Annotated in this window: 54 protein-coding genes and 2 tRNA genes (2 of these 56 only partly in view); 27 read left to right on the top strand and 29 right to left on the bottom strand. The window is 55.4% G+C overall.

All coding sequences use genetic code 11. The features are described 5' to 3' along the window. Nucleotides 1-868, bottom strand: the 5' portion of a protein-coding gene (gene metZ / locus GRI39_RS12150) for an O-succinylhomoserine sulfhydrylase (protein ID WP_160739981.1). Its footprint begins 338 nt before the window's first position; 868 of the gene's 1,206 nt are visible here — the first part of the coding sequence; the start codon lies at nt 866-868; the stop codon falls past the left edge of the window. A 110-nt stretch (nt 869-978) separates the two neighbouring features. Here metZ and GRI39_RS12145 point away from each other — a divergent pair, with 110 nt between their 5' ends. Continuing rightward, nucleotides 979-2,256: a phospholipid carrier-dependent glycosyltransferase gene (locus tag GRI39_RS12145; RefSeq protein WP_160739980.1), complete on the top strand. Its 1,278-nt coding sequence runs from the start codon at nt 979-981 to the stop codon at nt 2,254-2,256. Nucleotides 2,257-2,260: 4 nt separating this feature from the next. On the opposite strand, the gene GRI39_RS12140 is transcribed toward GRI39_RS12145, so the two are convergent. The 6 genes from GRI39_RS12140 to GRI39_RS12115 all read right to left on the bottom strand — a co-directional run bounded on the left by GRI39_RS12140 (nt 2,261) and on the right by GRI39_RS12115 (nt 7,200). Next, nucleotides 2,261-3,355 (bottom strand): glycosyltransferase, encoded by a 1,095-nt coding sequence (locus GRI39_RS12140; RefSeq protein ID WP_160740018.1) that lies wholly within the window; start codon nt 3,353-3,355, stop codon nt 2,261-2,263. A 208-nt stretch (nt 3,356-3,563) separates the two neighbouring features. Further along, the gene (leuB, locus tag GRI39_RS12135; protein ID WP_160739979.1) at nt 3,564-4,622 is read right to left on the bottom strand and encodes a 3-isopropylmalate dehydrogenase; all 1,059 of its coding nucleotides are present in this window, start codon (nt 4,620-4,622) and stop codon (nt 3,564-3,566) included. Between the two features lie 2 nt (nt 4,623-4,624). Further along, the gene (gene recO, locus GRI39_RS12130) at nt 4,625-5,224 is read right to left on the bottom strand and encodes a DNA repair protein RecO (RefSeq protein WP_160739978.1); all 600 of its coding nucleotides are present in this window, start codon (nt 5,222-5,224) and stop codon (nt 4,625-4,627) included. Between the two features lie 188 nt (nt 5,225-5,412). Next, nucleotides 5,413-5,667, bottom strand: coding sequence for an accessory factor UbiK family protein (locus tag GRI39_RS12125; RefSeq protein ID WP_160740017.1), 255 nt, complete (start codon nt 5,665-5,667; stop codon nt 5,413-5,415). Between the two features lie 89 nt (nt 5,668-5,756). Then, nucleotides 5,757-6,317, bottom strand: a complete 561-nt coding sequence (locus GRI39_RS12120; protein ID WP_160739977.1) for a TspO/MBR family protein — start codon at nt 6,315-6,317, stop codon at nt 5,757-5,759. Nucleotides 6,318-6,462: 145 nt separating this feature from the next. After that, nucleotides 6,463-7,200 carry a TlyA family RNA methyltransferase gene (locus tag GRI39_RS12115; protein ID WP_160739976.1) on the bottom strand — a complete coding sequence of 246 codons (738 nt, stop codon included), beginning with the start codon at nt 7,198-7,200 and terminating at the stop codon, nt 6,463-6,465. 64 nt (nt 7,201-7,264) lie between these two features. Here GRI39_RS12115 and GRI39_RS12110 point away from each other — a divergent pair, with 64 nt between their 5' ends. Together GRI39_RS12110 and GRI39_RS12105 are read left to right on the top strand one after the other, a co-directional pair. Then, nucleotides 7,265-7,804: a hypothetical protein gene (locus GRI39_RS12110; protein ID WP_160739975.1), complete on the top strand. Its 540-nt coding sequence runs from the start codon at nt 7,265-7,267 to the stop codon at nt 7,802-7,804. 586 nt (nt 7,805-8,390) lie between these two features. Next, a complete protein-coding gene (locus tag GRI39_RS12105) occupies nt 8,391-9,494 on the top strand; it encodes a branched-chain amino acid aminotransferase (RefSeq protein WP_160739974.1) in 1,104 nt (367 codons plus the stop codon). 142 nt (nt 9,495-9,636) lie between these two features. On the opposite strand, the gene GRI39_RS12100 is transcribed toward GRI39_RS12105, so the two are convergent. From GRI39_RS12100 to GRI39_RS12085, 4 genes are all read right to left on the bottom strand, one after another. After that, nucleotides 9,637-11,262 (bottom strand): GMC family oxidoreductase, encoded by a 1,626-nt coding sequence (locus GRI39_RS12100; RefSeq protein WP_160739973.1) that lies wholly within the window; start codon nt 11,260-11,262, stop codon nt 9,637-9,639. 187 nt (nt 11,263-11,449) lie between these two features. After that, the gene (locus GRI39_RS12095) at nt 11,450-12,421 is read right to left on the bottom strand and encodes a glutathione S-transferase family protein (protein WP_160739972.1); all 972 of its coding nucleotides are present in this window, start codon (nt 12,419-12,421) and stop codon (nt 11,450-11,452) included. A 605-nt stretch (nt 12,422-13,026) separates the two neighbouring features. After that, nucleotides 13,027-13,332, bottom strand: a complete 306-nt coding sequence (locus GRI39_RS12090) for a hypothetical protein (RefSeq protein ID WP_160739971.1) — start codon at nt 13,330-13,332, stop codon at nt 13,027-13,029. 163 nt (nt 13,333-13,495) lie between these two features. Beyond that, entirely contained in the window at nt 13,496-14,509 is a 1,014-nt protein-coding gene (locus GRI39_RS12085; RefSeq protein WP_160739970.1) for a DNA topoisomerase IB, read from the bottom strand. 115 nt (nt 14,510-14,624) lie between these two features. On the opposite strand from GRI39_RS12085, the gene yghU reads away from it, so the two are divergent. The 3 genes from yghU to GRI39_RS12070 all read left to right on the top strand — a co-directional run bounded on the left by yghU (nt 14,625) and on the right by GRI39_RS12070 (nt 16,164). Further along, nucleotides 14,625-15,494, top strand: a complete 870-nt coding sequence (gene yghU, locus GRI39_RS12080) for a glutathione-dependent disulfide-bond oxidoreductase (RefSeq protein ID WP_160739969.1) — start codon at nt 14,625-14,627, stop codon at nt 15,492-15,494. A gap of 108 nt (nt 15,495-15,602) precedes the next feature. Next, nucleotides 15,603-15,677, top strand: a tRNA-Gln gene (locus GRI39_RS12075). 100 nt (nt 15,678-15,777) lie between these two features. Next, complete coding sequence (locus GRI39_RS12070; protein ID WP_160739968.1) at nt 15,778-16,164, top strand: VOC family protein; 387 nt, start codon at nt 15,778-15,780, stop codon at nt 16,162-16,164. A 24-nt stretch (nt 16,165-16,188) separates the two neighbouring features. On the opposite strand, the gene GRI39_RS12065 is transcribed toward GRI39_RS12070, so the two are convergent. The 8 genes from GRI39_RS12065 to GRI39_RS12030 all read right to left on the bottom strand — a co-directional run bounded on the left by GRI39_RS12065 (nt 16,189) and on the right by GRI39_RS12030 (nt 28,642). Then, nucleotides 16,189-16,536, bottom strand: a complete 348-nt coding sequence (locus GRI39_RS12065) for a hypothetical protein (protein ID WP_160739967.1) — start codon at nt 16,534-16,536, stop codon at nt 16,189-16,191. A gap of 163 nt (nt 16,537-16,699) precedes the next feature. Then, nucleotides 16,700-19,123: a TonB-dependent receptor gene (locus GRI39_RS12060; RefSeq protein ID WP_160739966.1), complete on the bottom strand. Its 2,424-nt coding sequence runs from the start codon at nt 19,121-19,123 to the stop codon at nt 16,700-16,702. Nucleotides 19,124-19,260: 137 nt separating this feature from the next. Next, nucleotides 19,261-19,932, bottom strand: a complete 672-nt coding sequence (locus tag GRI39_RS12055) for a retropepsin-like aspartic protease family protein (RefSeq protein ID WP_160739965.1) — start codon at nt 19,930-19,932, stop codon at nt 19,261-19,263. A 45-nt stretch (nt 19,933-19,977) separates the two neighbouring features. After that, nucleotides 19,978-20,964 carry an L-histidine N(alpha)-methyltransferase gene (gene egtD, locus GRI39_RS12050; RefSeq protein WP_160739964.1) on the bottom strand — a complete coding sequence of 329 codons (987 nt, stop codon included), beginning with the start codon at nt 20,962-20,964 and terminating at the stop codon, nt 19,978-19,980. A 4-nt stretch (nt 20,965-20,968) separates the two neighbouring features. Next, nucleotides 20,969-22,222 (bottom strand): ergothioneine biosynthesis protein EgtB, encoded by a 1,254-nt coding sequence (gene egtB / locus GRI39_RS12045; protein ID WP_160739963.1) that lies wholly within the window; start codon nt 22,220-22,222, stop codon nt 20,969-20,971. A gap of 99 nt (nt 22,223-22,321) precedes the next feature. Next, nucleotides 22,322-24,112, bottom strand: a complete 1,791-nt coding sequence (locus tag GRI39_RS12040; protein ID WP_160739962.1) for a sensor domain-containing diguanylate cyclase — start codon at nt 24,110-24,112, stop codon at nt 22,322-22,324. A gap of 136 nt (nt 24,113-24,248) precedes the next feature. Further along, the gene (locus GRI39_RS12035; RefSeq protein ID WP_160739961.1) at nt 24,249-25,622 is read right to left on the bottom strand and encodes a class II 3-deoxy-7-phosphoheptulonate synthase; all 1,374 of its coding nucleotides are present in this window, start codon (nt 25,620-25,622) and stop codon (nt 24,249-24,251) included. 77 nt (nt 25,623-25,699) lie between these two features. Next, the gene (locus GRI39_RS12030) at nt 25,700-28,642 is read right to left on the bottom strand and encodes a M16 family metallopeptidase (RefSeq protein ID WP_160739960.1); all 2,943 of its coding nucleotides are present in this window, start codon (nt 28,640-28,642) and stop codon (nt 25,700-25,702) included. Nucleotides 28,643-28,757: 115 nt separating this feature from the next. On the opposite strand from GRI39_RS12030, the gene GRI39_RS12025 reads away from it, so the two are divergent. The 8 genes from GRI39_RS12025 to miaB all read left to right on the top strand — a co-directional run bounded on the left by GRI39_RS12025 (nt 28,758) and on the right by miaB (nt 34,284). Next, nucleotides 28,758-29,336 (top strand): NifU family protein, encoded by a 579-nt coding sequence (locus GRI39_RS12025; protein WP_160740016.1) that lies wholly within the window; start codon nt 28,758-28,760, stop codon nt 29,334-29,336. Nucleotides 29,337-29,348: 12 nt separating this feature from the next. Beyond that, on the top strand, nt 29,349-29,942 hold the full coding sequence (locus GRI39_RS12020) for a malonic semialdehyde reductase (RefSeq protein ID WP_160739959.1): 594 nt from the start codon (nt 29,349-29,351) through the stop codon (nt 29,940-29,942). Nucleotides 29,943-29,957: 15 nt separating this feature from the next. Continuing rightward, nucleotides 29,958-30,599, top strand: coding sequence for a tRNA (adenosine(37)-N6)-threonylcarbamoyltransferase complex dimerization subunit type 1 TsaB (gene tsaB, locus GRI39_RS12015; RefSeq protein ID WP_160739958.1), 642 nt, complete (start codon nt 29,958-29,960; stop codon nt 30,597-30,599). Next, nucleotides 30,596-31,057 carry a ribosomal protein S18-alanine N-acetyltransferase gene (rimI, locus tag GRI39_RS12010; RefSeq protein ID WP_343033339.1) on the top strand — a complete coding sequence of 154 codons (462 nt, stop codon included), beginning with the start codon at nt 30,596-30,598 and terminating at the stop codon, nt 31,055-31,057. Before tsaB ends, rimI begins: the two co-directional genes overlap by 4 nt. 152 nt (nt 31,058-31,209) lie before the next feature. After that, the gene (locus GRI39_RS12005; protein WP_160739957.1) at nt 31,210-31,647 is read left to right on the top strand and encodes a Ros/MucR family transcriptional regulator; all 438 of its coding nucleotides are present in this window, start codon (nt 31,210-31,212) and stop codon (nt 31,645-31,647) included. 91 nt (nt 31,648-31,738) lie between these two features. Continuing rightward, the gene (locus GRI39_RS12000) at nt 31,739-32,161 is read left to right on the top strand and encodes a Fur family transcriptional regulator (protein WP_160739956.1); all 423 of its coding nucleotides are present in this window, start codon (nt 31,739-31,741) and stop codon (nt 32,159-32,161) included. A gap of 30 nt (nt 32,162-32,191) precedes the next feature. Next, a complete protein-coding gene (locus tag GRI39_RS11995; protein WP_160739955.1) occupies nt 32,192-32,920 on the top strand; it encodes a lysophospholipid acyltransferase family protein in 729 nt (242 codons plus the stop codon). A 32-nt stretch (nt 32,921-32,952) separates the two neighbouring features. Beyond that, the gene (gene miaB / locus GRI39_RS11990; protein WP_160739954.1) at nt 32,953-34,284 is read left to right on the top strand and encodes a tRNA (N6-isopentenyl adenosine(37)-C2)-methylthiotransferase MiaB; all 1,332 of its coding nucleotides are present in this window, start codon (nt 32,953-32,955) and stop codon (nt 34,282-34,284) included. Nucleotides 34,285-34,361: 77 nt separating this feature from the next. On the opposite strand, the gene GRI39_RS11985 is transcribed toward miaB, so the two are convergent. Next, on the bottom strand, nt 34,362-35,120 hold the full coding sequence (locus tag GRI39_RS11985) for an SDR family NAD(P)-dependent oxidoreductase (RefSeq protein WP_160739953.1): 759 nt from the start codon (nt 35,118-35,120) through the stop codon (nt 34,362-34,364). Between the two features lie 247 nt (nt 35,121-35,367). On the opposite strand from GRI39_RS11985, the gene GRI39_RS11980 reads away from it, so the two are divergent. From GRI39_RS11980 to GRI39_RS11965, 4 genes are all read left to right on the top strand, one after another. After that, complete coding sequence (locus tag GRI39_RS11980) at nt 35,368-36,402, top strand: PhoH family protein (RefSeq protein ID WP_160739952.1); 1,035 nt, start codon at nt 35,368-35,370, stop codon at nt 36,400-36,402. A gap of 62 nt (nt 36,403-36,464) precedes the next feature. Further along, a complete protein-coding gene (gene ybeY / locus GRI39_RS11975) occupies nt 36,465-36,956 on the top strand; it encodes an rRNA maturation RNase YbeY (RefSeq protein WP_160739951.1) in 492 nt (163 codons plus the stop codon). 19 nt (nt 36,957-36,975) lie between these two features. After that, nucleotides 36,976-37,911, top strand: coding sequence for a hemolysin family protein (locus GRI39_RS11970; RefSeq protein ID WP_160739950.1), 936 nt, complete (start codon nt 36,976-36,978; stop codon nt 37,909-37,911). A 150-nt stretch (nt 37,912-38,061) separates the two neighbouring features. Further along, entirely contained in the window at nt 38,062-38,940 is an 879-nt protein-coding gene (locus GRI39_RS11965) for a LysR substrate-binding domain-containing protein (protein WP_160739949.1), read from the top strand. A gap of 9 nt (nt 38,941-38,949) precedes the next feature. Here GRI39_RS11965 and GRI39_RS11960 read toward each other — a convergent pair whose 3' ends face one another. Together GRI39_RS11960 and GRI39_RS11955 are read right to left on the bottom strand one after the other, a co-directional pair. Further along, on the bottom strand, nt 38,950-39,216 hold the full coding sequence (locus GRI39_RS11960; protein WP_160739948.1) for a hypothetical protein: 267 nt from the start codon (nt 39,214-39,216) through the stop codon (nt 38,950-38,952). Nucleotides 39,217-39,319: 103 nt separating this feature from the next. Next, nucleotides 39,320-39,784 (bottom strand): peptidylprolyl isomerase, encoded by a 465-nt coding sequence (locus GRI39_RS11955; protein WP_160739947.1) that lies wholly within the window; start codon nt 39,782-39,784, stop codon nt 39,320-39,322. A 116-nt stretch (nt 39,785-39,900) separates the two neighbouring features. Between GRI39_RS11955 and mgtE the strand changes: the two genes are divergently transcribed. Genes mgtE through GRI39_RS11940 form a run of 3 tightly spaced genes read left to right on the top strand, consistent with a single transcriptional unit; the run spans nt 39,901 to nt 42,636 of the window. Then, on the top strand, nt 39,901-41,322 hold the full coding sequence (mgtE, locus tag GRI39_RS11950; RefSeq protein ID WP_160739946.1) for a magnesium transporter: 1,422 nt from the start codon (nt 39,901-39,903) through the stop codon (nt 41,320-41,322). Then, a complete protein-coding gene (modB, locus tag GRI39_RS11945) occupies nt 41,322-42,020 on the top strand; it encodes a molybdate ABC transporter permease subunit (protein ID WP_160739945.1) in 699 nt (232 codons plus the stop codon). The genes mgtE and modB overlap by 1 nt, the downstream gene beginning before the upstream one ends. Then, a complete protein-coding gene (locus tag GRI39_RS11940) occupies nt 42,010-42,636 on the top strand; it encodes an ATP-binding cassette domain-containing protein (RefSeq protein ID WP_160739944.1) in 627 nt (208 codons plus the stop codon). The genes modB and GRI39_RS11940 overlap by 11 nt, the downstream gene beginning before the upstream one ends. A 23-nt stretch (nt 42,637-42,659) precedes the next feature. On the opposite strand, the gene GRI39_RS11935 is transcribed toward GRI39_RS11940, so the two are convergent. Then, nucleotides 42,660-43,964, bottom strand: a complete 1,305-nt coding sequence (locus tag GRI39_RS11935) for a sigma-54-dependent transcriptional regulator (RefSeq protein ID WP_160739943.1) — start codon at nt 43,962-43,964, stop codon at nt 42,660-42,662. Beyond that, complete coding sequence (locus tag GRI39_RS11930) at nt 43,961-45,706, bottom strand: ATP-binding protein (protein ID WP_160739942.1); 1,746 nt, start codon at nt 45,704-45,706, stop codon at nt 43,961-43,963. The genes GRI39_RS11935 and GRI39_RS11930 overlap by 4 nt, the downstream gene beginning before the upstream one ends. 249 nt (nt 45,707-45,955) lie before the next feature. On the opposite strand from GRI39_RS11930, the gene GRI39_RS11925 reads away from it, so the two are divergent. The 3 genes from GRI39_RS11925 (at nt 45,956) to pncB (ending at nt 50,290) form a co-directional block, all read left to right on the top strand. Further along, complete coding sequence (locus tag GRI39_RS11925) at nt 45,956-47,287, top strand: dicarboxylate/amino acid:cation symporter (protein WP_160739941.1); 1,332 nt, start codon at nt 45,956-45,958, stop codon at nt 47,285-47,287. A 145-nt stretch (nt 47,288-47,432) separates the two neighbouring features. Next, nucleotides 47,433-48,938 (top strand): alginate export family protein, encoded by a 1,506-nt coding sequence (locus GRI39_RS11920; RefSeq protein ID WP_246205065.1) that lies wholly within the window; start codon nt 47,433-47,435, stop codon nt 48,936-48,938. A gap of 47 nt (nt 48,939-48,985) precedes the next feature. Next, a complete protein-coding gene (pncB, locus tag GRI39_RS11915) occupies nt 48,986-50,290 on the top strand; it encodes a nicotinate phosphoribosyltransferase (protein WP_160739940.1) in 1,305 nt (434 codons plus the stop codon). Between the two features lie 12 nt (nt 50,291-50,302). Here the strand turns inward: pncB and GRI39_RS11910 are convergent, their stop codons facing one another. The 5 genes from GRI39_RS11910 to GRI39_RS11890 form a co-directional block, all read right to left on the bottom strand. Next, complete coding sequence (locus GRI39_RS11910; protein WP_160739939.1) at nt 50,303-51,388, bottom strand: glycosyltransferase; 1,086 nt, start codon at nt 51,386-51,388, stop codon at nt 50,303-50,305. Then, entirely contained in the window at nt 51,388-52,536 is a 1,149-nt protein-coding gene (locus GRI39_RS11905; RefSeq protein ID WP_160739938.1) for a hypothetical protein, read from the bottom strand. The genes GRI39_RS11910 and GRI39_RS11905 overlap by 1 nt, the downstream gene beginning before the upstream one ends. Next, a complete protein-coding gene (locus tag GRI39_RS11900; protein WP_160739937.1) occupies nt 52,533-53,219 on the bottom strand; it encodes an HAD family hydrolase in 687 nt (228 codons plus the stop codon). Before GRI39_RS11900 ends, GRI39_RS11905 begins: the two co-directional genes overlap by 4 nt. After that, a complete protein-coding gene (locus GRI39_RS11895; protein ID WP_160739936.1) occupies nt 53,216-54,025 on the bottom strand; it encodes a nucleotidyltransferase family protein in 810 nt (269 codons plus the stop codon). Before GRI39_RS11895 ends, GRI39_RS11900 begins: the two co-directional genes overlap by 4 nt. Before the next feature lie 138 nt (nt 54,026-54,163). Beyond that, nucleotides 54,164-54,237, bottom strand: a tRNA-Gly gene (locus tag GRI39_RS11890). A gap of 271 nt (nt 54,238-54,508) precedes the next feature. On the opposite strand from GRI39_RS11890, the gene rsgA reads away from it, so the two are divergent. From rsgA to GRI39_RS11875, 3 genes are all read left to right on the top strand, one after another. Beyond that, complete coding sequence (gene rsgA / locus GRI39_RS11885) at nt 54,509-55,507, top strand: ribosome small subunit-dependent GTPase A (protein ID WP_160739935.1); 999 nt, start codon at nt 54,509-54,511, stop codon at nt 55,505-55,507. Nucleotides 55,508-55,589: 82 nt separating this feature from the next. Then, a complete protein-coding gene (locus GRI39_RS11880) occupies nt 55,590-56,273 on the top strand; it encodes a hypothetical protein (protein ID WP_160739934.1) in 684 nt (227 codons plus the stop codon). 161 nt (nt 56,274-56,434) lie between these two features. Further along, nucleotides 56,435-57,539, top strand: partial view of a TonB-dependent siderophore receptor gene (locus tag GRI39_RS11875; protein WP_211371578.1) — the 5' portion only. 1,031 nt of this gene lie beyond the right edge of the window; only the first 1,105 of its 2,136 coding nucleotides appear in the window; its start codon is at nt 56,435-56,437; the stop codon falls past the right edge of the window.

The raw sequence follows: 57,539 nt of genomic DNA, 5'->3' as shown, positions 1-57,539 counted from the left end.
CTACCCTGCCTTCCAGCATTTGGGCGATTTCGAGGCAATTCTGGCTCTGCCGCTCCACCCGAAGGCTCAGCGTTTCAAGGCCCTTATGCACCACCCAGGCATTGAACGGTGAAAGGTTCGGGCCGGTATTGCGCTGGAAAGGCAGCAAGACTTCATTGATGAATTCTTCAGTGCCGCAAACAGCCCCGGCCAGCACCCGGCCCTGCCCGTCCATCAGCTTAGTAGCAGAATAGGCAACAACATCCGCACCAAACTCCATCGGGCGCTGCAAAGCGGCAGTACAGAATGCATTGTCCACCAGAGTACGGATGCCATTGGCACGCGCCAAACCGCAGATGAATTCCAGATCGGCAATATCCATTGTCGGGTTGGCCGGCGTCTCAAAGAAGAAAACCTTGGTGTTCGGCTTCATCGCCGCTTCCCAGGAGGCATTATCGCTCGCATCCACCACAGTGGTTTCAATGCCGAAGCGCGGCAGCAAACTATCAACCAGCCAGCGGCATGAACCAAAGGCAGCGCGTGCTGACACCACATGATCGCCAGCGGAGAGCTGCGACAGAAGTGCCACCGTCATCGCGGACATGCCCGAAGCCTGCGTGCGGCAAGCCTCCGCCCCTTCCATCATCGCAATGCGTTCTTCCAGCATCTGCACTGTCGGGTTCTGCAGGCGCGAATAAGTCATGCCTTCAGCCTCACCGGCAAAACGGGCCGCTGCTATGGCAGCCTCATCATAAGTGTAGCCAGAAGTGAGGAAAAGCGCTTCGCTGGTTTCCCCATGTTCAGAACGCCATGTGCCTGCGCGGACAGCTTGAGTCTGCGGGCGCCATGTGGACGTGATCGAGCGGTCGGTTCCGGTGGTCTTCTTCATGATGCGCTGCACTTACGACTGAGCCGCGTGCGGAGCAAGTATCCGTTACAATTGAGGATAGCACCACCAGCAATCTTGCGCCTCACACATGCCCAACCTATTCACATTCTATGAAACAACCCGCCCTGCGTGAGAGAGGCCCAGTCCTCGCAAGCTGCCTCATCACTCTCGCTTTTGGGATATTGTGCTTCATCCGGCTGACCATACCTTCGGCCATCTATTTCGATGAAACATATTATCCCGCCGCCGCCGTCGCGATTCTCAACCTGTCACATCAATTGAATCCTGAGCATCCCATGGTTGGCAAGGAATTGATTGCCGCTGGTATTGCGCTCTTCGGCAACAATCCATTTGGCTGGCGCTTTTTCCCGGCAGTCTTTGGCACATTGGCGCTTTTTGCTGCCATGCGCGCGCTGTGGTTTGCCACGCTTTCACGCTTTGCGACGCTGGCCGGCGGTTGGCTGCTGGCCACCGGTTTCATGCTCTTTGTACAATCGCGCATCGCCATGCTGGACATCTTTATGGTGAGCTTTGTGATGATCGCCCTGTGGATGTGCGCTGCTGCAATGCATGAAGCGGAACAGGCGCGTTGGCGGCTCATTGTGGCCGGTATTGCTCTTGGCTGCGCGATCGGTGCGAAGTGGAATGCTTTGCCCATTGCCATCCTGCCGGGGCTTGCCTTCCTGATCATTCGGATAAAGCGTTCCGGGTGGAAAGGGTTCTTCACCTCCAGAGGCCACCCCATCCCCGGCATCAGCCTTGCAGAAGCGGCGCTCTGGCTGGGTATTCTGCCACTGGTCACCTATTGGCTGACCTATACGCCTGCATTTCTGATGGCAGATAACCCGATTTCACCGTGGGGTTTTATCGGCGCGCATCGGCATATGATCGATTTGCAGGAAAATGTCGGCAAGCTCAATCACCCCTATCGCAGCGTGTGGTATCAATGGGTGCTGAATCTCAAACCGATCTGGTATCTCTACCGGGAATCTGATGGTGCCCAACGCGGCATCTTCATGATTGGCAATCCGTTCACTATTCTACTCGGTATTCCTGCTTTGCTCTGGTGCTTATGGGCTGGCCTGTTTAGGGAAAATCGCGCGGCATTCGCGGTCGCCGTCTTTTATGCCGCTAGCATCGGCCTGTGGATTATCGCGCCCAAGCCTGTTCAATTCTATTATCACTATTTGCTGCCAAGCTGCTTTCTGTTTGCAGCCCTCGCGATAGCGCTCGACCAGATGTGGCAGGCTGGACGCCGGGCAATCCCGATCACTGTTCTTGCTTTGGCCACAGTGTTTTTCGCCTTCTTCTACCCGATCCTCAGCGCAGCTCCGCTCTCAGGTGAAGGTGCCTTCCGCTTTTGGTCATGGCTGCCGAGTTGGGTCTGACAGGCTATTTATAACGGCCCCAGACAAAGCGGCTCGACAAAGCATAATTCCAGACAGAACCGAGGGTGATGCCAATCAAAGCAGCCCCCCACCAATAGACACCCCGCTCTTGCAACAAAGACGCGACACCGACATTGGCGACCGCCCCGATCATGCAGGTGATGCAAAAGCTCAGCCAGCCAGTCAGAATTTGTTTAATCCCCCTCAGCTTTTGATCGCGATAGGTAAGAAAATTATTGAGCCAGAAATTAAAGGTCATCGCGGTGAAGGTCGCGACACTTTGCGCCAGTATGAAAGCATCGCTCAGCGCCAGATAGAGCAATGTGAGAACCGCCATATGCACCCCGACACCAAGGGACCCTACCGTGCCGAATAGTGCAAATCGCGTGGGGATGTAGCGCCCGAGATAGCGCTCATACAAGCCAACCAAAAAATCCAGTCCCACACCATGGTCCAATTTGCTTTCTCCGGTGGCGCGTTCAGCAAACTCCAATGCAAATTCCTTAACCTTGAGAGGTTCATGCGCACTGCCGAGAATGTCGAGCAGGATCTTGAATCCGATCCCTGAAAGGCGGCCCGCTTGGGCACGCAATGTAACGGCAGGCAGCAGAAAATAACCGCTCATCGCATCGCTCAAATCCGTGCCGGTCAACTTGCGTGCCAGAGCATTGGCAAAGCGCGAGTTCTTTTCCCGTGCATCGCTGGAAAGACCAGTCACACTTGCACCGCTGATAAACCGCGATGCCACAGCGATATCCGCCTCTCCGCTACGCACAGATTCCAGCATGGGGAGAAGCAACTTTGGATCATGCTGATGGTCAGCATCCATCACCGCCACAAAGGGCGCCGCAGTGGCGCACATGCCTTCAATGGCAGCACTGGCCAGGCCGCGCCGCCCAATCCGGTGAATCACTCTAATGTGTTTATCGAACTGCGCGATACGGCGCACTTCCTCAGCCGTACCATCCTTACTGTCGTCATCCACAAAGATCGCTTCCCAGCCTGTTTCACCCAGTGCACCATGCAGGCGAGTGACAAGCGGAGCGATATTATCCCGTTCATTAAGCGTAGGCAGGATAATGGCCAGTTCCAATCGCATTGGAACAGTGCGTGCCTGCCTGTTGGAGACAACGCCCGGAGCGGGTGCGAATTTGTGTTCTATGGCATTCATCCTCTCAAACTATATCGCATATAGCTTACCAAAAGAGCCTGAATTATAAGGATTACGCCAAGGGTTAAGGCCTATCAACGGATACGCCCGGCATAGCTCCCCAGTGCAGCAAGAGCGCTATGCCGGAATTTCTTGTTCAGAGGTTAGCAATCACCGCATCACCAATGGCTGATGTACCAGAAGAACCACCAAGGTCAGCGCCTTTGACACCCTGTTCAAGCGCTTTAGCGACAGCCGCTTCAATCCGATCTGCATCCGCATCGCGGCCAAAAGAATGGCGTAGCATCATGGCAAGACTGAGAATGGTTGCCATAGGATTAGCCTTGCCCTGCCCGGCGATATCCGGCGCACTGCCATGGATCGGCTCATACAGGCCTTTAGTGCCAAATTCGGTCTGATCTTCCCCCAGTGAAGCCGAGGCCAGAAGACCGATAGATCCCACACACATGCTCGCCTGATCCGAAAGAATGTCACCGAACAGATTGCCTGTCACAATCACATCAAACTGGCCGGGATTGCGCACCAATTGCATGGCAGCATTGTCCACATACATATGGCTGAGTTCGACATCAGGATATTCGCTGGAAACCTCGATCACCACATCGCGCCAGAGTTGGCTGGTTTCGAGCACATTGGCTTTATCAACGCTGCACAATTTCTTGCGGCGCCCCTGTGCAGCTTTGAAACCAGCATGTGAAATGCGGCGCACTTCATCTTCGGCATAAGACATGAAGTCATAGCCCTGACGGCGGCCATCTTCCAAAGTGCGGATGGCCTTTTCACCGAAATACACATCACCATTGAGTTCACGCACGATCAGCAGATCTATTTCACGCGCGACTTCCGGGCGAAGGGCAGAAAGATCTTCCAGCCCTGGAAACATGGTGGCCGGGCGAAGGTTGGCAAACAGGCCGAGCGCAGAACGCAGGCCCAAAATGGCCTGTTCAGGGCGAAGGTGACGTTCCAAATTATCGCAGTCAGGATCGCCCACGGCACCAAACAAAATGGCGTCAGCAGCTTTGGCCATTTCCAGCGTTTCAGGTGGCAGCGGGTGGCCATGCTTTTTGTAACCCGCGCCGCCGACATCGCCTTCCATGATCGTGCAATCGGGCAGATTGAGCGCATCCATCACCTTGCGCGCTTCACCCATGATCTCAGGACCAATGCCGTCACCAGCCAAAATCGCAATCTTCATGCTCAAACCATTCTTTCCAGACGTTCTCTCAACCGAGTTCGCGCTGCCATAACATCGCCGTGCCTGTCGGCAAGGAGGTAGTGTTCCAAAACCGGCCCCAGCCGGTCCATGGCACTGAGAATTTCCGGCATCTCCTCACTCTGCGGACGATAAGCTTCGCCATAACCCAATTCACGCAACACAAGCGATTCATAGCCCACCAAGGCACCGGCCCAGCCACGTGCTGAGGGTGCATGGCAAATCGCAGACAAGAGCCCATCCAATGCAGAATAAAGCGGCGGATAGGGCTGGCGTTCCGGCAAGGCTGTGGCGCTCAATGCACATATCCAGCCAATCGCAGCAGCGGGCAAAGGCTCTACCAGCCAGGGGCCACGGCTTTCAGTCAGTTCTGGCTTGCCAAAAGGAAGCTGGCTTGCCGATTTCGCACTGAGTTGAAGATCCACGCTATTGCCGGGGATCATCACCGGGCGCAGGTTTCGCCCTCTTGCCCCCGCGACATAGGCAGCCACGACACCAAAATCCTCGGTGAGAAAGCGGCCAATCGCGGCTGTTTCACCGTGGGCGCGTGTAGCGATAATGATGGCTGGGACACGTATATGCATGAAGTCACACGATGTGGCCTCTGCACTTCGTCAGAGCAAGCATCATGGGAATTATTGCGATATGAGAGAGGCTATTTGCACATCCTATCGCATAGCCATGCAGCACAATTCTCAAGCATCGGCTACAAATCAAAACAGGAAGCAGATCGTTCTGCTTCCTGTCCGGTAAATCCATTGATGAAAGCGTATCAGCCTGCTGCGTTAAGATTCGCTTCGAGCGCTGCGAGCCGTTCAGAGAGCTTTTCATTCTCTTCGCGAGCCTTGGCTGCCATCTCCTTCACCGCGTCAAATTCTTCGCGGGAAACATAGTCGAAACCGCCGAAAGTCTCTTTCAGGCGTTCACGCGCCGTGTCGCGCGCTTCACGGGTCATACCGGCAAAGGTGCCCGCTGCACTGTTGGCGAGTTTCACGAAATCGGCGATACGAGGATTCTGGCTCTGCATATCTCTCATGTGGTCCTTTGTTAGGCTTCGGGCAAGACCCCTTGCGCATCTTACAAGCAGCCGGGGCATAATTACGCCCCCGCTCATTTCTATGGCTGCAATTCGATCCGTTGCACCGCCTTGAACGCTTCAGCCCCATCCGCATGGGGGTTGAGAGACAGAAATTGGTAATTCAACACTGTCGCAAAAAGCACCCACGCCAGATAGGGTAGCAGCAGCAGCCCAGCCCAGCGGCGAACCTTGAGTGCCAGCACAATCGTGAGCAGCAAGGCAATATCAAGCAGCACAATCACAATCAGTGCAGAGGTGATTTCATGCGCTGCAAAGAAGGTTGGGGACCATGCAAGATTGAGCGCGAGCTGGACCAGAAACACCGCAACAGTTATCCCGCGCCACCGCGCACCTTTAGACGAACAGATCAGTGCCAGAGAAAGGCCAATCATTATATAAAGGATCGTCCAGACAATCCCGAAGGTAACAGGCGGCGGGAAAGTCGCAGGCTTCGTCAATGCATCAAACCAGGGATTACCCGGTCCGCTCCCGGCAGATCGCCCGGACAGGAACCCGGCCAGAACCACCGCCGGAACAGTGAATAAGGCCCAGCGAATAAAGCTCGCTCGAAGTTGTGCTGGTGATGCAAGACGATTCATGGTGATGCTCTTCAACCCCTGCGGTAAACATGATTCGTCAGCATATTGTCTGGCCTCATAGGCACGCGCAACTCACACTACCGCCAATCCCGTTCCAATTCGGATCAACCCGCCCCATTCCGACCATACACGCCGGGCGCAATAATCAGGAACGCAAGGCCGAGATCAAAAATTCAACATTTCCTTCCGGGCCGGTGATCGGGCTTTTCGTGATCCCCTGGATGTTCCAACCTCCAAGGCTTTCCAGCCATTCGCGCACCTCTTCACACACTCTTTCATGAAGCACGGGATCGCGCACTACGCCACCCTTCCCGACCTCAGCGCGCCCGACTTCAAATTGCGGCTTAATGAGTGCAACCAACTGGCACGTCCTCGCCGCCAGCTTGAGCGGCACCTCCAGCACTTTAGCCAATGAAATGAAGCTCGCATCGCACACCACCCAATTGCAAGGGCGGTTGATCTGCTGCTCAGTCAAAATGCGCGCACTGGTCTGTTCGAGCACCGTCACCCGCTCGTCCTGACGCAATTTCCAAGCGAGTTGATTGGTCCCCGAATCCACCGCAAAGACATGATCCGCGCCATTTTGGAGCAGAACATCGGTAAAACCACCTGTTGAGCTGCCCACATCCATCGCAATCACCCCGCTCGGATCCAACCCAAACTCCTTTATCGCGTGAGCCAGTTTGATTCCGCCGCGTGAAACCCACGGGTGATCCCGGCCCCGGACATCAAGCACGACATCCTCAGCCAGCTGTTGACCGGGCTTTTGCGCCTTATTCTCCCCAATATAGACGAGCCCCGCCATCACCAGCGCCTGAGCGCGTGAGCGGCTTTCGACTAATCCCCGGGACACAAGCAGTTGATCGAGACGTTGTTTGGCCATCCATTGCGCATAGCGTTGAATCCCAGCTTGAGCCAGCGCTCGCGAACCGGCAAAGACAGGACTTATGACCAAACGCAACATCCGCTTCATGCTCCCGCTCGCCCTGCCACTCATGATGCTGGGCGCCTGCGTTCCGCAAGTGACGCCGCCAGCCCCCACCCCGGCTGCGCCCACACCAGCCCCTGCTCCGGCCCCTACGCCCAAACCGCAACCAACGTATGACAATTGGATGGATGCCCCGCAGACACCGGGCGATTGGTCCTATCAAAACTCCGGCACAACCAGCGAAGCGCGCTTTGGCGAAACGCCGGCACGCCCTGTTTTTGCGATGCGATGCGATAAAGGCGTAGGCATTGTCAGCCTGATCCGTATCGCCCGGACAAGCCGCAAGGCTGAGATGCAGGTATTGACTGAAACCGCCAACCGCACTTTCCCGACGAGCTATTCTGGCGACGGTGTCGCGGCAAAACTTCCTGCAAACGACCGGTTTCTCGATGCAATGGCCTTTAGCAAAGGGCGTTTTGCAATAAAGGTGAGCGGCGCGAACACGCTCTATGTTCCCGCATGGCCTGAAGTTACCCGCATTATTGAGGACTGCCGCTAAGGCATTTCACGCAATTCAGGATGTGTTCCGAAGCGCATCTAAGATGTTTTACCAAGTTTGACGCGCTAAGCCGGAAGCGAATGATTCTGACGGGAAAAAACAATAATACAAGCCTTGTCTTCATCACGCGAAAGGAAGACATTCCTAATCAGGGCTAGCGGTGAACGCGGCCTTGGCCTCCGGTGAAACGGCAGGTTTTGGCATATTAGCGCGAAAGGAGGTGATCCGATGTCTCATGGTTCAGCAGGGAGGTCGGTTAGTTTCCGCACAAGGCATTATCGTCCCCTTTAACTGAGACGATAAAGGCTTTGTGGGCGGCACTTCCGGCCGCTGACCATGCGAAAGGCCGTTTCCCGCTACGGGCCGGGGGCGGCCTTTCCCATATCTGCATAATATCCCATTCAACTCTCGCCTGAGCGCCAGCAGCCATTACGGCGAGCAGCGAACATTTGCCTCTCACCCCACTCACCCGCTATTCATAGAGCATCGCGGCACGGCGAATGCGCTACTTGCCGTTTATTTCATTTTTCTTGCTTGAAACGATATATTCGTTCAGGCGAGCTGAATTAGCTTTGAGGATATGCCCATGGCGAGCGCCGCCGATTCGAATTTCACTTTTGCCAGTTTGCCCCATCCCGCCCCCGTCCCTAGTGACACACGCGATCAGGCATTGGCCAATCCGGGCTTTGGAACGCTCTTTTCCGATCATATGGTGATGATCGAATGGGATGCTGGCATCGGCTGGCATGATGGCCGGATTGGCCCGCGCGAACCGATCGCGCTCGATCCGGCGACGGCCGTGCTGCATTATGCGCAGGAAATTTTCGAAGGGTTGAAAGCCTATCGGTTAAGCGATGGCAGCATGGCTCTGTTCCGCCCTGAAGAAAATGCCCGCCGCTTCAATCGGTCTGCCGAGCGTCTGGCTATGCCTGAAATGCCGGAAGACATGTTCATCAACGCCTGCCTTGAACTGGTCAAGGCGGATAAGGACTGGTTTCCCAGCGTTGAAGGTGGATCGCTTTATCTGCGCCCCTTTATGTTTGCCTCTGAACCGTTCCTCGGCGTGCGCCCAGCCAAGCAGTACAAGTTTCTGGTCATCGCGAGCCCGGCGGGCAATTACTTCAAATCAGGCGCGCCCGCCGTGTCGATCTGGGTCAGCAGCGATTATACCCGCGCCGCGCCGGGTGGCACGGGTGCAGCGAAATGCGGTGGCAATTATGCGGCCAGCCTCGTCCCTCAGGCAGAAGCGATTGAGCGCGGCCACGATCAGGTGGTGTTCCTTGACGCCGCTGAACACAAGTGGATCGAAGAATTGGGCGGCATGAACCTGTTCTTCGTGATGGATGACGGCACAATCATCACCCCGCCACTCGGCGGCACAATTCTGCCCGGCATTACCCGCAACAGCATTATCACTCTGGCACAGGAAGAAGGCCTGACCGTTCGCGAAGAACGCTACAGCCTCGACCAGTGGCGTGATGATGCAAACAGTGGGAAACTGGTAGAAACCTTCGCTTGCGGAACTGCTGCCGTGGTAACTGCGGTAGGCCGTGTTGCCAGCCATGATGGGGAATTCACCATCGGCTCAGGCGGCCCCGGACAACTCACCACCAAGCTGCGCGAAAAGCTGGTTGGTATTCAGCGCGGCACGGTGGAAGACACCCATGGATGGGTGAAACATATCGATTGATCGAGCTTTAATCCGCTCAAACAAAGCAGCCCGGCGCGATGTGCGACCGGGCTGTTTCGCAAGAGGGTAAGCCTGTGGATAAGCTATGGAGAACCATGTGCAAACGCACTGGAAACCATGCTGAAAAGCTGTTCAAATCAGATCAAGCTGCCATGGCTGAAGCCTTCTCGGTGATCGCTTTCAACACATGATCGCTACCCTTGTCACCAATCATGATCGCAGTGGCATTGGTATTGCCTGCCGGAAGTGTCGGCATGACCGAAGCGTCAGCAACCCATAGGCCTTCGATGCCATGGAGTTTCAAATCAGCGTCAACGACCGCCATCGGATCGCTCTTCGCGCCCATCTTCGCAGTGCCAACCGGGTGATACATCGGAATCGTTGCAGCTCTGACATAATGGGACAGCGCCTCCCTGCTTTCCAGCTCTTCATTCGGGCGAACTTCTGCTGTGACATCGCCGGAAATCGCGGGTTGCCCCATGATTTTGCGCGCTATTTGAAGCCCTTCGACCAATTGCATCACATCATCTTCATTGCCCAAAAGCATGTGAGAAATTTTGGGAGCTGTTTCCGGGTTTCCAGAACGAAGAGTAACCCGCCCCCTGGAAGATGGCCGCATCAAGCCGACTAGCGTTGAAACAGAGCTTTCACTGCGCAATGCCAAGTTCCCTTTGTCCGTAATATCAAAGGCAAAGGCCGAAAATGCGAGCTGGATATTGGGCGCTTCCAGCCCTTCTCTGCTGCGGATGAAAGCCTGTGCGTGGCCAATTCCGGTGGTCAATGCACCGGAGCGCTTAAGGGCCATTTTCATCACTTGCTTGATGCCTGCCAAGCCCTTGGCGTCATCATTCAAAGTGCGGGAATTGACCGAATTGACAAGATGGGTCGCCGGATGTTCCTGAAGGTTCTCCCCCACGCCCGGAAGGTCTAAGACGGTTGAAATTCCGTGCTTTTTCAACTCCTCCGCCGGGCCGATCCCGGATAGCATCAGCAAGCGCGGGGTGTTGAGCGCCCCTGCACTCAGCACCACCCCATAGCGTGACGTGATGGTTCGGGCTTCACCATTTTGCCGGACGGACACTCCAGTAACGCGACCGTTCTCCACCTCAATCCGTTCAACCTGGGTTTCCAGCAGAATTTCCAGATTGGGAGAGGCTTTTTCCAGATAGCCTCTGGCAGCAGACCAACGCAGCCCGGAGCGCTGCGAAAGTTGAATAAAATCAACTCCTTCTGCCTTTTCACCATTTAAATCCTGAGAGCGTGGGAAACCCGCTTCCTCCACCGCTTTGACCCATTCTTCAGTAATTTGATACTTCGAACGAATTTCCGAAACGGCGATCGGCCCGCCTGTTCCGCGCCAGTGATCCGCGCCGCGTTCATTGTCTTCCATTCGGCGGAAGTAGGGGAGGCAGGATTCATAGTCCCAGCCCGTTGCGCCCAGTTTAGCCCAATGGTCATAATCCCATTTGTGGCCACGAATGAACATCATTCCATTGATCGCGCTGCCCCCGCCAAGCCGCTTGCCAGCAGGCCAGACATCGGGCCTTCCGCCGACAGATGGGTCAGGCTCTGCCTGAAAACACCAATCAAAATCAGGGGTTTGGACGATATTCGCCATCAGGGCCGGGATGCGGGAGCGGAGATCCTTATCCGATTTTCCAGCTTCCACCAGCAGCACTTTTTGCCCCGCATCAGCCAGCCGGCTGGCGCAGGCTGCGCCGGCACTTCCGCCGCCAATCACGATAATATCGGGTTGCTGTGCCATCATCCTCTCCCACTTATTATTAACGCTTGTTATAAAGAGAGGTGAAAGACTGGCAATAGTTTATCCGCGCAAAACTGCCAAAAATCAGCATGTTTCAGCCTGATCTCTGCAAAAGCGTAAAAGGACCACAACCGTACCATAAAGGCACCTGAAGGAACCTAAGGTGCGCCAAAGGCGGCCGAACCCTGCCTTAGCGCTCCCGAATACTTTTGCCGCATAATTTCTCCCGATTATGGCTCGTCGATAGATCAAGTTCTGGCCCAATGGGCACCAGTCCATTCGAAGGGATCATCGGAATGGTATGATAATCGGCCTTGATGATATCGCGCCGGATGGTCGCGGCGATGCCGGGCCATTGATACAATTCACGCAGGTAATTTCGCAAAGCCGGATAATCTTCAATCCGCCGCAAATTGCATTTGAACGCGCTGTAATATCCCACATCAAACCTGACGAGCGAAACGAAAGCGCGCCAATCTGCTTCGGTGCAATATTCGCCGGCCAGATAGCGGTTCTGCACCAGATGCGCTTCCATCGCATCAAGCGTTTCGAACACACCACGGGCGGCTTCTTCATAGGCAGCTTGAGAGGTGGCAAAACCTGCACGATAAACGCCATTGTTGAGGCCGGAATAGAGCCGGTCATTCCACCGCTCGATCTCCTGCCGCAAATCTTCAGGATAAAGGTCCAGCCTGTTGCCGGTCAGTCCATCGAAGGCCTGATTAAAAATGCGGATGATATCCGCGCTTTCATTGTTGACGATCTGGCGGGTCTTTTTGTCCCACAGCACCGGAACCGTGACCTTGCCGGTATAGGATGGGTCGTGGAGAGTGTAGAGCTGGTGGAGCTTGAACGTCCCCTCCTCTCCATCCGGCCCTTCGGCATACGCCCAGCCTTCATCGCTGCGTTCAGGCTTGGCTATGGAGACGGAGACGATATCTTCCAGCCCTTTCAACACCCGCCATGTCAGCGTGCGCCCCGCCCATGGGCAAGACCATGCGACCCATAAATGATAGCGCCCTGCTTCGGCAGGAAATTCTGCGTCGGGGTCAGCTGAGATGGTGGAGCGAAAGACACTGCCGGGGCGATCATAGGTGCCATCGGTGCTCTGATCAGGCTGCGGCAATTCCTCAACCCATTCTCCATTCAGCAACCCGGCCATCGCTTTGTCTCCCTTATGTGCCTTGGCATATTCCGTAAGGTGGGTAGCATGGGAGGGGATTGAGGCACAGCGGCTTTCAAGAAGGCCCTATGCAGGTTGCAACAGCGACTGATCTGATGCTTCAGCCTGATAAAGAATCTCGCCACATCGGTTAAACGATTTCAAGGCTTTGTGAAGATAAGATCAGCTGCGGAAACTAACGAGAGCCATCGTGGCGTGACCGATCTGTGAAGATCAAATATGTAAAACCTCGGAAAAACATTCCAACACAAGCCAAACCGAACGAGAGCACTGGGAAAAATGATAAAACCCATACTTGCGCTCACGTCATAATCGTCGAATTTAGCGTAATAAAATCCGTAAAAAATTATCAGGCCAGAACCTGCCAAACTCAGATGCCATATCCAATCGGATAATTTGACCAATTTGGCAAATAGGCAAGCTTCTCCTCGGCTTTCTTTGGCAAGCTCATCCCGGTAAACTTTCAAAAAATTCACCAATCTACTCCGCAAACGCCACCAAGGTTTGAGATTTAATAATTTAGTCTAGCAGTAGTAGCGTCGATTCAAATTTCATGAACACCTGCCACACATGAAATGCCTCAATCACCGCAGGGTCTTCTCGATCAGCCAGAAGTGCACAAGCTGAACGGCCACAAAAACCGCCCCAAGGGCAATGATCGCACGAAGTTCCGAATGCTGCTGTCCGGGGCTTAGCCCTGCGGCCTGCGATATGATGAGCATGGCGCTAAAGGTCAGGGCTGCAAGAGCCGGGATAAATGCGAGAGCTATGGGCCGGGGTGCGGACCATGTAACGTCGCCGGTCAGCCACCATTGCATCGGCAGCCGCGCTTCATCGTGGAAACGGGTGTTGGCTATGCGGGCCAGAATACACAGAATCAGTGTGATCATGACTGCAACGCTTGGAATAAGCATGATAGTGCCCTCCTGATGCGATCATATAGCATATTCACCACAGGCTAAACTCAGTAATTTACTGTAATATTAGGCATTTTCGTGCTGGCGTTGGAACATCTGGCAGGTGTGATGCCCGACTGCCGATAGAACACCCCCGTCAAGCCGCGAGGAGTTCTGCCGCTGTTGGGCTGCTTTCCAGCAGTGCGATAAGGCCGCGTTCTTCTCGGGAGAGCCAGCGGGTCTTGCGGGGAAGTGACAGGTCTTTGAGCCATTCCTCCTGCACGCTCACCAATTCTATCACTGCCGGGTGGACATAGCTTTTGCGGGCAATAGCAGGGGTGTTGCCTAAACGCTCGCTCACCCGTTTCATCAGGGCTTTGAGGGTTAATGTGTCTTTAGCGGTGGCAAGCTCTGCAAACCCGATTACGCTGGCGTGCCATGTGCGGAAGTTTTTGGCGGTGAAATGTTCGCCCATCGTTTCGCACAGATAGGCGTTCACTTCGGACGAGCCGACATCATGGGCTTTGCCATCCTCATCGACATAGCGGAACAGATGCTGCCCCGGCAGATCCTGCATGGCCTTCACAAAGCGCACCAACCCGCGATCGGTCACTTTGACATTGCGGGTCTTGCCGGATTTCGCCTTGTAGCTGAGGCTGAGCGTGGCGCCTTTCACCTTGGCATGGCGGCGGCGCAAAGTGGTGGCGCCAAAGCTCTTGTTGCTTTTGGCGTAGGTCTCATTCCCGATCCTGACGATACCAAGATCAAGCAGGCGCACGACGCTGGCGATGGCGCGTTCCCGCGTGGGGTGCTTCAGCGCCAGATCCTCTTCCACCCGCTTGCGCACCAATGGCAGGAGTTCGCCAAAGATGCGGCAGGAATCGAATTTCTCACCTTCGCGCTGGGCACGAAAATCGGGGTGGTAACGATATTGCTTGCGGCCTTTGTCATCCATGCCGGTCGCCAGAATATGGCCATTGTCCGCCGGGCAGAACCACGCATCCTTATAGGCTGGCGGCAGAGCGATGGCGTTAAGACGGGTGATCTCGGCCTTATCGGAAATCTTCTCTCCCTTGGGGCCATAATAGGCCCAGCCCTTGCCCGCACGCTTGCGGCTGATGCCGGGCAAAGCGTCATCGACATAGATCAGTTTGGGAGGATGCGTAGCCATGCAAGGTTTAACCCTGATCGGGGTTCAGTGGTTCCGCAAGGCCGGCCAAATACCCTTGCACAGGGGGGCGCGATAACCCATCTCCCACACTGAACATTTCAAGGGAGATATGCACATGGCCGATGACACCTACACCCCGCCCGCAGTCTGGACGTTCGATCCGGAAAATGGCGGCCAGTTCGCCGGTATCAACCGTCCCACCGCCGGCGCGCGTGAGGAAAAGGCGCTCCCTGTGGGTGAACATCCCTTCCAGCTCTATTCGCTCGGCACGCCTAATGGGGTGAAGGTGACGATCATGTTTGAAGAGCTGCTGGAAGCAGGCTTTTCAGACGCTGAATATGACGCCTGGATGATTAAGATTTTCAATGGCGATCAGTTTGGCTCTGGCTTTGTCGAGCTTAACCCCAATTCCAAGATTCCCGCGCTGGAAGACCGTTCCGGCCCGACGCCGTTCCGGGTGTTTGAAAGCGGCGCGATCCTGATGCATCTGGCAGAAAAGTTCGATCATCTGCTGCCGAAGGAAAATCCGGCGCGGGCAGAATGCCTGAGCTGGCTAATGTGGCAAATGGGTTCAGCCCCATCGATTGGTGGCGGCTTTGGCCATTTCTACAATTACGCTCCGGTGCATTACAAATATCCGATTGATCGCTATTCGATGGAGACCAAGCGCCTGTTCGATGTGGCCGATCAACAGCTGGCCAAAACCCGCTTTCTGGCAGGCGAGGATTATACCATCGCCGATATTGCTGCCTACACCTGGCTCGGCAATCTCTATCGCGGTGAAGCCTATGGCGAGGCGGCCAAATTCCTCAGCCTGCAGGAATATGAGAATGTTGGCCGTTGGGTTGGCGAAATCGATTCCCGCCCCGCAGCACGACGCGGCAAGCTGGTCAATTCGCAAAAGGGGCTGGAAGAACGCCATTCCGCTGCCGATTTTGACACGCTGCCCAAGGAATTGCTGGAAGGGATTTCCAAAGGTTTCTGAGGTTGATCGGGGGCATATGCACAAGGATTTACGATAAATTGTCATAATCCTTGGCAAGCCCCCTTTCCTTCTGTGACGGGCGCGTTATATGAGCCGCCACAGACGTGCTGGGGTGTAGCCAAGCGGTAAGGCACCGGTTTTTGGTATCGGCATGCGCAGGTTCGAATCCTGCCACCCCAGCCATTTTTCTCCCCCAATAGTTTGCCGCCCTTACAGGACACATAGGCTCGCCAAAACTGTGGCTGGCCGATAATGTGCGGCGCAAACCATAAGGGAGAGATTCATGCCAGCACCCACCGTCCAGCTTGCCTTCTTCAAGCTCAATGTGAGCGATATGGACGCCATGCTCCAATTCTACACCAAGGCCTTCGGCTTTGCGGTGACGATGAGCTTTGATGAGCCAGAATTTCTTGAGCATATCATGGGCCTGCCGGGGCTAGAGACCGGCCCGAATTTGCTGCTCGTCGCCTATAAGGATGGCCGCACGATCACGCTTGGCAATGGCCATGGGCCAGTGGGCTTCACAGTGACAGATATGGACAGCGCCTTTGCCGCAGCCATGGATGCAGGCGCGTCAGTGGTGCTCGAACCCTTCGCCATGGGCTCAGCACGGGTAGCCATGCTAAAAGACCCTGAAGGCCATGAGATCGAACTGGTTCAGTTCGGCTAAGCTGCTGAGATAGCTTAGCCGGCCTCAGGGTTGCTTAGGCTCTTTCTGAAAGCGCTCCGCATTGGTGAGGCTCTCTAACGCACGGCTTTGGAAAGACAGATCGCGCTGTTCGGATTGCGACAATCCATCGCGGGCATAGCGCTCCGCCACAGCATCAATACGCGCGGCGTGCTTCTTCAAATTTCTCGCCTGAGATTTGGAGAGGCTGCCATCCTTGCGACCTTCATGAATATTGTCTCTCGCCAGATCAATCTCGCGGGCAGCAGGAACATCGGGCTGATCCTCCAGAATATCTGAAGGGGCAGGAGGCCCCATCTGCGCTTGGGCAGGAAAAGAGCAGGCCAGCAAGCCGAGTATCAGGACTTTCCGCATATTCACCTCCAGCAATAATGTGAATCCATTATTCAAGCAGCGGGCTGAATTTCGCTTTAATTGTCCGCCGACATGGTAAATTGAAGCGTAATCTTTTGCAGCACAAAGAAAAGGGGCGCCTGCATTGCAGCAGACGCCCCTTCCCCTCTCCAGCTTATGAAGTTCAGAAGCTGCGGCGAACCGTGACAGACCATTCACGTGGGCGGCCAGGGTTGCCGGTGACAACACCATAGGCGCCAGCGTTTTCAGCCAGTCCGGCATAATAGAACTTGTTGAACAGGTTCGTGACGCCAGCGCTCAGCTTCCAGTCGCTGTCCGCCCGTTCATAGGTCAGACGCGCATTGAACAGGCTGTAGCCATCGATCTTATTGTAGGCATTATTGATCGAATTGTAGAAGAAGCTTGACCGGTAGGACCAGTCGAGCCGCGGCGTCAGCGTATCGCCATTGGCAAATTCAGCGGCATATTGGATGCCAGCCGAAAGCTGCCATTTGGAAATGAACGGTGCAATCATGTCCTTGGTGACAAGCGTGGAGGGATTCTTGATCTTCTTATAATCGAAGTCGAGATAACCCACTGAACCGTCGATCCGCAGCCCATCTACAGGTTCAACAAAACTTTCCAGTTCAAAGCCGAAAATCCGCGCATCACCTGCGTTGACCGGGGCAGAGCAGGACAGAACAACACTGTCCGGGCACTGATATTGCACCAACTGCATGTCGTTATAATTGTTCAGGAAAACCGCACCATTCATGGTAGCGCGGCGGTTGAGGAATTCCGACTTGAAGCCAGCTTCAAAAGTGGTCAGCGTTTCCGGCCCGAAAGACCTGATCTGATCCAGAGCCGAGGGGCGCGGGTTGATGCCACCCCCCTTATAACCAGTTGCCACCTGAGCATAGACCATCACATCATCTGTCAGATCATAATTGGCACCGATGCGGTAATCCCACCGGCTTCCCTTATATTCACCGGACGAACCACTTATTCCGCCAAGCAGGAAGTTCTTGGTCAACGGAATGCCGCTGATTTCGCTGCCATCTGCATTGAAACGATTAAAATGATAGGTCTTCTTGTCATCCGTATAGCGCAGACCCGCGACAAGGTTGAGGCGGTCGGTCAGGTGCACTTCCATATGACCAAAGCCTGAAACGCTGCGGTTATCCACGATATCATCATTGGTGAAATCGAACAGCAAAGTCGGGATATATTGGCGACCGGTCAGCGTATCGGTGGCATCATAATAGAAGCCGCCCACAGTCGTGTCGATCAAACCGTCTGCCAGTTGGGCGGACAGGCGTAATTCCTGAGTGAACTGTTCATGGCGATAGCCAAATTCTGACAGAAGCAATGTCAGCGGCGAGCCATCATAATCAATCCCGCTCCGGCCATCAGCCACACGGTAGCCAGTGATGGAAGTGAGCGAGAGATTGTCTGCCAGCTCAAGATCAGCCTTGCCCGATACGCCCCAGCTTTCGATCTTGTTATGCGGATCGGCTACGAAAGTACCGGGAAGTTCCTGCGTAAGCGTACCGAAATTGGTGGTATAATTGCCGCCATTGATAAAGGTCGCATAGCTGGAATAGCTTTTGGGCCCGGTGATGAAACGGCTATCAAACGGTACGCCTGCCGCCGCATCGCCTGCAACGTAAGAGCGGACCTGACTGTTATCGGCATAGATCAGCTTGGTTGGCACAACTTCGGAATTGTCGGTCGAATAGTCGGCATTCAGATTCACCTTGAGCGGTGAGCCGGTCGGAGCATAGCGCAGGGACAGGCGAACAGACTGCATGTCCTGCCCACCTGACGTACCGATCTGACAATCCTTGCCGCCACTACCCGTTGTCGTCAAACCGGACTCTGGATGGACGCAGCCATAATCATAGCGCTTGAAATAACCATCTGATGTCTTGGAGACACCTGAGATACGGGCATAGAGCCCATCAGTGATGGTGAAGTCAGCGCTGCCGCGCAGATCAACGCGATTATAGCGGCCATAAGTTGCTTCCACGAAGCCACCGCCATTGCCATCGGGTTCACGCGTGTAGAGCTTGACCGAGCCACCGACGGAATTCTTGCCTGACAGCGTGCCTTGTGGGCCGCGCAGCACTTCCACGCGCTGCAAATCGTTGAGGTCCATCACAGCACCAAAGGTCGTGCCATAATAGATGTCATCAATATAGATACCGACGCCCGGTTCGAGAGCGAAGCTGGCATCTGACTGACCAATACCGCGAATGAAGGCCGCTACGGCGTTACCCTGAATGCTGCTGGCCTGCGACAATGAAACGTTCGGGGCATAATTGCCAAGATCAGCGACGCTCTGCTGGCTACGCGCTTCCAGCGTTCCGGCATCAATCGCAGTAATGGCGATCGGCGTTTCCTGCAGATTCTGTTCGCGGAACTGCGCGGTTACCACGATCTCTTTCAGACCATGCTGTGCACTCGAACTGCTGCTATCCTTATCAGAATCGCTCGTCGAAGCTGTATCCTGAGCGAAAGCCGGCGCGGCCACCCCAAGCGCCATCGCGCTCGATGCAGCCAGAAAACTCGCATAGCGTAAAATGCCCGCAGACTCGCGAAACTTCATCAAATCTCTCCCTTGGACCACCCCTTATGATTAGGGCGCGAAACAAGGCATCTTTAACGAAGAGGTGGGCAGGGTTGCAAGATTAATCGTAACGATCGTGACAAAATCATAACGAACGTGACTATTTCATCACGAGGTTAAACCGATTTTTCTGAGCTTTTCGAAGGCTTTGGCACGATAATCAAGACGTTGTTCTCCACCCGCCATGACCCAAGGCGTGAAAGGAAGTTCATCCCCAAAACATTGGTGTCGCCCAAACCGGGAGCGATCAGCGCGTCGATCCCTGTGGCGGTGACATTTCCGAAATGCAGCTCGTCAATGGAGGTCATTTCTGCTGCAATCATGCCATTGGCCGTTTGCATCTGGACCGGAAGCCCACCCCGGCGCGGGGTCAGGCCTGCACGCCGGGCCGTACCTTCTGAAACCGCCGTGATCGTTGCCCCGGTGTCGATCAGGAAGCGGGCGGGCTGGCCGTTGACTTCGGCATTCAGCCAGAAATGCCCATCACGTGCCAGCGGTATGCGCGTCTCCCCGCCTTCGACCACCTGTTCAGGAAGGCCAATCTGCGGTACTGCAATCTCGAACCGTGGGTCCATGCGCGACACTTGCAGGATCACCAACACCAGAATAGCCATCAGGGCAAAGGTGCTTAATGTCCGAAGCAACCGCCCCAATGCGGGCACACTGCGCAGCAGTGCCGTGCCCAGCAACCCCATCAACATAGCTGCCAAAGCACCCATCAAAAGAGTAGAGCTGGGCAGTTGGGAAATGGAATGCGTCAGTTGATCCCACAGAGGCGCTATTTTCATATGCCCCCTATAGAGCATCGGCCATTTGAATGCGATACGCCCCGCTTACGGCGCGTTTCGGGCGATGGTCGCATCAGCCAAAATCAAGGAAAATTGCCCCTTGCTGTCCGTCCAACGGGCCTTCGGTGTCCAGCCGCCTGCCAGCAGCAAAGTGGATTGGCTGCGACGATCAAATTTATGACTGTTTTCCGTATGGATCGTTTCACCTTCCTGCATGGTGAAATCATGCCCGGAAACTTCAAAGCGTAAATCACCTTGCGCTTCCAGATGCATTTCGATCCGGGCGAAAGTGTCGTTCCAGATCGCCCGATGCTTCAGCATATCCACTGGAATGGAGCCATCCAGTTCGCGGTTTATTCGCCGTGCCAGATTGCGGTTGAATTCCGCCGTCACGCCTGCCGCATCATCATAGGCCGCTTCCAGCACCTTCGCATCTTTGATCAGGTCCATCCCAATCAGCAGGCATGAATCACTTCCCAATGTTTCCCGCATGGAGCGCAAGAGATCGACCGCACTGCGCGCGACCATATTACCGATGGTAGAGCCGGGGAAAAAACCGAGTTTGGGCATGGCCGTCACATCTGCCGGCAATTTAACCGCTTTCATGAAGTCTGCTTCGAGCGGAAAAATCGGCAGGTCGGGGAATTTTCGGCCAAGGTCGGCCGCCGCTGCACGCAGGAAGTCACCAGCAATATCGAGCGGCACATAAGCGGCAGGGTCAATTGCGTTGAGCAACAAAGGCGTCTTCACTGAAGAGCCTGAGCCAAATTCCACCACTGCCCTGCCCGGCCCGATCAACTCCGCCAGATCAGAGGTACAATTGGTCAGAATTTCCCGCTCACACCGGGTGGGGTAATATTCTTCAACCTGGGTAATATCTTCAAACAATTGCGAACCTGCGGCATCATAGAGCCAGCGGGCGGGAATAGCTTTCTGACCTTGCGAGAGGCCTTCCAGAACATCTGCACGGAAAGCCGGGTCCACACCATCATCATCGTGTTCGACAAGGGACATTGCCTGTTGAGTAGCCATCGTCTCAAATATCCTTGGCGAGCCTGAGGCCCGTGAATTGCCAGCGTTGTGTGGGGTAGAAAAAGTTTCGGTAGCTGGCGCGGGAATGGCCCCTGACCGTTGCGCAACTTGCGCCTTTCAACACCACCTGACCGGACATGAATTTGCCATTATACTCGCCCACGGCTCCCTCTGCCGGGATAAAGCGCGGATAGGGCAAATAGGCTGACCGGGTGAATTGCCAACAATCGCCGAATAGCGAATGCCCCCCTCGTGGGAGCGGCGAAATAGCGCAATCCATCTGATTGCCGCCAGCAACATCGTGAGCCATATTATCGCCGGAACGCGCAATGGCTTCCCATTCAAATTCTGTTGGCAGCCGATGTCCTGCCCAGGTAGCATAAGCATCAGCTTCAAAATAAGAGATATGGGTTACAGGCGCATCCGGGTGGCGCGCCTGCCAGCCGGAGTGGGTGAACTGCTCCTCCCCCCTCCAATATAGCGGGCGATCGATCTTCTCAGACGTCACCCACGCCCATCCATCGGACAGCCATAGTGCCGCATTGCGATAGCCCCCGTCAGCGATGAAGGCACTCCATTCTGCATTGGTGACCAACCGGTCTGCCAGTGCGAAAGGTTCGAGCAACGTGCGGTGGGCCGGGCCTTCATTATCGAAAGCGAAACCATCATCCTGATGGCCGATCACTGTGATGCCGCCGGGATGCTCATGCCAGCCCATCTCCCCAGCCGGGGCAACAGGCGCAAGCGGTGCTCTGTCCCAGATAGCGGGGCCTAGCGGGTTCATCGAGAACGCATGTTTGATATCGGTCAGCAGCAATTCCTGATGCTGCTGCTCATGCGCCAGCCCCAGCGCGATCAGATCCTGACAGGCCGTATCATCCAGCAAGGCTTCCATGGCTTGATCAACATGCGCGCGCCATTCGCAAATTTCCGAAACAGGAGGCCGCGACAACATACCCCGTCGGCCACGCAGTATCCGCTCCCCTTCCGCTTCATAATAGGAATTGAACAGAAAGGGCCATGATTCATCAAACAGGCGGTAATCGGGGAGATGGTCGCGCAGCAGGAAGGTTTCAAAAAACCAGGTGGTATGCGCCAGATGCCATTTGGCGGGGGATGCGTCTTCTATCGATTGAAGGGTCGCATCCGCTTCAGAAAGCGGCTTCAGAAGATCGAGCGTTAATTGACGGGTTGTGCGGTATGCTTCCGCAAGATTGCGAGTGGCTGGACTGTGTTTGCGAGCAATCGCTTCGGCCAATATCCGTCCCCTTATCCTCTATTCCGCTTGGTCGAAACGGAGTTTACCCTGAATTTTGCGTCTGCCCTGTTCAATGCACAAGGTGAAAAAAAGTGCCGGTCAAGCAGCACTTTGGACGCAATTGCGGCCCTTATCCTTGGCTGAGTAAAGCGCTCTATCGGCACGGGCTAACAGACTTTCTGCTGTGTCACGATCCGTATAAGACGCAATTCCGATACTGACAGTGACACGCGGCATAGCGTCTTTGCTGCTGCCATCCTGAATCGCTGTGCGTAAGCGCTCTGCCATGGCCCCAACCTCAGCATTGTCAACGCCGCGCAGCAACCAGACAAATTCTTCCCCCCCGATGCGCCCTACAAGGTCGGAGCTTCTGGCCTGCTGCTGAGCAATCTGAGCCACACGCACCAGCACATCATCACCCATTTGATGGCCATAACTATCGTTGATCTTTTTGAAGTAATCGATGTCAAAGATGATAATAGCGATATTGCCCAGGCCGCGCCGGGCATCCCGCACACCTTCCCGCAGCATCTGGATCACCATTCTGCGATTACTGAGACCGGTCAGGGCATCTGTATTGGCCAGATGCTGCGCCGTGGCGGCCAATTCCACCGCACGCGCACGCTCAGCTTCCAGCAGCTCTTCACGCTGCCGATATTCCGTCACGTCCATCGTTACAGCAAATGTGCTGACCCGATTACCCTCGGCATCAAATTGATTGACTGCATCCATATATAGAGTGCGAAAGCCACCATCTGGCGCGCGAATGCGGTATTCGATCCGAAAAGGTTCACGCTCATCACGCCGGCGGTTGAGCTGGTCGAACACGTCATTCCCATTGCCAGCCATCAGATGGCGCATATTGCCGGGATCAGGGCCTAGCGTGGGACTGAGCCCATGCATCGTAAACATCTGGTTTGACCAGCTCTGCTCTCCGGTTCGCCAATCATAAGTCCACCGCCCGACACCTGCCAATGTCTCTGCAAGACTAAGAATGATCACGGATTTATTGAGTGCTTCATTCTTTTCATTGAGCTGCTCACTTAACCTTTTCCGAGCCAGAAACATGGCTGCCATGGGGATGCTTGAACCACAAAGGCACAGAATAAATATCTGTAACACGATAAGGAGCGGGACACGGTCCATCGTCAGCAAACCTGCCAGAGGCTGCCCCAATTCGCCCTTCAGTAAGGTAGCAGCAGCGAAACTGCAGATCATCACTGATACGCTGGACATGCCATAGCGCGAAACGACGAAAAGCTGGGCAACAACGAGCAGCCAGAACAATGGCACCACATCTACCGAAAGAACCACCCACGAAAGCAAGTAGAAACCAAGAAAGATAAAAATAAATTCTACTTTTGTTCTGATACGCTGTTCATTGATACTGGCCACTTCCCACCCGTGCGGCCTCACTCCGAACAGATATATCAATGGCGTAACGGCCATGATCCCCAAGATGCTCGAAAACACCCAGAAGGTGACATTTTCAAAAGTCATGTTTTCACGGAATGGCCATGTCATGATCATGGCGATAAGGGTGCCGGCAAAGGTGCTCGCAAAAAGCTGCATCGGCTGGCTTACCGTTGAACGAACTTCTCTTCCCGGGTCCAGAACGATCTTGGCCATACCGCCGCACAAAAAGCCCTGGCTGATATTGGCGACAATGAAGCCAATCGACAAAAAAAGTCCGAACTCAAAGAAAAGAATAGCAGCGATATTCGCCATAAGCATCGCCAGCGTTAAGCTGATCCAATGGCGATAGGGCGTTATATGGAAGGCTGCGACGCTCACCCCGCTTGCCGGCCAAAACAGCAACAGGGAAGTGCGGTCAAAGTTGATATAGCCCGGCACGCCCACGCAGACGAGCCACGCCAACGCCCAGATCAAGGATCTCCTAATATGGACAATGCTGAAAACGCGACCTCTCCTTTTGAAGGGAAAGGTTAGCAGGCAAGGATTAACAAATTCAGTCAAGCAGGCTCGTCAGGCCACCCTAGTGGATGGCCTGAGGCAGAGATAATCTTCAGGCAGCGTCTTTATGTTGACGTTCTGCTTCAAGGTTGAGCCGCTCAGCCAGCATGAACGCCAGTTCGAGCGACTGCGCCGCATTGAGACGAGGATCGCAATGGGTGTGGTAACGGTCAGCAAGGCCAGCATCAGTGATCGCCACAGCGCCTCCCGTGCATTCGGTCACATCCTGCCCGGTCATCTCAATATGGATGCCGCCTGCATGGGTGCCTTCCGCGCGGTGAACCTGGAAGAAGCCTTCTACTTCGGCCAGAATACGATCGAACGGACGGGTCTTATAGCCGCTATCCGATTTGATGACATTGCCATGCATCGGATCACAACTCCACACCACAGGGTGCCCTTCACGCTTCACAGCACGCACCAGCGGGGCAAGACCGGCTTCGACCTTTTCATGCCCGAAACGGCTGATCAGCGTCATCCGGCCCGCTTCACGACCCGGGTTCAACGTATCGAGTAGACGCAGCAGTGCGTCAGGCTCAAGGCTAGGGCCACATTTCATACCGATCGGATTGCCGACGCCGCGCAGATACTCAACATGCGCACTGCCATCGAAGCGAGTGCGGTCCCCAATCCAGAGCATATGCGCGCTGGTGTCATACCAATCGCCGGTGAGCGAATCCTGACGGGTTAGCGCTTCTTCATAAGGCAGCAGCAGTGCTTCATGGCTGGTGAAGAAATCGGTGCTCTTGAGGCGGGGGACAGTTTGCGGATCAACACCACAAGCTTCCATGAAATCAAGCGCTTCACCGATCCGGTCTGCCACATTGGAAAATTTGTCCGCCCATGGGCTGCGGTTCATGAAATCGAGTGTCCACTGATGAACCTGCCGCAGATTGGCATAGCCACCGCCAGCAAATGCACGCAGCAGATTAAGCGTGGCAGCCGACTGGCTGTAAGCGCGGATCATGCGCTGCGGATCATTCCGGCGGGTCGCGGGATCAAATTCAATCCCGTTAATGATGTCACCGAAATAACTCGGCAGTTCCATATCGCCTTTGACTTCAGTCGGCGCACTGCGCGGCTTGGCGAATTGGCCGGCCATGCGGCCAACCTTCACCACCGGTTGTTTGCTGGCGAAAGTCAACACCACCGCCATCTGGAGCAACACACGAAAGGTGTCGCGAATATTGTTAGCGTGGAATTCCGCGAAGCTTTCCGCGCAATCACCGCCTTGCAGCAAGAAGCCCTTACCCGCCGACACATCGGCAAGCTGTCGCTTCAACTCACGCGCTTCTCCGGCAAAGACCAGCGGGGGAAAGGTTGCGAGTGCCTGTTCAGCCGCAGCAAGCTCCGCAGCATCTTCATAATGCGGCAGGTGCTTTGCTTCCTGCTGCTTCCAACTCTCAGGCGTCCAATTCCGTACCACTATCAAACTCTTCACTACATATCTGAAAACCCTGCGGCTCTACGACCTGAAGTCCGCTGATGCAAAGGTTACATCTGTTATTTCTTTTCTGACTGTGATTGCTTTTCTGGCATAATAGCCAAGCGCCACCCACCATCACGGGTCAGATATTTCGCCGCCAAGGCTTTCATCTCTGCCGGTGTAACCTTGGTGTAATCATCCATCATCGAGTTCAGAGTTGTGAGACGGTTAGGGTCGCGTGTCGCGCCTTGCAGCTCATTGAGCCAAAAGGCATGACCTGTCTGAACCCGCATCAAAAGCTGACGGAGCGGTTCGGTCACACGCTCCAGCTCATCGGGCGTCGGACCATTGGTGGCCAGGTCTTCAGCAATTTTCTGCGCTTCGATGAAGAAGACCGGGACAGCTTCGGGCGGCAATTGCGCCATTGCCATAATATACCCCCCGCTATCGGTGTCGACCGGCCAGTTAGAGCCAACCGAAGGCGCATAGCTGGAGCCCGTCCCTTCGCGCACAGCATCAAGCAGACGGTTGGAGAAAAGCTGGCTCAACACTTCCAGCTTGCGTGATTCCGGCAAGCCTGCCGAGCCTCCGCCCGTCGGCCATGCCATAATCGCCGCAGCCTGATTGGGCTCACCCTTATGGGTAATCACCATTGGCTTGTCGTTACCCTTGGGAAAGGTTGTTTTGCGGGTTGCTGCGGCTGCCGGGATGGGTTGACGCGGTGACAAGGCACCAAAGGTCTTGCCCATGGCGGCAATAGTGGAATCGACGTCAATATCGCCAAACACGGATACTTCGACCGGGCCTTGCTTCAGCAACGGCTCCCACACCTTGCGGAAACCTTCCGGCGTAGTTTTGGCAATTTCTGCTGGAGTAGGCGTTTCAAACCTGGGGTCTTTATTGTGCAGCAACCAATCCAGATCGCGGTTGATAATCCCGGCCGGACTGGTGTCGAGGCTGTTATATTGAATGGTTAGCGCAGCCTTGGCCCGCTCCACCGGATTGGCATCCCAACGCGGCATGGCAAGCTTCGCCGCGAAGAGATAGAGCTGGTCGGCCACATCCTGCGGGCGGGTCCGCCCTTCAAAGCTGAATGTGCCATCTTCAACATCAAAATCGAAGCCCAGCTTCCGGCCGGTTGAAATCCGGTCCATCTCTTCTTCACCCAGATCGCCCAGACCGGAACTGACCAGCGCCATTTTGCCCAGTGCAATATAGGGCGCATCCTGAGCGGTGAAGGCGCGATAACCACTGCCAAACCGCACACGCACAGTGACGCGTCCCGGCTCATTGGTGGTACGCCAGACCATGCCGGTCACACCATTGGGAAATTTGACACCCTTGACATCAAACACACCCATCGGAGCGACAAGATCCGGTTTGGCAGGCGTGCCGATGGCAGGCAGATCATCAAAGGAAATCGGCTTACCAGCCACACGCGTTTCACCCGTTGCGACAACCTTTTCCTTCATCGCGGCCAGCAAGGCACCCGAACTGGCATCACTGGCATCAGGTGTCAGCATCAAGGCACGAGTGACCGTGCCGCTAAACAGGCGCTTGGTTGCGGCGAACACGGCATCGGGTGTGAAGCGATCCAGCATTCCGGTAAAAACCTGCTGCACTACTTCAGGTGAAGCCACCGCTTCACGAATATCGACGGCATTGACGATACTATCGGCCAGTTGTGCACCCGCCTGCAGATCACGCTGCTCCACCTGATTGGCGAAGACCACGCTATATTGATCGACTTCGCGCTGAATTTCTTCCTGTGTGGGAGGCTCAGCCAGAGCATCGGCAATCACACCGCGAACGTCTTTGAGCGCCGCTTGCCAGTCATCCCCCAGCGGCGTGACTGAAACGAAAGTGGCATCGGCGCTACGGTTGACATTCTGTTGCTCGACCCCGGCCATCAGGAAGCTGCCACCCGCACGAGCGCGCGATTCCAGCCGCCGATTGATGATCGCCTGAGCGACTGCATCCATCAACAACCCGCGATTATATTCGATATTGTCATGCACCTGATGCCAGGGGCGCAAAATGGCATAGGTCACGCCGCGCGGAAGGCTGGGTTCCACCAGCGTCTCAACCTTGCCAACCGGCGCATTGCCAGTGGTGCCAGCAGGTGCTTCAGGCTTACCAAAGTCAGGTTGATCGGCCGGTTTGCCGGGGACTTTCCAATCCCCAAAACGATCTTCAATCAACTTGGCCAGCATCATCGGGTCCGCATCGCCAACCGCCACAATCACGGTGTTCTCAGGCCGGTACCAGCGATCATGGAAGGCACGAATCTTGGCAGGTGTAGCGGCTTCCAATGTTTTCACGGTTCCGATGGGGGAGCGATCCGCCAGCCGCTGGCCAGCAAAGAAAACCGAGCGCGTGGCATTGGCCGCGCGCATATTGGGGCCTTCATTCTCACGCTTTTCGGCCAGAACAATCGGCAGATCCGCCGCGATATTGGCTTTGCTCAGCGCTGGCTCACGAATCATGCCCGACAAGAGCTTCATGCTTTCCGCCACATGAGCGTCTGTCGCGTTGGGCAGGTCGAGCTTGAACACGGTCTGCGTGGGGGAGGTTTCGGCATTGGTGTCACTACCGAATGTCGCCCCCAGCCGCTGCCATGTCGGGATTGCCGCGCCGGATTTCAGATATTTGGACTGACGGAAGGTCAGGTGTTCGATCAGATGCGCATAGCCTCTTTCATCATCACGTTCATATAATGACCCTGCATCGATGCGAATACGGATCGAAACCTGCCCTGGCGGCACACCATTGCGCCTGACAGCATAGCGCACACCATTGGGCATTTCGCCAAACAGCCATTCCTTATCAACCGGAATATCGGTTCCACGATAGATCCACGGATCATCTTTTTCGAGATATTGGGGCTGCGCCGTAACAGCTTTCAAAGGCTTCGTGGTGATAGGATCACTCTGCGCCTGAGAAGCAATCGGCGAGGACACCAGCAGGCCAAGTGTGGCCACCGTGGCGAAGTTACGGGCAAAACGCGAAAAAATCGTCATGCCACAGGTCATAGGCACTGTAATGCTGAAGCAATAGTGAATAAATATCTGAGGTGGCGTAAAAGTCATGAGCATCACGCTTGCCCATGCAGCCTCTGCTTCCTACATCCGGCTGATGTTTATCGAGACAGAAACCACGCCCAACCCTTCAACGCTGAAATTCCTGCCCGGTCAGGCAGTGATGCCCAGTGGCACGCGAGACTTTGCTTCGCCAGAAGATGCCGAAGTGTCCCCCCTTGCCAATGCCCTGTTTGAAACGGGCGAAGTAACCGGCGTGTTCTTTGGGAGTGACTTCGTTTCCGTCACCGCCGCACCGGGCGTTGATTGGTCATCCCTGAAGCCGCAAGTGGTGCTGATTCTCCTCGATCATTTCGTTAGCCAGGCCCCCTTGTTCACCGGCGGTGACGCTTCGGGATTTTCCGTGCCCGCTGACGAAGATGAAGATATGGGCGATGATCCGGCCGATGCCGACATTGTCTCTCAGATCAAAGACCTGCTGGAAACCCGCATCCGCCCGGCCGTGGCAGGTGATGGTGGTGACATCCGATATCGCGGCTTCCGTGGAGGCGTAGTCTATCTGACCATGCAAGGCGCCTGTGCGGGCTGCCCAAGTTCGACAGCAACATTGAAGCAAGGTATTGAAGGCCTGCTGAAACATTACGTGCCGGAAGTGAGCGAAGTTCGCGCAGCCTGACAGGAGAGCCCCTTGCCATCACCTTTGAACGACGCCGCACTGGACCAGCTTTTCCGCGAAGCGCGCACCTATAATGCGTTTCTCGACAAACCAGTCACTACGGAACAGCTTCATCAGATCTGGGATTTGATGAAGATGGGGCCAACCTCGGCCAATCAGCTTCCAGCGCGGATTGTCTGGTGCACAACACCAGAGGCAAAAGAACGGCTCGCGGGCCATGCCAGTGATGGAAATAAGGACAAAATCCGTCACGCTCCCGTATGCGCGATTTTGGCAATGGATATTGATTTCCATGAACATCTGCCATGGCTCTTCCCGCATACGGATGCCAAAAGCTGGTTTGATGGGGATGAAGAAGGCCGCAAGGTCTCTGCCTTCCGCAACTCAACCTTGCAGGGCGCCTATATGATTTTGGCCGCACGTGCAGTGGGCCTTGGTTGCGGCCCGATGTCGGGCTTTGACAATGATGCGCTGGACAAGGATTTCTTTGCCGATCAACCGAAATGGAAATCCAACTTCATTTGCACCATCGGATATGGTGATGAAGAAAGTGTCTACGAGCGCAGCCCGCGCCCCGACTTCGATACGTTTAACGTCATTCTTTAAACCGGGGTATTCATCTTGCGGATACTCGCAATAGACAGCGCCAGCGAAGCCTGCTCCGCGGCGCTTTTTGAGCATGATGCGATGCTTGGCGGCTGTTATGAAATCCTGGGCCGGGGCCATGCTGAAAGACTGGTTCCGATGATCAGCGAACTGCCCGGCAAAGGGCGGGCTGATTGCATTCTCGTATCGCTTGGGCCGGGAAGCTTCACCGGCGTCAGAATCGGCCTTGCTGCGGCCAGAGCGCTGGGCCTTGCCTGGCAAGTTCCTGTGCTGGGTTATCCCACCCTCGCCCTGATTGCAGCCATGGCACGATCTGAAATGGGCAAAGTACCGATAAGCGTAGCGGTAACGGGCGGCCATGGTGAATGGTTCGTGCAGGAGTTTGGCAAGGACGGCCTTCCTGCATCAGACCTCGCATCCTTGAAGCCGGACGACGCCGCCGCAGCGGCACAAGCCGATTGCGTAGCCGGTTCCCAGGCTGAGGCACTGGTGGCCTTGCGAAAAAGCGGCTGTGCCCTGCCCTTGCTCCCGGATGCCAGAGCTGCCCAGCTTTTGCCTGATTCATTGTTCAGCAAACAATTAACGCCGCTTTATGGCCGCGCCCCGGATGCCAAAGTTGCACAGGCAAAAAGCAAGGGTGGAAAGGCCAGAGCGTGAAGGATCACGTCGACCACATCATGAGCGTGATGGAGGCCGCTTTTGACCCGGCCTATGGCGAGGCATGGAACCGCCGGCAAGTGTCGGACTCACTGGCCATGCCCAACACCCATTACTGGCTCATCACCCCCAATGGCACAGAGCCCGAGGAAGGCGATAGCGTTGCAGGCTTTGCAATGAGTCGAAACGCTGTGGATGAAGAAGAGCTTCTGCTCTTTGCAGTTCACCCTGATCATCGCCGTTTAGGTATTGGCCGAAAGCTACTTTCAAAATTTATTAAAGATTGTCGAGATAGAGGAGTAGTTCGGCTATTTCTGGAAATGCGAGACAACAACACAGCTGAAGAATTGTATAGAAAGCACGGATTCTCGCAGATCGGCCGCCGAAAAAACTATTATAGAAATACGTCTGCCAATCCTATTGATGCACTGACATTCACTTTAGAAATAGCAGATTGATCTTGTCTGTATTATTACACTGCTTGCTTTTACTCTCAGACTTTGCTTGTAAAGACAACGCAATTGTTCCAATGGCTTGATCGCCTAAAACCCAGAGCTACTTCGGCTCCAATAAACTGTTAAAAAACAACGTCGCATTAACCGAGGTTTAAATGGAAAATTTTGAATCAGATATGTCGGAAACGCTGATTACGCTGACTTCCGATATTGTCGCTGCTCATGTCAGCAACAATAATGTTGCTGTAGAAGACGTCCCTTCACTTATTCAGAACGTATTCGGCGCCCTTTCCGGGCTCGGATCGAAAGAAGTGAAAGAAGAACGTCCCGAACCTGCTGTTTCTATTCGTGCGTCCATTAAACCAGACCATCTCGTCTGCCTGGAAGATGGCAAGAAGATGAAGATGCTCAAGCGTCATTTAATGACCGACCACGGCATGACCCCTGAAGAATATCGTGCCCGTTGGGATCTTCCTGCCGATTATCCGATGGTTGCCCCCAATTACGCTGAAAAGCGCCGTGAGCTTGCCAAGAAGATCGGCCTTGGCCGCCAGCCGGGCCAGCGCCGCGGCCGTCGTAAAAAAACTGACTAAGCCAAGAGCTTGGCTATGCACATTGTGCATATTGTAAAAATGCCCGACCACTCCCATAGTGGTTGGGCATTTTGATTTTGCGGGGATAGTTTTGCACCAAGGTATCGATCTTGAGCAGCTTTGCGCTGAGCGCGGGCTTAGAATTACAGAACAGCGGCGGGTTATCGCCAAAGTTCTATCGGAAAGCGACGATCATCCCGATGTCGAGCTATTGCACAAACGTGCCTCGGCCATTGATCCTAAAATCTCGATTGCTACGGTCTACCGCACAGTTCGCTTATTTGAAGAAGCTGGCATCCTGGACCGCCATGATTTTGGCGATGGTCGCGCCCGTTATGAAGCAGCACCGGAAGCCCATCACGATCATCTGATTGATGTGGAAACCGGCAAAGTGGTCGAATTCGTCGATCCTGAACTGGAATCTTTACAGCGCCAGATTGCTGAAAAGCTGGGCTATCGCCTCGTCGATCATAGGATGGAACTTTACGGCGTGCGCATTGACCGCGAAGATTAATTGCAAGCTTCGACTGTCCAGCAAAGCCCTATGATTACCCGGCTGCGGATAGGTCTGCGGATTGCTCTCATATTAGGCTGGTCCGCCCTTATCATTCCTCTACACCTGCTGTTCAAAGCGATCGGTAAGCCACTTGTGCTGCCGCCAACCTTTCTGGCTGGCGTCGGGTGGATTGCAGGCCTCCGGGTGAAAACGGTTGGAAAACCGGAAAAGACTGCGCTGATACTCGCCAACCATGTGAGCTGGCTCGATATATTGGCGCTTGCCGGGGCAGCTCGCAGCGCCTTTGTCGCGCATGATGGACTGGCGGGGCAAAAGCTTTTGAAGTGGCTGTGTGAACAGAATCAAACGATCTTCATCGCCCGCCATCGCCGCACCACTATCAATGACCAGACCAGTGCCATCCATGCCGCATTGGGGGAACGCCCGCTGACGATCTTTCCCGAAGGCACCACCAGTGACGGGACCAGCGTTCCGCCATTCAAAAGCGCCCTGCTCGCCGCCGTTCAGCCGATCGATGACAGCACCAAGGTGCAGCCCGTTGCACTGGTTTATGAAGACGTACCGGAAGTGGCATGGGTGGGGGAAGATCCGGGTGCCAATAACGTGCTGATGATTCTCGGCCGCCGAAAACCCGTGCGGCTGACGATTTATTTCCTGCCTCCGCTGGAGGGTGCCGCCCTGACAGATCGAAAATCTATTACGCTCGCCGCGCATAAAGCGATTGCCGAGACATTGGCCCGCGTATTGCAGGCCTAGGAATCGCTGCATAAATCCCTTAAAGGCGCGTCATGCGACAAAGTGCACCTCCCAAGACCTACCGGGTCAAAAGCTTCGGCTGCCAGATGAACGTCTATGATGGCGAACGGATGGGCGAATTGCTGACCGATAAGGGCATGGCACCTGCCAAGGATGGCGAAGATGCGGATCTGGTGGTGCTCAACACCTGCCACATCCGCGAAAAGGCCGCTGAAAAGGTCTATTCCGACATTGGCCGCCTGACCAAGAATGGCAAGAAGCCCATGATCGCAGTGGCCGGCTGCGTGGCGCAGGCCGAGGGCGAAGAGATCATGAAGCGCTCTCCCGCTGTAGGCATGGTGGTCGGGCCGCAAGCCTACCATCGCTTACCCGACATGATCGACAAGGCTGTGCACGGTGAGCGGGCAACCGACACGGATATGCCGCTCGAAACCAAATTCGATGTTTTGCCACAGCGGCGCAAGGTCGGCCCCAGCGCCTTCCTCACCATTCAGGAAGGTTGCGACAAATTCTGTACCTATTGCGTGGTGCCCTATACGCGCGGCGCAGAAATTTCCCGCCCCTTTAGCGCTCTGGTCACAGAAGCGGAGCGGTTGGTGCAAAGCGGCGCACGCGAAATCACACTGCTAGGGCAGAATGTGAACGCCTGGACAGGTGAGAATGCCAAGGGTCAGGCCATTGGTCTTGAAGGACTAATCAAAGCGCTCGCTGATCTGCCAGATCTGGCACGCATCCGCTACACCACCAGCCATCCCAATGATATGTCGCCAGCATTGATCGCCGCCCATGGTGAGATCGAAAAGCTGATGCCCTATCTGCATCTGCCCGTGCAGAGTGGTTCAGACCGCGTACTCAAAGCGATGAATCGCAGCCACACGGCAGACAGCTATCTCAAATTGCTCGACCAGTTTCGTGCCGTCAGGCCGGACATTGCCTTGTCAGGCGACTTCATCGTCGGCTTTCCCGGCGAAACGGAAGAAGAATTTCGTGAAACGCTGCAATTGGTCGATGCGGTAGGCTATTCACTGGCGTACAGCTTCAAATATTCACCCCGCCCCGGAACGCCAGCAGCCACGATGGATGGCCAGGTAAGCCGGGAAGTGATGGATGAACGTTTGCAGCGTCTGCAAGCCGCGCTGAACCGCGATCAATATGCTTTCAACAAGCAGACTGAAGGCCGCGTGTGTGATGTTCTGGTGGAACGCAAGGGTAAGTTCGAAAACCAGTGGCTGGGCAAATCCCCCTGGCTGCAATCGGTCTGGTTTGAAGGCGATGTCCAACTGGGCGATATGGTGACAGTCGACATGGTGGAAGCTGGCGCGAATTCCGTTCGCGGACGCATGGTGGAAAAAGTCAGCGCTTGAAACAGCAAAGTTAACGGCGACGCGAAAACCCGCATTCGCGCCGCCGCCACATTCTCACCCGATGCGCGTTTACCGCATTATTGGGCGAGGAAAGCACCATCCACCGGATAATAGCTGCCTGTCACAAACGACGCAGCATCGCTCAGCAGAAAATTGGTGATGGCCGCCACTTCATCTGGCGTACCGAGCCGGCCGATGGGGTGCATCCCGACGAGACCGGCGTGCGCTTCATCGCTCATGCTGGTTTCAATCAGTGGAGTCTTGATAAAGCCCGGCCCCACGGCATTCACCCGGATGCCCTTGCTTGAATATTCCAGTGCGGCTGTTTGCGTGATTCCGGTTACAGCATGTTTGGATGCGACATAAGCAGCCGATCCACGCCAGCCCACTGCGCCCAGAATAGACGCCATATTCACAATCGAACCACCGCCTGATTTCAGCATCGCCGGAATCTGGTAACGCATTCCATAGAATACACCGTGCAAATTGACGTTAAGCACTTTGTGCCAGTCATCAGGGTCAATCTCGCCCATCGGTGCACTCTTGCCACCGATTCCGGCATTGTTGACGGCAAGGTCAAGTTGGCCAAATTCTTTGATAGTAAAACCCACCATCGCTTCAACTTCGTCAGGCTTGCTGACGTCAACTTTGAAGGCCCTGGCCTCTACGCCCGACCGCTGTGAGAGTTCATCCACCAGCGCCCTGACGCCTTCTTCATTGAAATCAGCCACAACAACTTGTGCACCGCGCCCGGAGAGGTCACGGCTGACCGCCTCGCCAATGCCCGATGCTCCGCCCGTAACGATAGCAACCTTGCCTGCGAAATCCTGTGTCATACGTGTTTCTCCATCATCTCTGGTGAGTTGGCCGTTTTACCAGTCTATACTGCGCCACACCGAGCTTCAGACAAGGCTAATTGCACGCCCTATTTGTTAACCCTACCAAGTTTTCACCGGGACAATTAAAAGCCTGTACTTGCCTCTTTCGACAGTGTGCTTATCTTCAGAATCACTATTGATATTGGTTGCAATGCCGGAACCGTCTTGTGGACTTTATTTGGCCTGCAACTTTCGAAAGGAGCGCATGGCACGTAAACCCGACCGCGCCGAGGCACAGGCCGCGTTGAACCACCCCGAAGACCGTCACGATCATGCGCGACGGGCCAGGGCCGAAGTCGATTTCGATGAACAGGCCGTTCTTGGTGCCCTGTTCGGGGAATTCGATGCCAACCTTGTCCAGATAGAAAATCGCCTTGGCGTCTATATCGGCGCAAGAGGCAATCGCGTGGTCATTGAAGGTCCGGAAGACAACGTGGCCAGAGCGCGTGACGTGCTGAAATCCATGCATGACAAATTGCTCACCGGGCAAGTGGTCGATGCAGGTCTGATCGAATCGCTGATTGCCATGTCCAATGAACCCACGCTCGAAGGGATCATTACCGGCAAACCCAATCCGCCATCAGTCATGATCCGTACCCGCCGCAAAACCATCGTGCCGCGCTCGATGATGCAGGCCGAATATATGCTGCAATTACAGCGTGAAGATATCATCTTTGCACTTGGGCCAGCCGGGACGGGCAAAACCTATCTGGCGGTGGCACAGGCGGTCAGCCAGCTCATCACCGGCAGCGTGCAACGCCTGATCCTCTCACGCCCTGCGGTCGAAGCCGGGGAACGCCTCGGCTTTTTGCCCGGTGACATGAAGGAAAAGGTCGATCCCTATCTGCGCCCGCTTTACGATGCGCTTTACGATTGCATGCCACCCGAACAGGTCGACCGCCGCCTTGCCAGTGGCGAAATCGAAATTGCTCCGATTGCCTTCATGCGTGGACGCACGCTGGCTGATGCCTTTGTCATCCTCGATGAAGCGCAGAACACCACGCGCGAACAGATGAAAATGTTCCTCACCCGATTTGGCCAGAACAGCCGGATGGTGGTGTGCGGCGATCCTCGTCAGGTCGATATCCCCGGTGGTGACAGGATGAGCGGCCTGGCCGATGCAGTCACACGGCTGGAAGGGGTGGAGAGTATTGGCGTCACCCGCTTCACAGCGGCTGATGTCGTTCGTCATCCGATTGTCGGACGTATTGTGGAAGCCTATGAAGGCCCCGATAGCTGATTGATACAATCTGGATTTCGCATGAATTATGAGATCCAGCCCAATGATATTTAAGGAAGCCTGTGGAACTCGATATTTCCGTGGAAGAACCATGGCCGCAGGGCGAGTGGGAAACACTGGCTCAGCAGGCTTGCGAAGCCTTGCAAGCATTCGCGCCAGAACTCGCTAATGAGCGGCTTTCTACCAGCCTTGTGTTCACCTCCGACGATGAAGTGCATATTCTGAATCGCGAATGGCGGGAGCGGGACAAGCCGACCAATGTCCTGTCTTTCCCCATGTTGACGCGCGATGATGTGTTGTCTCTTGCCAGTGATGGCCCACCTGAAATGCTGGGTGACATTGCCCTTGCATTTGAGACTTGCCAACGCGAAGCAGTAGAGAAAAACGTTTCCGTTCAAGATCATGCAACCCATCTGATTATTCACGGGCTGCTCCATCTGGCAGGCCATGATCATGAGATTTCGGATAAAGACGCCGAAGAAATGGAAGCGCTTGAGATAAAGACGCTTGCGGTTATGGGAATTGCAGACCCATATGGGGACCGGTACATTTAAGGGAGAAGGCAGTAGGGCGATGCCCGAGGAATCCAGAACCAGCGACTCCACTCAGGGAGACGCAGACAGTAGCAGCGGATTGTGGAGTATAATTCGCAAACTGTTCGACGCCGGAGAAGGTGAAACCTCGCTCCGCGCCCAACTTGAAGAAGCCATTGATGAACATGAAGGGGACGGCGGCCCTCGCCCGCATCCGTCGATAAATGGCGACCTTTCCAGCGTAGAAGTCGCAATGGTCCGCAACTTGCTGCATTTCAGCGAGCATGATGCGGATGATGTAGCGATTCCCCGTGGCGAAATCATTGCGATTTCCGCCGATGCGAGCTGGGAAGAGCTGGTTGCGGCATTTTCGGAACATGGCCATTCCCGCCTGCCGATCTATCGTGATACGCTCGATGAAGTGATCGGCATGATCCACATCAAGGATGTGTTTCCCTTCCTCGCCAATGGCACGCCTGCTCCGCGTGACTGGACGACATTAATGCGTCAGCCGTTATTCGTGCCGCAATCACGCAGCGCGCTCGATGTGCTGGCCGATATGCGGATGCGCCACGTTCATCTGGCCGTCGTGCTGGATGAATATTCCGGGGTGGACGGCATCATCACCATCGAAGATCTGGTCGAAGAAATCGTCGGTGAGATCGAGGATGAACATGATGAAACGCCAGTAGAACTGCTGGTGTCCATCGGTGATGGCATGTGGGATGCAGATGCCCGCGCAGAATTGGACGATGTCGCCGAAACGCTGGGCGACCCGCGAATCGCTGAAATCGAGCAATCGGTCGATACACTGGGCGGCCTCGCCTTTGTGCTGGCTGAGCAAGTACCTGAAGTCGGGACAATTCTTACTCATCCCAGCGGGTGGCGCATCGAAGTGATCGATGGGGATGAAACCCACGTTACAAGGCTGCGCCTGCATGAACCCGAAAGAGAAATGGAAACAGAAGAGAGTTAGAATCTTATTCTTATTTTTGGATGCCAAAATGCTCAGGAGGGCGGGAATCTGCCGCTCTCCTGTGAAAAAGCGATTGTATCACATTCGCAATCATACAGAATTTTGCAATTCACCCTCGACTTGATTGCAGAAATGTGAACAAAAAAGAATATGCGCCGCCTCCCTCCCCTTCGAGCTCTGGAAGCCTTTGTCCGTATTGTACGGCTGGGTTCCGCCCGTGCTGCTGCCAATGAACTTGGCCTTAGCCCATCAGCCCTGTCTCGGCGGGTAACCAATCTGGAGGATTTTGTAGGCAAAAAGCTCTTCTCACGCTCCCAGCAAGCGATGAAGCTGACCGATGAAGGACGCAATTTCTATGATGCGGTGGCGCCGCATCTGGAAGCACTGGCCGTTGCGGTGGAAGGTCAGTCAGAAAATCTTCAGCTTTTGCGCCTGCGGCTGGGTGTGCTGCCCTTGTTTGGTACCCAACGCCTGTTTCCCCGGCTGCCAGACTTGCGCCGCAAATATCCGCGCCTTCATATCGACATTGATACCGGGTCAAACCTCAAGGATCGGGTCGGCGAAACGCTGGACGCGGCGATTTTGCTGACCACCAAACCCGGTCCTCAATTTCATGCCTTTCAGCTTGACCAGAATCGTATCCACGCGATTTGCAGCCGCGAACTGGCCAATGAGATCGGCGAGAACCCGAGCGAAGAAGCGCTGAGCCAACAGACCTTCCTCATCAATAGCGATGTGCCATTGAGCTTTGATGCCTGGCGCAAGGCGATTGGCTTTCCCAACCTCCAACCCAATGCGATCGACCATTACGATTCAGGACAGCTCATTCTCGAAGCAGCCGCGCAAGGGCTTGGCATCGCGGTGATGCATGATGACCATTTGAAGCGCGCCAATGACCAACGGCTTGCCAAACTCTATGATATCGCTGTTGAGAGCCCATACAGCTATTGGTTCATGTGTCGCCGCGCTGATCTTGAACAGCGCCCAGTGCGGATTTTTCACGATTGGCTGATGGAAGCCGGCCTCTAGGGTTCTTGGTCAGCGCTTTTTGCGTATCGAAGCGACGATCCAAAAAGCAACATTGGTGAAAGTCAGCACACCGCCGAAGATCACGACGCGCATCGCCGTATCATACCCGCCCTGATTGGTCAGAATAAAGCCAAATGCACGATCACGGCACCAATCGCCGCATTCAGGGCGTGCCAGATAAGCGGCGGTATCCACCAGATCAAACAGGCACCAGGTCAGGAAGAACTGGTAAGCAACAATCGACGCAATCAGAAATTTCCACTTTGCCGCCATCATCGATTGCTCCTTCGTTCCCATTAGTTCTTTCAAGCCGCCCTTAAGAAATGGGGCAGACCAGCATTGCTGATCCGCCCCATTTCATCAAACAATATCAGTTACTTCAGGAAACAGTCGCCTTGACGATCTTGCCCGGATTCGCTGGCGGTTCGCCCTTGGGGAGCGCATCGATATGTTCCATGCCGCTTTCGACCTGGCCCCAGACGGTGTACTGGCCGTCAAGGAAGTGCGCATCGTCAAAGCAGATGAAGAACTGGCTGTTGGCACTGTCAGGAACCTGCGTGCGCGCCATTGAACATGTGCCACGCACATGGGGTTCGGAATTGAATTCAGCCTTGAGATCAGGCTTGTCAGAACCGCCCATGCCGGTGCCGGTCGGATCGCCGCCCTGCGCCATGAAGCCAGGAATCACACGGTGAAAGACGACACCGTCGTAAAAGCCTTCGCTCGCAAGGGTAGAAATCCGTTCGACATGGCCGGGTGCCAGATCCGGGCGCAACTTAATGACCACGTCATTCGTTTCGCCATTGCCTGTATCGAGAGTGAAGGTAAGTTTCTGGTCCGCCATGCGGGTATCTCCATTTTGCGTTCTGACGCTGGATATACGGATGCTCTGCATAATGTCACCCTTTGCCGCATCACCTGACGCTTGATTTTGCAGCGCACACGCATAGGACAAGCCGCATGGCCGATACAAAACTCGACGAGGACCTTGCGCCCTTCCCTCCCATTGAGGACGAAGAAAGCGATCAGCTCGACGAAGAGAATCGGCTGAAGCCGGAATTCATCGACGCTGTCCGCGAATCGCTGGAAGAAGGTGATGAAGGTCGGACCTACGATCTGGTCGAACCGCTTCACCCCGCCGACATCGCCGATTTGTTCGAATTGCTCGAACCCGACAAGCGCGGAATGCTTGCCACTGCCATCACCGATTTGATGAGCGGTGAAGTGATTTCCGAACTGAACGATTATGTGCGTGACCACATGATCGAGGCTTTGCCGGCCGCCGCTGTGGCCAGCATCGCCGAACAGCTCGATACAGATGACGCCGTCCAATTGATCGAAGATCTCGATCCTACGGACCAGCGCGCCATTCTGGACGAGCTGGACCCGGAAGATCGCGCAGCCATCGAAAGCGCCCTGTCTTACCCGGAAGAGACCGCCGGCCGCTTGATGCAGCGCGAGCTGATCGCAGTGCCCGAACATCTGACCGTCGGCGATCTTATTGATTACATGCGCGAACAGGATGATCTCCCCACTGATTTCTGGGAAGTCTTCATTGTCGATCACCGGCACCGTCCGATCGGCACCTGCCAGTTGAGCTGGATTCTGCGTTGCCCGCGCTATATTCCGCTGACCGATGTAATGCAGCGCGATCAGACACTGATCCCGGTCATGATGGATCAGGAAGAAGTTGCCCTCCGCTTCCAGAAATACGCGCTTATTTCTGCTGCTGTTGTCGATGAGAATGGCCGCTTGCTGGGCCAGCTCACGGTTGATGACATCGTCCATATTATTTCGGAAGAGGCAGGGGAAGACGCCCTGCTGATGTCCGGTGCCGGTGATGGTGACATTAACGAACCAATCCGCGATGCCTATTTCTCACGCGTGCGCTGGCTGATCGCCAATCTGGGCACCGCCTTGATGGCAAGCTTCATCATCTCTGCATTTGATGCCGCAATTGCCAAACTGGTGGCCTTGGCTGTGCTCATGCCCATTGTCGCTTCCATTGGCGGCAATGCAGGCACGCAGACCATGGCAGTATCTGTTCGCGCTTTGGCGATGAATCAGCTTACCAAATCCAATACCCGCCGCATTCTCTGGCGTGAAATACGCGTGGCGATGCTCAATGGCGCCACCGTTGGTACTCTTATCGGGCTGGCGACGGCGGTAGTCTTCACCCCGATGCTGGGTGTAGTGATCGCAACTGCTGCCATCATCAACACGATCACGGCAGGCCTTGCCGGCGTTGCCGTACCAGTCATTTTCGACCGCTTGAAGCAGGACCCGGCTGTTGCAAGCTCGGTATTTGTGACGATGATCACAGATTGTATGGGCTTCTTCGCCTTCCTCGGCCTTGCCGTGGCTTGCGGCCTGACCGGCTGATGTTTCTGCTTTCGCCGGGTGAATGGGCGATTGTCAGCCTGTCACTCAAAGTCAGTATGGTGGCGATTGCTGTCATCCTTCCGCTGGCACTGGCGCTGGCATGGCTGCTTGCACGTCGTCAATTCCCCGGCAAAATCCTTGTTGATGCACTGGTGCATTTGCCGCTGGTCCTGCCTCCTGTCGTAACCGGCTGGATGCTATTGCTCGCTTTTGGGAAACAAGGGCCGATCGGGAGGTTCTTTGAAAGCACTATCGGGCTTGGCTTCGTGTTCCACTGGACCGGTGCTGCACTAGCCTCTGCGGTCATGGCTCTGCCGCTCATGGTGCGGGCCATGCGCTTATCCTTTGAAATGGTCGACCAGCGGCTGGAAAATGCCGCGCGCACATTGGGTGCAGGGCCATGGCGAACCTTTTGCAGCATCACTTTGCCGCTCGTGACACCAGGTATCCTGGCCGGGGCTATGCTTGGCTTTGCCAGATCGATTGGCGAATTTGGTGCCACGATCACCTTTGCGTCCAATATCCCCGGCGAAACCAGAACATTGCCGCTGGCCATCTATTCTTCACTGCAAGTGCCCGGAACAGATTCCGAAGTGTTCCGCCTTGCCTGTATCTCAGTAGCGCTATCGCTCGGCGCACTGGTGATTTCCGAATGGCTCGCCCGGCGAATGGGAGGCGGGAAAAGCCATGTTCTTTGATGTGGATATCACGCTCAGCCGTGGCAACCGCCAGATTAACGCAACCTTCAGCAGCACTGCAGGCATCACCGGTCTGTTTGGCCCTTCAGGTGTGGGCAAGACAAGTATTCTTGATGCCATGGCTGGGCTGATCCGCCCGACAAGCGGCCATATCACTGTAGCTGGAAGCAAGCTGTTCGATGCAAAAACAAAGCTGAACCTCCCACCAGAGGCACGCTCCTGCGGCTATGTCTTTCAGGATATTCGCCTGTTCCCCCATCGCAATGTCAGGGAAAATCTGCTGTTTGGTCAAAAGCTTGCCCCGGTGGATCGGCGTTGGATGGCATTGGAAGAAGCGACCCAATTTCTGGGAATCGCGCATTTGCTGGAACGGCGCCCACGCACGCTGTCTGGCGGTGAAGCGCAGCGTGTGGCGATAGGCCGTGCGCTTCTTTCTGCCCCGCGTTTTCTGTTGATGGATGAACCGCTCTCCTCCCTCGATCCGGCGCGGCGTGAGGGGATCATGACCGTCATCGAGCGTATCCGCGATGAATTACACCTGCCCATTCTCTACGTGTCACATGACAGGGTAGAGCTGAACCGTCTCGCCGATCAGATTGTCGAATTGCCATGCTGAAAGCATGCCTTAACTTTCGGACGCTATGAATCCTTGGCCAGATGCCTTTCACGCTTGATATCAATCCCTAAGCGTTTGGCTCGATAATAGAATGTTTTTCGCGGCAGCCCCAAAGCTTCAATCGCCGCACCAATATCACCGGCTGAGTCTTGAATCGCCTGCGTAATCGCGCTGCGTTCGAAATCCTCCATCCGTTCGGGCAGGCTTTGCGTATTACCGCTATGGGAAGGTCCATCGCTTTCAATGCCCAGCACCACACGATTGGCGAAATGCGCCAGTTCGCGGACATTGCCCGGCCAATCATATCCATCGAGCCGTGCGATGATTGCGCCGCTTACATCGGGAACCTCTTTGCGCAAACGAGACGCCGCTTCGCCAAGACAGTGGGCAAAAAGCAAAGGCAGATCTTCGCATCGTTCACGCAAAGGCGGAATCCGTAAGCGAACAGCCGCCAGCCGGTGAAGCAGTGCGGCATCGACCGCCTCCCGTGCTCGCTCGCTATCATCAATCGAACCGATGACCCGCAAATCGAGAACCTGTGTCCGCTCACCAGTCGTTGCGGGCAGAGCTCGCTCTTCAAGCAGGCTGCTCAGCCGCGCTTGAAGCATGGCAGGTGCCTGATCGAGATCATCGAGATAAAGCGTCCCGCGATGCGCACTAGCCACGAGACCGTTCTGCCCAAAGACACTCTCATCAACCAGACGATCAGTAAATGTGGCACAGGGAAGAGTGGTGAAACGGTGGCGTGCCCGCTTGCCTCCGCGATGGATCAGCCTGGCGACCAGTTCCTTGCCTGTGCCTGTTTCTCCTTCCACCAGCACATCGATATCAGCATCGGCCAGCACTTTTATGGTCTGCCGCAACTGGTCTATCTGAGGAGAGCGCCCAATGAGGGCGGAACTGCTGCTCTCCTCGGACAGCGCTCTTAATCTCCGGTTTTCCAGCACCAGCCGCCTTGTTTCCGCCGCCCGTGCTGCCGCAGCCAGCAAGGTTTCAGGGGCAAAGGGTTTGGTGAGAAAATCCCATGCGCCGCTTTTCAGCGCATCCACCGCCATGGCAATATCGCCATGCCCGGTGATCAACACTACGGGCAATTGCGCGTCCATGGCATTCAGGCTGCGAAACAATTCAATGCCCGACATACCCGGCATACGTACGTCTGACACAACCACTCCGGGGTAATGGGCGTCAATCTTGCTCAACGCCGCAGCGCCATCGCCAAATTCATCCACCGCATAGCCAGCCAATTCGAGCGACTGGCGCAATGACCCCCGCACGTCCTCATCATCATCCACGAGCGCCACGCGCCCTGCCTCAACATCGCTCATGGGCGTTTCAGCTCCATCCTGAAGCAAGCGCCTTGCGCGGAGGGGATCAACCGTAAGCTCCCGCCAAAATCGACCATGATGTCATGCGCAATGACCAATCCTAGCCCCAACCCCGATGCCCGGCTTGTGACAAAAGGGGTGAACAAATCGCGGGCGATATCAGGCGCGACACCGGGGCCATTATCCCGAATTTCCAGTGCAACATGGTCATCTGCCTTATCCAGCATCACGCTGATTTTTGGGTTGGGCACACCGTCGAGCGCTTCCAATGCATTCTGGAGAATATTCACCAGCACTTGTTCCAGCCGCACTTTTCCAGCCATGACCATCAGATCAGGGCTGATTGCGGGTGAGGTAAAAGTGACTGCGCTCAATTGCTCCCGCATAATCAGCAAAGCGCCATCCACGACCTCAGCCAGGGACACAGATCTGAGGACACCGGGGTTTTTACGCGCAAAACCTCGTAATTCTGACGTGACTGCGCCAATCCTTTCGGTGAGGCGTGCGATGGCCTGAAGGTTGCCCCGGACTTGCTCCACCTCACCACGCTCTAACAATGTTTCTCCATTGTTGGCATAGTTGCGGATCGCTGCGACCGGTTGTGCGGTTTCATGCGCCACAGATGCTGTGACCTGGCCCAGCGTCGCCAATCGGTTCGCCTGCCGCAAGCCTTCGCGCAATTCGGCCGCCCGTTTCTCACTCGCCACGCGCTCTTCCATCGCATGTTCGAGCGCCGCGGTCCTTTGCGTCACGGCCTGTTCCAATTCCGTATTGCGAGCCTCGGCAGTGGCCATACGTTCGGCCCGGCGCTGCGCACGCTCTCTCCACCCCCACAATGCGGCGAAAAACACAGCCGCCAAGAGCCCAGCCGCCAGCCGCACATAATTGGCGATCGGTTCCACCTTATTGCTGACTGGTATGAGCAAATTAATCGTCCCGCCGATTGTCTTATCTTCAAGACTAACCTGCAGGAATCGCTCCTTATTGCCGGGGAGTGAGACCAGACCACCCGGCGCATTGCGCAAGCGAAGCAGAGCCGCGCGCTGCTTATTGTCCTGAATCTGCGACCTGAACTGCGCCAGTTCTTCGCGGGACAAGCTCCGAGTGGCACGAAAGCGCCACTCCGGCCTGCTAGTGATAATAATCACCCCCTGAGCGTCAGCAGCATAAGTGATGCCACCTGCTACACGCCATTGCCGCTCAATTTCGCGGAAATCGATCTTCACTACGATCACACCCCCGGACTGGGTACGGCCTGACAGATAAAGGCCCGGCTTCTGGCTCATCGTACCAAGTGTGAATTGTGATCCTTCGCCATTTTTCACAGCATCTATGAAGTAATTTCGAAAACTATAGGATGCGCCAACAAAGCTGGTCGGTTCGCGCCAGTTGCTTGCCGCGATGGCTTCACCATCCGGCAGGATAGCATAGATCGCGGCAGCGCCAGTGGCCTTGGCAAGGCGTTCGAATTTGCGATTAAGCGCATCTATCGCGCCGGGTTGCTGGGCCATGGCTGCACCCACATCCCGATCATCTGCCAATGCGAGCGGTAAGAGCCGATAACGGGCGATTTCACTATCGAGGAGGTCCTGCCGCAACTGGAGATCGGTACGCCCGCTTTGCCGAAGGCTGTCCAATTCGCGCTGCTCCGCCAGATGGCCTGCCAGCAGGCTGATAGCCAATGTCACCACAAGGGCGATTGGCAACCAGCCAAACCGGCGAAGGAAGTGGCGTTTCGTCATCGAGCATATCCTACCGACTTGCCTTTAAGTGTGCAACAATTTGCACTTTTCACGCAATCCCGTTCCATAAATTGCACAAATTTCACCGTGCCAAACTTGAGAAGTAGCAACAAATAATTGATTTAATTCTATTTTATTCTTTTACGGATTCTATACAAACCCGCACAGCAAAATCCTGCACACTTCTAATAAGGCCGTACCAGCCCACTCAGGGCGTGGACGGAAGAGAGAGGTCGAAAGGTAAGCCACATGATTGAAGTTCCCGCGACACATGTCTCCCATGAGAAAAAGCCATGGTATCGGCATCTTTATGCGCAGGTGCTGGTCGCGATTATAGCCGGTGTGCTGGTGGGGCACTTCTTCCCCGCAACAGGTGAAGCACTGAAACCCATCGGGGACGCCTTCATCAAGCTCATCAAAATGATTATCGCGCCGGTGATCTTCCTGACCATTGTGACCGGGGTTGCCGGAATGCGCGATCTGGGCGCGGTGGGCCGCGTGGCAGGCAAGGCCTTTGCCTATTTCCTGTTCTTTTCAACTCTCGCCCTGCTGATCGGGATGGTGGTTGCCAATGTCGTGCAGCCCGGTGCGGGAATGCATATTGACCCTGCAACGCTCGATGGCGCAGCGGTGGCCGATTATGCAGCCAAGGCACATGACACCTCATTGGTGGCATTCCTCCTCAACATCATCCCGGATACGTTCACCGGCGCACTGACGCAGAACAACATCCTGCAAGTCCTGCTCATCGCGATCCTGTTTGGCATCGCACTCGCCATGGTCGGTGAACGCGGACAACGCGTGCTGGATCTGCTGAATGATGTTTCGGTAGCCTTCTTCAAGGTCGTTGCGATCGTGATGAAAGCAGCTCCGATCGGTGCCTTTGGCGCGATTGCCTTTACGGTTGGCAAATATGGCGTCGGCACGCTGGCTGGCCTGGCCACGCTGGTCGGCACATTCTACGCCACATCGCTGCTCTTCGTGATCGTGGTTCTGGGTACAGTGGCGCGCTTCTGCGGTTTCTCGATCTTTGGTCTGATCCGCTATCTGCGCGCTGAATTGCTGCTGGTTCTGGGCACGTCCTCTTCGGAAAGCGCTCTGCCAAGCCTGATTGAAAAAATGGAACGTGCTGGCTGCCCTAAGTCTATTGTCGGCCTTGTGGTCCCAACCGGCTATTCCTTCAATCTCGATGGCACCAATATCTATATGACGCTGGCTGCCCTGTTCATTGCGCAAGCCGTGGGCGTTGATCTCACCATCGGGCAACAGTTCCTTCTGCTCGGCGTAGCCATGCTATCATCCAAGGGGGCCGCAGGCGTGACTGGCGCAGGCTTCATCACGCTCGCCGCAACACTTAGCATTGTGCCGACGGTTCCGGTCGCAGGTATGGCGCTGATCCTCGGGATTGACCGCTTCATGTCAGAATGCCGCAGCCTCACCAACTTCATCGGCAATGCGGTCGCCACAATTGTGGTGTCACGTTGGGAAGGTAAGTTCGATAAGTCCCGCTTTGATGCGGCTCTGGCCGGAACCGCCCCGCATATGGATGAAGAAGGCGCGGTGCTTGCCCCCGCTGAATGAGTAAGCCTACTGGAGGGGGCTACGATGCCCCCTCCCCCAAACAAACCAAACAAAAACAACATAAAAAAACGGGTCGCATTCTTCGCGCCGGTGGAACGCTCCATCAGGCAGCCAGAGAGGCGTGCGGTCCAAGAGGAGAGTTCCCTTGTCACACCCACTCGCATATTCCATCGCCGCTATAGCGCTCGCCTTTCCGGCTATGGCTTCAGCCCAAAACCAGCCCCCTGCGCTCGACACAGCTACACTTTCCCCTGCTGAACAGGCCGAATATCCCTCGCACGAACATTATCCACGCAAGGCGATTGGTGAAAGCGCAGTGACCGGCGGTTTTGCTTCCAGCCGCTGGGGGGAAGACTGGCGCGAATATCGGGACCCCGCCAAGCGTGATGATCTGTTGGATCGCCTGAAATATCTGCCGCTTGATAGTAATGGCGACATTTACATCACCCTTTCAGGCGAAGTGCGGATCAGAACCGAATATTACGAAAACCCCAACCTCATTGAACAGCCAAGCGAAAGGCGTGACCGTTTACGCGTGATCGGCGGGGCTGATCTGCATGTTGGCCCGAACCTGCGCTTCTACGGTGAATTGGTGCATGGCGATCTGGGTGGGCACAATGTCAGCACCAAAAGCGCTTCCTGGCAAAATGACCTTGCTGTCCAGCAGGCCTTTGCCGAATTGAGCGGTGATATTGGCGGGCTGGAAGCGGGCATCCGCTATGGCCGGCAGGAATTTACTGATGGTTCCAGCCAGCTCCTCAACACCCGTGATACGCTGACAGTCCGCGTCGCCTTGAACGGAACGCGGGCATGGTTGCGCGGTGCCAAGGTGCGTGCCGATCTGTTCGATTTCAAATTTACCGATCTTGGCACTGGTGGCATCAAGGACGACCGGATTGATGACGGCACGCGCTTTAGCGGTGCCAATCTCGGCTTCGCTTTGCCCAAGGACCTGTTTGGTGGATCAGAAATCTATGTTGATCCCTTCATCTGGCGGCTCGAACTTGATGGTTTTTCATGGGGCGGTACAACCGGGCGGGATCGGCGCAATTTCTACGGCACGCGGATTTGGGGCAATGCAGGCCGCGTAGGGATCGACTGGACGGTAAACCACCAGTCCGGCAATTTTAATGGCCGCAAGATTTCAGCCTGGCAGGCATTTCTTTCGCAAAGCTATCGGCTGGGGAAAAGTAGCAATGCCCCGGCGCTCACTTTGAAAGCCGATTATGCTTCAGGTGGCGGTGGTTATAACGATACCAATGGCACCTTGCATAATGCCACCACGCCCTATGGCACCAATGCCTATTACAGCTATCAGAATGGTCTCACAGCAACCAATCTCATTTCCATTGCTCCGGGCCTTTCCTTGCGCCCGGCCAAAGGTGTGAAGCTCGATACGGAATATCGTTTTGCATGGCGCGATGCTGAAAATGATGCCGTCTATCGCCCGGCAGCGGGCCATTTTGCGGGCACTGAGAATGTGTCAGGCAAATATATCGGTGAAATGATCCGGGCGCAGGCTTCATGGTCCATCACCCCGCGCGTGACATTGAGCGGCCGCTATGAACACCTCTTCACCGGCACCGTTCTGGAGCGTGCCGGCTATTCGGACTCCAATTTCTTCTCCACCTGGCTGAGTTTCCGCTTTTGATCACAGCGGTGTGTTTCTTTTGCAAAATCATCAGCTAGGGTCGCCCGATGGCTGTCACAGATATCGCAACCCGCACGTATAATCACAATTTCCGGCTCGATCCGATCGTGCGGAGCCTGTTGGATACGGATTTCTACAAGCTGCTGATGCTGCAGATGATCTGGCGTGAACATTCCAGCGTTAACGCCACCTTCTCGCTGATCAACCGCTCTACATCAGTGCGTTTGGCAGATGTGATTGAAGAGGATGAATTGCGCGCGCATCTCGACCATGCGCGCAGCTTACGCTTTACCAAGAAAGAGCTGATCTGGCTTGCCGGGAACAGTTTTTACGGCAAGCAGCAGATGTTCAAGCCAGACTTCATCGAATGGCTCGCTGATTTTCGCCTGCCCGAATATGATCTGCGCAAAGCGGATGGGCAGTATGAATTGCATTTTGATGGCCCTTGGACACACACAAGCATGTGGGAAATTCCCGCACTCGCGATCATCAATGAAATGCGCTCACGCGCGGCGTTGCAGAATAAGGATCGTTTCGCACTCGATATTCTCTACGCCCGCGCCAAGGCGAAACTATGGGAAAAGGTCGAACGGCTCCGCGCCTTTCCTGATCTCGTCATCAGCGATTTTGGCACACGGCGGCGGCACGGTTTTTTGTGGCAACGCTGGTGTGTGGAAGCGCTGAAAGAAGGCTTGGGTAGCCGTTTCATCGGCACCTCCAATGTACTGCTTGCTATGGATGCGGATCTTGAAGCCATCGGCACCAATGCGCATGAATTGCCTATGGTGGAAGCCGCACTTTCCACCAGTGATGCCGAACTGGCCGGCGCGCCCTATCGTGTGCTCGAAAAATGGCGGCAGCATTATGGCGGTAATTTGCTGATCGCCCTGCCCGATGCTTTTGGCACGACAGCCTTTCTTCGCAACGCCCCTGAGTGGCTGGCCGATTGGACCGGGTTTCGCCCGGATAGCGCGCCGCCCATTGAAGCGGGTGAACAGATCATTCGCTGGTGGAAGGAACAGGGCCGCGACCCGACCAAGAAGCTGCTGATCTTCTCTGACGGGCTGGACATCGACAGAATTGAGGAAGTCTATCACCACTTCCATGGGCGGGTGCGGATGAGCTTTGGCTGGGGCACCAATCTCACCAACGATTTCCGTGGCTGTGAACCTGACGGTGAAGCTGGGCTGGAACCGATTTCGCTCGTCTGCAAAGTTACACAGGCCAATGGCCGCCCGGCCGTAAAACTCTCAGACAACCCAGCCAAGGCAACTGGGAACCCGGATGAAATCGCCCGCTATCTGCGGGTTTTCGGTACGGCAGACAGGGTGCTAACCCCGGTGGAAGTGTAAACCGCTTGAGGGTTAGCCTTTTTCAAGCCCGGCATCGCTGAATAAAGCGCCCCCGCGCTCCAGGAATTTTGCGCGCGAATAATGGTCCAGCACCCATGCACGGCCCAATTGCCCCTGCCGCAAACCTTCTTCCGGGTGGGACAACCATTGGGCCAGCGCAGCGCACCATAGTGCATCATCTCCATAGGGTGCCAAAGCACCGCCGCCTGACTGCTTGATCGATCTTGCCATTTCACCCACCGGGCTGGCGATGACCGGAAGGCCTGCGGCCATGGCCTGATGAGCAGCAATACACAGGCCTTCATGGTGCGATGGCTGCACATAGCCATCCAGCGTAGCGAGGAAATCAAGCGGGCGATCAACGAAGCCTTCAAGCACCAGATTATCGACACCCAATTCCAGCGCCTGCGCTTCCAGAGCAGCCTGTTCCGGCCCTTCGCCTGCGATATGGACCGAAAGCCTCTCTGCCAATTCAGGCGATTGCTGCTTGAGCCGGGCCAATGCTCGGATCAGGCAATCATAGCCCTTATTGCGATGGAGCCGGCCCAGACTGCCCAGACGCAAAGTGCCTTTCAGCCGTGGGGTTGCTTCAGGCGCGCTACTATCGGCGATAAACATCGGCCACAGCGTGATCCGTTCTCTCGGGATTCCAAGCCGCGACTGAGCAAAATCGGCCACAGTTTCGGAATCCGTAATCCAGTGCCGGCTGAGGCCAGACATGCGCCGCAGCCATGTTTCATTCGCCGGTTTCAGCCATGCATTGTGCTGCCAGCTCACCACCGGCACGCTGCGCAATTTGCCAAGGATCTGCCCGGTCAGCGTTGCGTGACTCAAAGATGTCACGATAACATCGGGTTTACGCTTGCGTATAATCTTATCGAGAGTGAGCGCCGTGCTGACAAAGCGTCGCTGAGCACCGCCAATCACCTGCACTTCAAACCCTGCCGCCTCCACACCGGGGCGAGCGCGGCCATCGCGTTCCATCAGCGAAACCACAATCGCCTCATGGCCCGCATCGCGAAAGCTGGAGAGAATATCCACCAGCGGCAGTGCTCCCCCACCCCCGTCCAGCGAATTGATGACATAGAGAATGCGCATCAGGCCTCCATATAATCAGCGATGGCCTTGGCGGCTCGCTCAGATGACGGCGTGTCACCCAGATCAAACGTATAGGCAAACAGCTTTTCCTGCGCTTCACGCCAATGTGGTGCCAGGGGCAGCGCATTCTGCAATGCCTGATCCATCCCGCCTATATCATCAACCACCGGCCCACTTTGCCAATGACTGAAATCAGGGTTGCCCTGCCATTTTAAATGGGTGGGATTCAGGAAAACCGCCGGGCGCGGGGTACTCAAGAATTCGTAAATCTGGCTGCTGGCATCGCCCAGATAAATGTCCGCCAGCCGTGTATAGCTCATGTCCACACTTGCCTGACTGCCAAGATCGACATGAATATGCGAGCAGTCACGAATATGCGCTGGCACTTCGCCCACACGCGAGAACGAAAGCGGCGACAGAGATATGTTGAAACGCTTGGCAAACAGCATAACATGCGGTGCAAAGATCAGATTATAGCGCACGCTCCGCGCAAAATATTCCAGCACATCCTGCCCCATTCGATACCATGAAGACAGGGCGGGTGATGGATGCGGATTATACAAAACCGTCGGCCGGTCATTATCGAAAATGCGCGGCGGTGGCGCGTCCCTCAACAGATCGAATTTCGGATAGCCGACAATCGCATGGCCGCCCGGTTTCAAGAGACCATTGGCATTGAGCCTGTCGCGCACCTTGGGGCCGGACAGGAGCACAAAGTCAAACAAGCCGCTGGCCTTGTTAAAGCCAATCGCCCGGTCACCAGCACCGTGCCGGGTGTGGATGAGCTTCAAGTCTTTCAGGCCAAATCGCGTTTTCAGGAGAAGCGAGGTTTTCTCCGGCACCACAAGCGCATCGAGCGCGCGGAAGGCATCAAGGTTGCGTTCAAGGAAGGAATAACGCTCCGCCGGGATCGCACTGCCTGACAATCGCTGCACCCAATGGGCTACTGTGCCGGGCATTTGCAGCCTTTCCATCTTCAGATTGCTGGCAGTTCCGATCAATCTTTGAACTTCGGCTTCAATCACATCACCGCCGACAAGCACGGTCACATCAATGTCCGGGTGTGAGCGGGCCAGAGCATTGGCAATGGGCAGCGAATGGGCCACCTGATGTGCCGCCGAGTGGTTGAACAGAAAGCCGATTTTCATGCCCGCGCCATTTCTGCTCGCCAGTCCAGCACCCGCCAGCCCCGCGCCCTGGCTATCGTTGCCAGAGCTTTGGAGGGGTTCACGGCCACAGGCTCATCCACCCATTCAAAGGTTGGCAAATCAGAAGCATGGTCAGAGTAGAATGTAATCCGGGCATTATTGCGTGCGATGCCCTGCTCTTCCAGCCACTCTGCAATGCGATGCTGCTTGCACGCTGCGTAGCAATTGTCTTCAGAGATATCGGAAAGCAGCACATCCCCATGCCAGCTGTTGCGAGTGGCGATCACATCATCAATCTTGAGGCGATGCGCCAGCGGCTCCACATACAAAGCGGGGGCTGCCGTCGCCAGAACGATCCGCCGACCGGCTTGGCGTTCCTTCGCAAACAGGGATTGCGCTTGCGGGAAAATCCCGTTTTCCACCAGCTTCTCAGCAAAACTATCGGCCACTGCCTCAACCTTATGGCGGCCCACTCTCTTGCCCAGTGCCATCGCGTGCATCGCTTCCTTCATGCGACGGCGCGGGATACGCTTCATCGCATAGCCAGCCGCATGAGGTGCCAGCAGTGGCAACAACCCAAGCCTCCACGGCGAAAGGTGCCGTGCGGCATAGATGAGGAAGGCGGAATAGGTCGGCCGGATGGTGAGGGTCCGGTCCAGATCGAAGATGGCAAGTTCAGTCATGCACTAAGGATTTTTTCGGCCATGGCGTGATCAGAGAGCTTGTCCACGTCTATCGCTGCCCTCCCGAAAGGCAAAGCAACAGCTTGCGCGTCAACATGCAGCCTGCGCCCGGCCTCTCTCACAGCCTTGTTTAAAGAGAGACGCCGCAAGGCAATGCGCAGCATCAACAAAGGACCAAACCGAGCGGCGATTTTCCAGACTTTCTTGCGATCCTGTTCAATCTTTTCCCAGAACAACAGTGCGTCTTGCACATCACTGGCCTCTTCCACCTGGAGTGCAAACAGATTGGCACCGCTGAAATCACCATCACCAAACCGCCACCAGGTGCGTTGCGATTGACCATAGTCCTTTTCCAACTGCCCACGCGAAACCAGCCCGACCGAAAGCTGCGCTGCTCGCGCTTTGTTGATAAAATAACTGGCGATTTCCGGGGTGAGCAAAACATTATCCGCCGTTGTCAGCAAGATAGGCTGGTTTGTCCCATCGTGTTGCAGGAAATCAAGCACCGAACCGCTGATTGTCGCACCAGAACGGGCTATACCGATGGCAGAATCATCCTGCACCCATGCCAATTCAGCCGCGCTTGCCAGTTCCTCGACATCCTGCGTCAACACCACGATGCGGTTAACCTCAGGCGTGGCCCGCAAAACCCGGAGCACCCGGCTCAGCATTGCCTCACCAGCCACCGGAATAAGTGCCTTGGAAGGTTTGCCGAAATGCGCTGCCAGCGGGTCAATACCCGGGCGCCGCCCCGCCAGAACAATCGCTGTCCACCCATCAGAAGCGGTCGGAATAGTGGTGTTCATAAATCTCAGTTCATTAACGCAGGGAAATGTATCGCCATACTGGCAATGCTCCCCAACCTATCCAGAAGGGCTGCAAAGCTGACAAGCCATTTCCATTGCTTATAAGAAATTTCAATATTGGGATGGTGAGATGAGCAATGGAGCGGGTGAAGGGAATCGAACCCTCGTCGTCAGCTTGGGAAGCTGCTGCTCTACCATTGAGCTACACCCGCATTCCTGTGGCTTTACGCCACTTCACCATCGCGCTTTAGCAGCGCCTGAATGATGAGCCGCCTAGTGCCACCAGGATCACTTCAACGTCAACATATCTTTTATGGGTATTTGCGCGCGTCTCCCGTCATTCATCGCCATACTTGGATGACCTGCACCTGCGACATGATATACGGAAGCGCAAGCATGGTATCCTTTGCGAAGCCAGCAAGACATAGAGGGATATTTGAAAAAATCCTTGTTGGGTCAGCAGAAAGCTGCTTCCGCAACCAGATGACATCGAGCTGTGAGACTCTTGAAGAACTTGGCTGGAAAGCCCGTTTCAGCGAACAGATCACGCCTGAAGAAGCCATCCATTGTCATCCCGTTCGAGTGATGGCCGTCCATCGTGGACAGATTGCGGTTACAGGCGCCGATGGGTCGCTTTCTATTTCACCCTATATTCGCGGGGCGGCGCCGACGGATGATCATCCCACGGTGGGCGATTGGGTATTGGTCGACAATGCCACACAGGAGCCAGTCCGGGTGCTGACACGGATGAATCTGTTCAAGCGGCGCTCTCCGGGTGATCCGCGTAAGGAACAGATGATTGCCGCCAATGTCGATAGACTATTCATCGTCGCATCCTGCAATCAGGACTTCAGCGTCTCACGGCTGGAGCGCTACCTTGTACTGGCGCGCGAAGCGGGCGTGACGCCGCTGGTAGTTCTGACCAAGATCGACCTGATCGACCACCCGGAAGAATATGCAAATCAGGCACGTACCATAGCGCCAGATTTGCAGGTGGAGACCGTCAATGGGCGCGATCCGGCAAGTGTTGAGCGGCTTGCAAGCCTTTGCGGGAAAGGCGAAACTGTGGCACTGCTTGGCTCATCAGGAGTGGGTAAATCTACGCTGGTCAATACCCTTCGCGGATCTGACAGCATCGCCACGCAGGCCATCCGAAAGCACGACGGGACCGGACGGCACACAACCACTGCGCGTGAGATGCACCGGTTGCACGGAGGCGGATGGCTGCTCGACACGCCGGGTATGCGAGAATTGCAATTACCAGATGCCGATGATGGCATAGCGGAGGTTTTCGACGATTTTATTCTGGCAGCGGAGAACTGCCGTTTCTCGGACTGCGCGCATGGCAACGAACCGGGGTGCTCCGTCCGGGCTGGCATTACGGACGGCACACTTTCAGCCGAACGCTTCGAACGGTGGCGTCAACTGACTGCTGAAGAAGCGATAGCCAATGCCCCAAGATATAAAAAACGCTCCAAATAACTGGAGCCTATGGACCTCTTGGGCGTTTTGAAATGTGCGATCTTTGCGATTCATGTTCGCTCATTTGTCAAAGGACCGGCCCATGAAAACACCCCCGCTAGTTGCCATTATCGGTCTTTTTCTTCTCAGCGGCTGCGGCTCAAACACAAGTTCGGCGCCCACACGCACTACTTCCAAGACTGAGGCGCAGGCGATTGCAATATCATCTCAATCGCAAGCAGCCCCCTCCCCCGGCTTTGCGGATTGGCAAAGCAAAGATAGCCTGATCGCGCTAAGCTACCCCACCTCTCTTACGCCCACGCGAGACTTCTCTGGCACGTATTTCACGCCTGCTGGCTGGCGCATGATGTTCGATGGATCGCCTGTTGGCGCTGGCGTGGGGCAGGTTCGTTTCACTGCCAAAAGCAAAAGTGCTGATGAAATGCCGCGCATTGCCACCGACATCCTGCAAATCGGCACCAGCAGGAATGCGGACGTCGTCGCTGATTGTCTGACACGCGGGTTGCAAGGAGGCAGCGCTGTAAAGGAGCCAAACCGCATCATCGGAGATGTGAGCTTTACCGTTTACAGCAATGGAGATGCCGGCATGAGCCATCAATTGTCCAGCACAGATATGCGCGCCATGTATCAGGGCACATGTATCGCAATTGACCGGCTGACGATTTCGGTTCCGGCATCGGTGAACGTCACCAGCCATCCCAAACAATCAAGCGCCACAGTGGAGCAGGAGCTGGCAACTGTGCTGGCAAGTGTCACCTTCCACTAAAGAACTACTGCCAGCAATGGTGAATGATAGCCCGCTCCACCTACCCCGTGACTGGAAGGCACCCCATCGCTTTGCTGAAGTTGAATAAGGACACTTATTCAGGTTGTAATTGATATTCACTATCATTAGTAGCCTCCCTGGATCATTTAGGGAGGACTGAGGTGAGAATTTCGCGGTATTATTGGTTGCTGGCGAGCGTTGCGGCGGCGGCTGGTTTAACGCCGTCTTCCGCAAGGGCCGAAGATGCTTCCGGCAACTCGGCAGAGCCACCACCGCGCGATGAAATCATCGTCACCGGCCGGGCAGAATCGCTCTACAGCGTTGACGAAACCTCAGTTGCACGCGGGATGAGCGACCCGCTCAACGTGCCACAATCCGTCACCGTGATTAATCAGGCGCTGATCAGCGATCAAGGCGCGCGCGATGCAACGGATTTGTATCGCAACATCGCCGGCATCACGAATTTCAGCTACTCGACCATCACCTTCCGGGGATTTCGGCAAGACCGGGTGTATTACGACAATCTGCGCGGTGATCCCTTTATCGCTTTCTCTGTCCCCAAGCTGTTCAACATCGAACGGGTCGAAGTGCTGAAGGGCCCCTCTGGGATGCTCTATGGCCCCGGTGAACCGGGCGGCCTTATCAATTATGTGACCAAGATTCCGACGGAGGAATTGACCGCTTCGGGTGAACTGACGCTGGGCAATTATGATCGCTACGGCACGGCAGGCGATGTGTCTGGCCCGATTACCAGCAATGGTTCGCTGCTGGCGCGTGGCGGAGCTTATTACGAACAAATGAAGCCCTTTCGGAATAACACCAGCCAAAAATCCCTCATTCTCGATGGCGGCCTGACGGCCAAACTGGGTGATGACACGCGACTGATCGGTCAGATCACCCATTATGAGCAGAAAAACAAAGGCGCGCGGCTACGGGGTGTTCCGGTTGATGATCAGGGCAATTTCCTGACTGACCGAAGCTGGAATACCAATGAGAAGAGCGATTTTCTCAATCTGAACGCCACTACCTATGAAGCACGCCTGCAGTCCGCCCCTGCCGAGGGCATCACGCTGGAACTCGCCACCCGCTATTATGATGCAACCGAGCGGCAGCAATATCATGAAGGTCGTGGATTGGTTGATACGGATGATGACGGCGTCGTGGATGCCAGCCGCCGAGAATTACGCGACCAGCGGCGCGAAACACATGGGCTAACCTTTGCCGGTAATGCTACGATTGATCGCCCTATCGCGGGGATAGATAACC

The sequence above is a fragment of the Altericroceibacterium indicum genome (assembly GCF_009828105.1).
GTDB classification, from domain to species: Bacteria; Pseudomonadota; Alphaproteobacteria; order Sphingomonadales; family Sphingomonadaceae; genus Altericroceibacterium; species Altericroceibacterium indicum.
Note: the sequence above shows the minus strand (reverse complement) of the source record. Positions and strands in the feature narration are given on the sequence as shown.

What these genes read in the sequence shown, in the direction of transcription:
- GRI39_RS12145 (WP_160739980.1), top strand. Translation starts at nt 979, where the DNA reads ATGAAACAACCCGCCCTGCGTGAGAGAGGCCCAGTCCTCGCAAGCTGC.
- GRI39_RS12140 (WP_160740018.1), bottom strand. Translation starts at nt 3,355, where the DNA reads ATGCGATTGGAACTGGCCATTATCCTGCCTACGCTTAATGAACGGGAT.
- leuB (WP_160739979.1), bottom strand. Translation starts at nt 4,622, where the DNA reads ATGAAGATTGCGATTTTGGCTGGTGACGGCATTGGTCCTGAGATCATG.
- recO (WP_160739978.1), bottom strand. Translation starts at nt 5,224, where the DNA reads ATGCATATACGTGTCCCAGCCATCATTATCGCTACACGCGCCCACGGT.
- GRI39_RS12125 (WP_160740017.1), bottom strand. Translation starts at nt 5,667, where the DNA reads ATGCAGAGCCAGAATCCTCGTATCGCCGATTTCGTGAAACTCGCCAAC.
- GRI39_RS12120 (WP_160739977.1), bottom strand. Translation starts at nt 6,317, where the DNA reads ATGAATCGTCTTGCATCACCAGCACAACTTCGAGCGAGCTTTATTCGC.
- GRI39_RS12115 (WP_160739976.1), bottom strand. Translation starts at nt 7,200, where the DNA reads ATGGCCAAACAACGTCTCGATCAACTGCTTGTGTCCCGGGGATTAGTC.
- GRI39_RS12110 (WP_160739975.1), top strand. Translation starts at nt 7,265, where the DNA reads ATGACCAAACGCAACATCCGCTTCATGCTCCCGCTCGCCCTGCCACTC.
- GRI39_RS12105 (WP_160739974.1), top strand. Translation starts at nt 8,391, where the DNA reads ATGGCGAGCGCCGCCGATTCGAATTTCACTTTTGCCAGTTTGCCCCAT.
- GRI39_RS12100 (WP_160739973.1), bottom strand. Translation starts at nt 11,262, where the DNA reads ATGATGGCACAGCAACCCGATATTATCGTGATTGGCGGCGGAAGTGCC.
- GRI39_RS12095 (WP_160739972.1), bottom strand. Translation starts at nt 12,421, where the DNA reads ATGGCCGGGTTGCTGAATGGAGAATGGGTTGAGGAATTGCCGCAGCCT.
- GRI39_RS12090 (WP_160739971.1), bottom strand. Translation starts at nt 13,332, where the DNA reads ATGATCACACTGATTCTGTGTATTCTGGCCCGCATAGCCAACACCCGT.
- GRI39_RS12085 (WP_160739970.1), bottom strand. Translation starts at nt 14,509, where the DNA reads ATGGCTACGCATCCTCCCAAACTGATCTATGTCGATGACGCTTTGCCC.
- yghU (WP_160739969.1), top strand. Translation starts at nt 14,625, where the DNA reads ATGGCCGATGACACCTACACCCCGCCCGCAGTCTGGACGTTCGATCCG.
- GRI39_RS12070 (WP_160739968.1), top strand. Translation starts at nt 15,778, where the DNA reads ATGCCAGCACCCACCGTCCAGCTTGCCTTCTTCAAGCTCAATGTGAGC.
- GRI39_RS12065 (WP_160739967.1), bottom strand. Translation starts at nt 16,536, where the DNA reads ATGCGGAAAGTCCTGATACTCGGCTTGCTGGCCTGCTCTTTTCCTGCC.
- GRI39_RS12060 (WP_160739966.1), bottom strand. Translation starts at nt 19,123, where the DNA reads ATGAAGTTTCGCGAGTCTGCGGGCATTTTACGCTATGCGAGTTTTCTG.
- GRI39_RS12055 (WP_160739965.1), bottom strand. Translation starts at nt 19,932, where the DNA reads ATGAAAATAGCGCCTCTGTGGGATCAACTGACGCATTCCATTTCCCAA.
- egtD (WP_160739964.1), bottom strand. Translation starts at nt 20,964, where the DNA reads ATGGCTACTCAACAGGCAATGTCCCTTGTCGAACACGATGATGATGGT.
- GRI39_RS12030 (WP_160739960.1), bottom strand. Translation starts at nt 28,642, where the DNA reads ATGACGATTTTTTCGCGTTTTGCCCGTAACTTCGCCACGGTGGCCACA.
- GRI39_RS12025 (WP_160740016.1), top strand. Translation starts at nt 28,758, where the DNA reads ATGTTTATCGAGACAGAAACCACGCCCAACCCTTCAACGCTGAAATTC.
- GRI39_RS12005 (WP_160739957.1), top strand. Translation starts at nt 31,210, where the DNA reads ATGGAAAATTTTGAATCAGATATGTCGGAAACGCTGATTACGCTGACT.
- GRI39_RS11995 (WP_160739955.1), top strand. Translation starts at nt 32,192, where the DNA reads ATGATTACCCGGCTGCGGATAGGTCTGCGGATTGCTCTCATATTAGGC.
- miaB (WP_160739954.1), top strand. Translation starts at nt 32,953, where the DNA reads ATGCGACAAAGTGCACCTCCCAAGACCTACCGGGTCAAAAGCTTCGGC.
- GRI39_RS11985 (WP_160739953.1), bottom strand. Translation starts at nt 35,120, where the DNA reads ATGACACAGGATTTCGCAGGCAAGGTTGCTATCGTTACGGGCGGAGCA.
- GRI39_RS11980 (WP_160739952.1), top strand. Translation starts at nt 35,368, where the DNA reads ATGGCACGTAAACCCGACCGCGCCGAGGCACAGGCCGCGTTGAACCAC.
- GRI39_RS11970 (WP_160739950.1), top strand. Translation starts at nt 36,976, where the DNA reads ATGCCCGAGGAATCCAGAACCAGCGACTCCACTCAGGGAGACGCAGAC.
- GRI39_RS11965 (WP_160739949.1), top strand. Translation starts at nt 38,062, where the DNA reads ATGCGCCGCCTCCCTCCCCTTCGAGCTCTGGAAGCCTTTGTCCGTATT.
- GRI39_RS11960 (WP_160739948.1), bottom strand. Translation starts at nt 39,216, where the DNA reads ATGATGGCGGCAAAGTGGAAATTTCTGATTGCGTCGATTGTTGCTTAC.
- GRI39_RS11955 (WP_160739947.1), bottom strand. Translation starts at nt 39,784, where the DNA reads ATGGCGGACCAGAAACTTACCTTCACTCTCGATACAGGCAATGGCGAA.
- mgtE (WP_160739946.1), top strand. Translation starts at nt 39,901, where the DNA reads ATGGCCGATACAAAACTCGACGAGGACCTTGCGCCCTTCCCTCCCATT.
- modB (WP_160739945.1), top strand. Translation starts at nt 41,322, where the DNA reads ATGTTTCTGCTTTCGCCGGGTGAATGGGCGATTGTCAGCCTGTCACTC.
- GRI39_RS11940 (WP_160739944.1), top strand. Translation starts at nt 42,010, where the DNA reads ATGTTCTTTGATGTGGATATCACGCTCAGCCGTGGCAACCGCCAGATT.
- GRI39_RS11935 (WP_160739943.1), bottom strand. Translation starts at nt 43,964, where the DNA reads ATGAGCGATGTTGAGGCAGGGCGCGTGGCGCTCGTGGATGATGATGAG.
- GRI39_RS11930 (WP_160739942.1), bottom strand. Translation starts at nt 45,706, where the DNA reads ATGACGAAACGCCACTTCCTTCGCCGGTTTGGCTGGTTGCCAATCGCC.
- GRI39_RS11925 (WP_160739941.1), top strand. Translation starts at nt 45,956, where the DNA reads ATGATTGAAGTTCCCGCGACACATGTCTCCCATGAGAAAAAGCCATGG.
- pncB (WP_160739940.1), top strand. Translation starts at nt 48,986, where the DNA reads ATGGCTGTCACAGATATCGCAACCCGCACGTATAATCACAATTTCCGG.
- GRI39_RS11910 (WP_160739939.1), bottom strand. Translation starts at nt 51,388, where the DNA reads ATGCGCATTCTCTATGTCATCAATTCGCTGGACGGGGGTGGGGGAGCA.
- GRI39_RS11905 (WP_160739938.1), bottom strand. Translation starts at nt 52,536, where the DNA reads ATGAAAATCGGCTTTCTGTTCAACCACTCGGCGGCACATCAGGTGGCC.
- GRI39_RS11900 (WP_160739937.1), bottom strand. Translation starts at nt 53,219, where the DNA reads ATGACTGAACTTGCCATCTTCGATCTGGACCGGACCCTCACCATCCGG.
- GRI39_RS11895 (WP_160739936.1), bottom strand. Translation starts at nt 54,025, where the DNA reads ATGAACACCACTATTCCGACCGCTTCTGATGGGTGGACAGCGATTGTT.
- rsgA (WP_160739935.1), top strand. Translation starts at nt 54,509, where the DNA reads ATGACATCGAGCTGTGAGACTCTTGAAGAACTTGGCTGGAAAGCCCGT.
- GRI39_RS11880 (WP_160739934.1), top strand. Translation starts at nt 55,590, where the DNA reads ATGAAAACACCCCCGCTAGTTGCCATTATCGGTCTTTTTCTTCTCAGC.